The sequence below is a fragment of the Streptomyces boninensis genome, assembly GCF_048572725.1.
Taxonomy (GTDB): Bacteria; Actinomycetota; Actinomycetes; order Streptomycetales; family Streptomycetaceae; genus Streptomyces; species Streptomyces boninensis.
This window is the reverse complement of the sequence record NZ_CP183837.1, coordinates 3,554,911-3,609,096: the sequence shown is the minus strand read 5'-3', so window position 1 is coordinate 3,609,096 and position 54,186 is coordinate 3,554,911. Positions and strand designations below refer to the sequence as shown.

The window sequence follows — 54,186 nt, the reverse complement described above, 5'->3', positions numbered from 1 at the left end:
GCCGGCAAGCGCGAGAACGTCCTGGCGATGGTCAGGGCGCTGGACTCGCTCACCGCGCAGGGCGAGGGCATGGCGGTCCTCAAGCTCACCCCTGACGAGGCCAGGCAGTGGCTCGGCGCCCTGAACGACCTGCGGCTCGCCATCGGCGCCCGCCTCGACATCCAGCGCGATGAGGACGGCGAGGCGCTGTACCGGCTCCCGGACTCCGACGAGCGCAAGCCGATGGTGATGGCGTATCTGTGGCTGGGCGGGCTGCAGGAGACGCTCGTCGAGACGCTGATGGCGTAACGGGCCGGGGCGCTCTGGCGCCCTTACGCCCCTGAGGTGTCCCCTCAGAGGAACCTCATGTCCGGATAACGAACGGGCAAAGATTGGGGTCGCTTTGGCTGGGTGGGGACTTATGTACCTTTTCTCGCGTGACGTGAGACACATAAGGGGAACTTGGTGCGTGGTAAACCTTCCGCACTCGCTGACAGCGGCGTCGGCGTGGCACCCCCCATGAGGAAAGGCGCGACACATGGAGACACCCAAGGCCCCGGAGGCGGCAGCCGCTGACGCCCCCGAGGAAGGCTACGAGCGCGGGCTCGGCAGCCGTCAGGTGCAGATGATCGCCATCGGTGGCGCGATCGGGGTCGGCCTCTTCCTGGGTGCCGGCAAGAACATCGAGAAGGCCGGCACCAGCCTCATCCTGATGTACGCGCTCGCGGGCGTGGTCATCTTCTTCATCATGCGAGCCCTCGGCGAGCTGCTCCTCTACCGCCCGGTCTCGGGCTCCTTCGCGGAGTACGCCCGCGAGTTCCTCGGCCCGTTCTTCGGCTACGTGACCGGCTGGACGTACTGGCTGATGTGGGCCGTCACCGGCATGACGGAGCTGACGGCCGCGGCGATTTACATCAACTTCTGGTTCCCGGACATCCCGCAGTGGGCCAGCGCGCTCGGCTTCCTGGTGCTGCTCTTCGGCATCAATCTGATCTCCGTGAAGCTCTTCGGTGAGCTGGAGTTCTGGTTCTCGATGGTCAAGGTCACCGCCATCATCGGCATGATCGTCATCGGCATCGGCGTGCTGACGCTGGGCTTCTCGGACGCCGGTGACACCGCGGCCGTCTCCAACCTGTGGTCGCACGGCGGCATCTTCCCGAACGGCATCGGCTCCAGCCTGATGACGCTGCAGGGCGTGATGTTCGCGTATCTCGCGGTCGAGCTGGTGGGTGTGACGGCGGGCGAGTCGAAGGACCCGGAGAAGACGCTCCCCAAGGCGATCAACACCCTGCCCTGGCGCATCATCGTCTTCTACGTCGGCTCGCTGATCGTGATCCTCTCGGTCGTGCAGTGGACCGAGTTCAGCGACGGCGTCAGCCCCTTCGTGGCGGCCTTCGGCAAGATCGGCATCCCGCTGGCGGCCGGCATCGTGAACTTCGTGGTACTGACCGCGGCCCTCTCGTCCTGCAACTCGGGCATGTACTCGACGGGCCGGATGCTCCGCGACCTGGCCGCGAACAACGAGGCCCCGAAGGTCTTCGGCAAGCTGAGCGGCCGCAGGGTCCCGGCGGCGGGGATCACGCTGTCGGTGATCGTCATGTCGATCGGCGTGGTGCTCAACTACCTGGTGCCGGAGAAGGCCTTCGGGTACGTCATGTCGGTCGCGACCGCGGCGGGCATCTGGACCTGGTCGATGATCCTCGTCAGCCACATCCGCTACCGCGCCAAGGTGGTCAAGGGCCTGCTCCCGGCCTCGTCCTTCCCGGCCCCGGGCGGCGTGGTGTGCAGCTGGATCGCGCTGCTGTTCCTGATCTTCGTCACGGTGCTGACGGCGATCGACCCCGACGCCCGCGTCTCGCTGTACGTCGGCGTCGGCTGGGCCGTGCTGCTGACCGTCGGCTGGTTCGTGGCCAAGCGCAACACCGTGGCCACCACGAAGTCGGAGCTCGCGACGGCCGACGCGAGCTGACCGAGCGCACAGCGAAGGCCCGTCGCACCCGAGCGGTGCGACGGGCCTTCGGCGTTCACGCCCAGAGCTGCCCCTGCAGCGCCTCGACCGCGGCCTCCGTCGACTCGGCGGTGTAGATGCCGGTGGACAGGTACTTCCAGCCGCCGTCCGCGACGATGAAGACGATGTCCGCCGCCTCGCCCGCGCGCTGCGCCTTGCGGGCCACGCCCAGGGCGGCGTGCAGGGCCGCGCCCGTGGAGACGCCCGCGAAGATGCCCTCCTGGGCGAGGAGTTCGCGGGTGCGGGCGACCGCGTCCTCGGAGCCGACCGAGAAGCGGGTGGTGAGGACGGACTCGTCGTACAGCTCGGGGACGAAGCCCTCGTCCAGGTTGCGCAGCCCGTAGACGAGGTCGTCGTAGCGCGGCTCGGCCGCGACGATCCGTACGTCCGGGACGTGCTCGCGCAGATAGCGGCCCGCGCCCATCAGGGTGCCCGTGGTGCCGAGGCCCGCCACGAAGTGGGTGATGGACGGGAGGTCCGCCAGGATCTCCGGGCCCGTGGTGGTGTAGTGGGCGCCCGCGTTGTCCGGGTTGCCGTACTGGTAGAGCATCACCCAGTCCGGGTGCTCCGCCGACAGCTCCTTGGCCACCCGTACCGCCGTGTTGGAGCCGCCCGCGGCCGGCGAGGAGATGATCTCCGCGCCCCACATGGCGAGCAGCTGGCGGCGCTCCTCGCTGGTGTTCTCGGGCATGACGCAGACGATGCGGTAGCCCTTGAGCTTGGCCGCCATGGCGAGGGAGATGCCGGTGTTGCCCGACGTCGGCTCCAGGATCGTGCAGCCCGGCGTCAGGCGGCCGTCCTTCTCCGCCTGCTCGATCATGTGGAGCGCGGGGCGGTCCTTGATCGAGCCGGTGGGGTTGCGGTCCTCCAGCTTCGCCCAGACGCGGACGTCGTCCGCGGGGGAGAGCCGTGGGAGGTGGACCAGCGGCGTATTGCCGACGGCGGCCAGGGGGCTGTCGTAGCGGGGCATCAGGACATGCCGCCGGCGACGGCCGGGAGGATCGTGACGCTGTCGCCGTCCGCGAGCTGGGTGCTGATGCCGTCGAGGAAGCGGACGTCCTCGTCGTTGAGGTAGACGTTCACGAAGCGGCGCAGGTCGGCGCCGTCGAGGAGGCGCTCGCGGAGGCCGGTGTGGCGGGACTCCAGGTCCTCGAAGAGGGCGGAGAGGGTGTCGCCCTCGCCGGTCACGGCCTTCTGGCCGTCGGTGTAGTTGCGCAGGATGGTCGGGATGCGGACCTCGATGGCCATGGCTGTCTCCGTAACGACGGATGTGCGCGCGTCGGCGCAGGGGCAAAGGGGCTTCGGGGGGTGCGCCGGGGCCGCGGAGCAGGGGGGCTGGTCAGGCGGCGGCGCAGCGCTGCGGACACATAGCGCTGGCGAGGCGGCACAGGTCGACGTGCAGCCGCGCGACGAGCAGCAGTCCGGGCTGCTTCTCCGCGGAGTTCATCACGTCGTGGTCAACCATGCGGTCATCGTATCGATTCCGGGGGGCGGGCCAGAATGCCCGTATCAGCATGCGGACCGGTATTTGGACACGGCCGTGGCGGGAGTTGGCCTGTGGGGTGCTGCGGGCTCAGGAGGAGGCAGCGGCGGGGTACTCGGCGACCACCTGAACATCTTCCTCCGTGACCACGCCGTCCACGATGCGGAATGAGCGGAAGGAGAACGGGCCCTCGTCGTTCCCGCACTCGGCGGTGGAGACCAGGACGTAGTGCGCGTTAGGCTCGTTCGCGTACGAGATGTCGGTGCGGGACGGGTACGCCTCGGTGGCGGTGTGCGAGTGGTAGATCACCACCGGCTCCTCGTCGCGGTCGTCCATCTCGCGGTAGAGCTTCAGCAGGTCCGTGGAGTCGAACTCGTAGAACGTGGGGGAGCGGGCCGCGTTCAGCATCGGGATGAAGCGCTCCGGGCGGCCGTCCGCGGGGGCGGGCGCCGGGCCCGCCACGACGCCGCAGGCCTCGTCCGGGTGGTCGGCGCGGGCGTGGGCGACGATCTGGTCGTGGAGGGCCTGGGTGATGGTCAGCATGACGGCAAGGATAAGCAACGGGCGCTCGGCGCTATGCTTCCCCGTAATGGGAGAGGAGGGCGTGCGCATGGATCTGCATCGCTACGTGGCCTTGTGCCGCGTGCACCTCAGCGCGCTCTTCCTGTTGCTCGCCGGGCTGCTGATCGACGAGGGCGGCTTTGCGGCCGGCTTCGCGGGGGCCGCGGCGAGTGCGGCGCTGGTGCTGCTGTGTTCGGCGCTGGCGCATGCTGCCGCCGCGCGGCCGGTGCCACCGGGCCGGGTTCGTACGGCCATCCGTGATCGTGAGCTGCGCACGGCCTTCTTGGCGCAGCGCGACCCCGATGCGGCGGGGCGGCCGCGGCCGAGGGCTCCGGGGTTCGTCGTCTGACGGCCGCAGCCCCTGAGGATTCGGTGCGTCCGTAGCTGCTCGGTGCGTGTTGCGCCGGCGGCTGCCGGAAACGTCCGGGCCCACCCGTCCCGCCATGCGGGACGCCTGCCCCCGAGCTGGGGCGGCTGCGTGTCGTCGTGAGGTCTCAGCCAACGACGACCCTGCCCAGGAGTGGCTCCCATGTCTGTTTTCTCGTTTCTCGGCGACCTGCTGTCCGGCATCGCCTCCGTAATAGACCCCGTTTTCGGTGCCTCCGCGACCGCGGTGGCCGTGATCGTTTTTACGCTTCTCGTGCGGCTCTCGCTGCATCCCCTGGCCCGTGCTGCCGCCCGCGGGGAGAAGGCGCGGCGGAAGCTGGCGCCGCAGCTGGCCGAGTTGCAGCGGAAGCACAAGAAGAATCCTGAGCGGCTGCAGAAGGCGACGCTCGAGCTCTACAAGGAGAACGGCTCGTCGCCGGTCGCCGGGTGCGGGCCGATGCTGCTGCAGCTGCCGGTGTTCATGGTGATGTACCGGCTGTTCTCCGGGCATGATCACGAGCTGCTCGACCACACCCTGGGCGGCGCCCAGCTCGGCGACCGGTGGGCGGACGCGCTCGGCAACGGCGGGGTGTTCGGCGCGGAGGGGCTCGTCTACGTCGGCCTCTTCGCGGTGATCGCGGTCGTCGCCACGTGGAGCTTCCGGCAGACCCGGCGGCTGGCGGCGGCCGCGAAGCGGGAGCAAGCGCAGACGCAGCAGGCCACAGGCAAGAAGTCCGCCGCGAAGTCGGCTGCCCCCGAGAGTCCGCTGTCCCCCGCCGTCATGGAGGGGATGACCAAGTGGATGCCGCTGCTGGCCTTCGGGACCCTGCTGACCGCCGCCATCGTGCCGCTCGCCGCCGGGCTCTACCTCGCCACCACCACCGCCTGGACGGTCGCCGAGCGCGGATATCTGCGGCGCGAACCGGCCGCCCCCGCGCTCCCCGCCGGGTCCACGGGCTGAACAGGCCCTTGCGTACCTGAACCGCTTCTTGGAGGATCAGCCAATCCGAAGATGGGAGTGACACGAATGAAGCTGCTGCGAGTCGGACCGGCGGGAGCAGAGCGCCCGGCCCTCCTCGATGCCGAGGGGAAGCTGCGCGACCTCTCCGCGGTCGTGCCCGACATCGACGGGACGCTGCTCGCCGACGGTGCCGCGCTCGGCCGGGTACGCGAGGCCGCCGAGGGCGGCCAACTGCCCGAGCTGGACGCCACCGGGCTGCGCACCGGCCCGCCCCTGGCCCGTCTCGGCAAGGTGGTCTGCATCGGCCTGAACTACCACGGCCACGCGAAGGAGACCGGCGCCGCGATCCCGGAAGAGCCGATCCTGTTCATGAAGGCCCCCGACACGGTCGTCGGCCCCAACGACACCGTGCTGGTGCCGCGCGGCAGCGAGAAGACCGACTGGGAGGTGGAGCTCGCCATCGTCATCGGCCGTACGCTCCGCTACGCGCAGTCGGACGAGGAGGCGCTGGCCGCGGTCGCCGGTTACGCGGTCGCCAACGACGTCTCCGAGCGCGCGTACCAGCTCGAGCGCGGCGGCACCTGGGACAAGGGCAAGAACTGCGAGACCTTCAACCCGCTCGGCCCGTGGCTGGTCACGGCCGACGAGGTCCCCGACCCGCAGGCGCTCGACCTGAAGCTGTGGGTCAACGGCGAGCTGAAGCAGCACGGCAACACCGGCGACCAGATCTTCGGCGTCGCCGAGGTGGTCCACTACCTGAGCCGCTTCATGACGCTCTACCCCGGCGACGTCATCAGCACCGGCACCCCGGCGGGCGTGGCGATGGGCCACCCGGACCCGAAGCCGTACCTGCGGGCGGGGGATGTCATGGAGCTGGAGATCGAGGGCCTGGGCCGCCAGCGCCAGCAGCTGAAGCCGGCGTAGGCGACCCGCCCGCCCGTCAGCTGATCAGTTCCCGCACCACCGGGGCAAGCGCCCGAAAGGCCTTGCCCCGGTGGCTGATCGCGTTCTTCTCGTCCGGGGTGAGCTCCGCGCAGGTACGGGACTCGCCGAGCGGCTGCAGGATCGGGTCGTAACCGAAGCCGCCGGTCCCGGCCGGCGCAGGCCGCAGCGTGCCCTCCAGCGTGCCCTCGACCACCCGCTCGGTGCCGTCCGGCAGCGCCAGCGCCGCGGCGCAGGCGAAGTGGGCGGCGCGGTGCTCCTCGGCGATGTCGGAGAGCTGCGCCAGCAGCAGGTCCAGGTTCGCCTTGTCGTCGCCGTGCCTGCCCGCCCAGCGGGCGGAGAAGATGCCGGGCGCGCCGCCGAGCACGTCCACGCACAGGCCCGAGTCGTCGGCGACCGCGGGCAGGCCGGTGGCCTTGGCCAGCGCGTGCGCCTTGAGCAGCGCGTTCCCCGCGAAGGTCACCTCGGTTTCGGGCACATCCGGGATCTCGGGATACGCGTCCGCGCCCACCAGCTCCACATCGAGCCCGGCGCCGGTGAGGATGGCGTCCAGCTCGGTGACCTTGTTGGCGTTACGGGTGGCGAGGATCAGTCGCTGCGTCACGAGGTGCACACCTTCGACAGTTCGCCCGCCGCGCTGGTGATGCCGCTCAGGTCCGGCGTCGCGTCGCCGTTCTCGACGGCCTTCTGGGAGTTGTTGACGGCGGTCTGCAGGTCCTCGACCGCCTTGCCGACGTCGGCGTTGTCGGACTTGTCGGAGAACTTGTCCAGGTCGTTGTCGATCTTGTCGAGCGCGTCCTGCGCCGCCTGCGGGCTGTCGCCGGCGCCGCCGACGACCTCCTGCAGCTCGTCGACGTCCTGGGAGATGTCGGTCGCCAGCTGAGCGCAGTCGAGCGCCTTGTCGACGGCGCTGCAGCCGATCAGGGCGGTCACCGACAGCGCGGCCGCGGCCGTGACTGCTGCGATACGGATCTTCATTTCTGCCCCTCCAGAGCCTCACGCTGCAGCAGATCGAGCTCTGCGCAGCCCCCCACCGCCAGGTCGAGCAGCCCGTCGAGCTCCGCGCGGGCGAAGGGGACGCCCTCGGCGGTGCCCTGCACCTCGACGAAGCGGCCGTCGCCGGTGCAGACGACGTTCATGTCGGTCTCGGCGCGGACGTCTTCCTCGTAGCAGAGGTCGAGCAGCGGTACGGAGCCGACGATGCCGACGCTGACCGCGCCGACGGTGCCGGTCAGGGGGGACGCCTTCGACCTGATCAGGCGCTTGTCCTGGGCCCAGGAGACGGCGTCGGCGAGGGCCACGTACGCGCCGGTGATGGCGGCGGTGCGGGTGCCGCCGTCGGCCTGGAGGACGTCGCAGTCGAGGACGATGGTGTTCTCGCCGAGCGCCTTGAAGTCGATGACCGCGCGCAGCGAGCGGCCGATCAGCCGGGAGATCTCGTGCGTCCGGCCGCCGATCTTGCCGCGCACGGACTCGCGGTCGCCGCGGGTGTTGGTGGAGCGCGGCAGCATCGCGTACTCCGCGGTGACCCAGCCCTCGCCGCTGCCCTTGCGCCAGCGCGGCACGCCCTCGGTGAGGCTGGCGGTGCACAGCACCCGGGTGTCGCCGAACGAGACCAGGACCGAGCCCTCGGCGTGCTTGCTCCAGCCGCGCTCGATGGTCACGGGGCGGAGCTGATCGGGCCGGCGGCCGTCGTATCGGAGGCCTTCGAGGCCTGCAGTACCAGCAGTAGACATGGGGCCGACCCTACCGGGGAAGCACGAGGCCCTCCGTCTCCGGATGGGGGAACGGAGGGCCCGGCGGAAACCGGAGGACGGGACGTCAGTCCATCAGGTCCTCGATGTCGGAGGCGATCGGGTCGGCGTCGGTGCCGATGACGACCTGGATCGCGGTGCCCATGGACACCACGCCGTGCGCGCCGGCCGCCTTCAGCGCGGCCTCGTCCACCAGGGACGGGTCCTCAACCTCGGTGCGAAGACGGGTGATGCAGCCCTCGACCTCGACGATGTTCTCGATGCCGCCGAGACCGGCGACGATCTTCTCAGCCTTGCTGGCCATGTCCCACACTCCAGGTTTCTGCTTGGGCACTGGTCTACGCCATTATGCGGCACGCCCGGGCCGTACGACCCACCGGACGGCGGCCATAACGGGATGTACTCCCCTGGCAGGATCGGTCCGGAAGATCGAGGATTCCTTTAAGTACCCCCTACGTGCTACAACAGGTCTACACCACTCACAGGTGTAGACCACGCGCGCTCATCCGGGCGTCGCGTGTGAGGAAGCGCCGCCGCTCCCATCCCCCTGGCGGCGATGTGCCCCATGGAGGATTGAAATGTCCACGGCTACCCCCGCGGACGCGGCCAAGAAGGGCGGCGGCGGCTCCAGCATCATGGCCAAGGCACAGCGCCTCGGCCGCAGCCTGATGCTGCCGATCGCGACGCTGCCCGCAGCCGCGCTGCTGACCCGCCTCGGCGCCGACGACATGCTCGGCAAGCCCTCGCTGCCGGACTTCTTGAACCGCATCGCCCAGTTCATGTCGGCGGGCGGCAACGCGCTGCTGAGCAACATGGCCTTCCTGTTCGCGGTCGGCATCGCCATCGGCTACGCGAAGAAGTCGGACGGCTCCACCGCGCTCGCCGCCGTGGTCGGCTACCTGGTCTTCAAGGATGTCCTGGCCACCTTCCACGACTCCAACACCGACGCCCCGGTCGACGCCGGCGTGCTCGGCGGCGTCATCATCGGTCTGGTCACCGCGCTGCTGTACCAGCGCTTCCACCGCACCAAGCTGCCCGACTGGCTGGGCTTCTTCGGCGGCCGCCGCCTGGTGCCGATCCTGACGTCCCTCGCGGGCCTGCTCATCGGCGTCGTCATGGGCTACATCTGGCCGGTCCTCGGCACCGGTCTGCACAACTTCGGTGAGTGGCTGGTCGGCTCCGGCGCCGTCGGCGCGGGCATCTTCGGTGTGGTCAACCGCGCGCTGATCCCGATCGGCATGCACCACCTGCTGAACTCCTTCCCGTGGTTCCAGGCCGGCTCCTTCGAGAAGTCCGGCGGCGAGGTCGTGCACGGCGACATTGCGCGCTTCCTGGCGGGGGACCCGACCGCGGGCCAGTTCATGACCGGCTTCTTCCCGATCATGATGTTCGGCCTCCCGGCCGCCTGCCTCGCGATCTACCACTGCGCCCGTCCCGACCGTAAGAAGGTCGTCGGCGGCATGATGTTCTCCATCGCGCTCACCGCCTTCATCACCGGCGTGACCGAGCCGATCGAGTTCACGTTCATGTTCATCGCCCCGGTGCTGTACGCGATCCACGCGGTGCTGACGGGTATCTCGATGGCGCTCACCTGGGCACTCGGCATGAAGGACGGCTTCGGCTTCTCGGCCGGCGCGATCGACTTCGTGCTGAACCTGGGCATCGCGTCCAACCCATGGGGCCTCGCGCTCGTCGGCCTGTGCTTCAGCGTCGTGTACTACTTCGTGTTCCGCTTCGCGATCACGAAGTTCAACCTGCCGACGCCGGGCCGCGAGACCGACGAGCAGATCGCCGAGGAGGAGAAGGACCAGTACAAGGCCTGATCCCCGCGTCGTACTGACGACGAGGCCCCCGGCACCTTCGAGGAAGGTGCCGGGGGCCTCGTGATGTCCTGGGGGCTCAGACCTCGTAGACCGCGCCCGCCCGGGCCAGCTCCACCGGGCCGCCGTAAACCGCCTGCGCATCGCGCAGGTTCACGTCACCATCGGTCCACGGCGGGATGTGTGTCAGGACGAGGCGGCCCACGCTCGCCCGCGCCGCCAGCTCGCCGGCCTCGCGGCCGTTGAGGTGCAGCTCCGGGATCTCCTCCTTGCCGTGGGTGAAGGAGGCCTCGCACAGCAGCAGGTCGGCGCCCTCGCTCAGCGACTCCAGCGCCCCGCAGGGGCCCGTATCGCCGGAGTAGACGAGGCTGCGGCCGCCGTGCTCGATGCGGAAGGCGTACGCCTCGACCGGATGCGCCACCCGGTCGGTGTGCACGGTGAACGGGCCCAGCTCGAAGCTGCCGCCCTGCAGCGTGCGGAAGTCGAAGACCTCGGCCATGGACGACTCGGACGGGGTGTCCGCGTACGCCGTGGTCAGCCGCTGCTCGGTGCCCTTCGGCCCGTATACGGGCAGCAGCCCGGCCCGGCCGCCGTCGTGGCGGTAGTAGCGGGCCACGAAGTACGCGCACATGTCGATGCAGTGGTCCGCGTGCAGGTGGCTGAGGATGATCGCGTCGAGGTCGTACAGGCCGCAGTGCTTCTGCAGCTGGCCGAGCGCGCCATTGCCCATGTCGATCAGGAGCGAGAAGCCGTCGGCCTCGACCAGATAGCTCGAGCAGGGGGATTCCGCGGAGGGGAACGAGCCCGAGCATCCGACGACGGTGAGTCTCATGCTGGCAGGAACCTCCGTCGGTGCTTTCCGGGTCCGTCGAGCGTAAGCCGCGAAACGGCTGGTGGTCCCGGCGGCGACCGCGGTTGTGGGCGGAATCACCGCTGGCCCGCGTGCCGGTACGGGGCATCAGCCGGGTGCCCCGCGCTGCCGGACCTTATCGCAGCACGGGGCGTGACCTGGGCGTTCGATGGGCCGTCAGTGTGTCGGCCGGTCGATGAAATCGCGGGTGATCTTGATGAGCCCGCTGGGGTCGGCGAACCAGTCCATGTGGCCCTGGCCCGGGACCTCCACCAGCTCGCTGCCGGCGATCGCCGCGTGCAGCTGCCGGGAGCCCTCCAGGGGGATCATCGCGTCCTCGCCGAAGCCGACGACCAGCGTGGGCGCGGTGATGGCGGGGAGCAGCGGCCGGAGGTCCACCTGTAGGTTGAGGTCGATCTGGCGGCCGATGCCGGGCGGCGGCCAGGCGTCGGCGAGCGAGGCCGCCAGGCCCTCGTGGCCGAACCGGTCGAGGGCGGCCGCGCTGAAGCCGGTCAGCGCGGCGAACCGCTTGAACAGCTCGCGGTCCCCGCCCAGCAGCTGCTGCCAGGTCTCGAAGTAGTAGCGGTCGCGGGGCCCGGTGGAATGCGCCCAGCCGGCGACGAGGACGAGGCGCCGTACGAGCTCGGGGTATCTGGCGGCGACGGCGGCCGCGCCGACCGCGCCGAGTGAGAAGCCGAGCAGGTCGACCGGGCCTTCGGTGCCGGCGTCGCGTATCGCCGCGGCGATCTGCTCGGTGATCAGGTCGACGGTCAGTGCGCCGCCGTCGTCCTCGGTCTGCCCGCTGCCGCTGAAGTTGGGGCGGATGACGGTGCGGGTGCCGGTGAAGTGGCCGACGACGTTGCCGAAGACCTTGTCGGCGTCGCCGCCGGTGCCGTGGACCAGGGCGAGGCCGGGGCCTTGGCCGTCGAGCTCGTAGTGGACGCGGGTGTTACGGGCGGTGGTGAAAGGCATGACGGGCTCCTCCGGTCTGGGCGAGCGGTGATTAAGTGAGTGCTAAGATAATGAGCAGTTGCGTGACTGTCAATTAAATGAGCGCTCGTCTATCTGGATTGGGAGGATCTCGTGGCAGATGCCGTGGAGTCGGTGCTGGACCAGTGGCGCCGGGAGTGCCCGGATCTCGACGTCTCGCCGATCGGCGTGGTCGGGCGGATCATGCGGCTGTCCCGGCTCTGGGACAAGGAGATCAAGGGCTTCCTCGCCGAACACGGCCTGGAGCCGGGCGAGTTCGACATCCTCTCCACGCTGCGGCGGGCCGGCGAGCCGTACGAGCTGACCGCCGGGACCTTCCTCAAGGCGTCCCTCGTCACCACCGGGGCGATCACCCTCCGGGTCGACCGGATGGCCGCCAAGGGCCTGGTCACCCGCGTGCCCGGCGACACCGACCGCCGTTCCGTACGCATCCGCCTCACCCCGCACGGCCTGGAGGTGATCGACCGGGTGCTCCCGCTCCACCTGGCCAACGAGGCGCGCCTCGTGGAAGCCCTCGACGCCGGCGAGCGGCAGCACCTTGCCGGCACCCTCGCCGCGCTGCTGGAGTCCAGCGGCGACACGCCCGCCCGCTGAGTTTACGATCAGCGCATGGACACGTCTTGGTGGCTAGCGCTCGCCGCTGTCGCCGTGCTCGCGATCATCGCGGTGCTCGTCGACAGCTTCGGCCGGCTGTCCCGGGCGCACCGGCGCGACGGGCGCGCGAAGGTGCGTCGGGCGGACGGGCGGCGGCCGGAGGTGAAGCCGGGCGAGATCTGGTGGGCCGACGTGCCCTTCGAGGACAGCGACCGCTCGAAGGACCGGCCCTGCCTGGTCGTACGGGTCGACGGCGACACGGCGTCCGTCGTGAAGATCACCAGTAAGTTCCACGGCGAGCGGCCCGGCATCATCCCGCTGCCGCCGGGCTCGGTGAGCGACCGGCGCGGCCGGACCAGCTACCTGGAGACGGACGAGGTCCGCCAGGTGGAGGTGTGGGACTTCCGGCGCCGGGCGGGGACGGTGGACCCGGCGCTCTGGGACCAGGTGAAGTACCTGGCGGAGGAGTAGCGGGTTACAGATCCGCTTACAGATCTGCCTTCGACGAGCCCTTCAGATGCTCCAGGTTCAGCGCCGCCGCCATTGCGCGATAGCCCTTGTCGTTCAGGTGCAGATGATCGCCCGAGTCGTACTCCCGGTTCAGCCGCGACGGCCGACGCGGGTCGCGCATCGTCTTGTCGAAGTCGACGACCTCGTCGAAGACCTTGCCCGAGCGGATCTGCCGGTTCACCGCCTGGCGCACCCGCTCGCCCTTCTTCGAATACATGAGGTGGCCCTCGTACGGCATCAGCGTGCCGCCGGTCACCTGCAGGCCGCGGGCGTGCGCCTGGCTGACGATCCGCTTCAGGGCGCCGACGATCCGCTTCGGGTCGTGCTGCTGCGGCGGCTTGAGGATGTCGTTGATGCCCAGCTCCACCACCACGGCCTTCACGCCGGCGCGGGAGAGGACATCGCGGTCGAGGCGGGTGAGGGCGCTCGGGCCGTTGTTGGGGTAGAAGCGGGAGCCGTCGAAGAGCAGGCGGTTGCCGCTGATGCCCATGTTGACGACGCCGTAGCGGGGCGCGCCCGGCTCGTTGCGCAGGCGGTCGGCGAGGAAGTCGGGCCAGCGGTGGTTCGCGCCGGCGGTCGAGGTGACGCCGTCGGTGAGCGAGTCGCCGAGCACCACCACGGAGCCGCGGGCCTCGGCGGACCAGACGTCGACGCCGGTGAGGTAGCGCCAGTACGGGGACTGCTCGGAGTAGGCCGTGCCGTTGGCGTCCTCGGTGTAGTCGCCGCGGGCCAGGTAGGAGATCTGGCGGGCGTGCGGGTGGTACGTGACCGGGCCCGAGGGGTTCGGCGCGTACGTGGTGACCAGCAGGTCGGCGTCCTCGGGGACGTTCAGCCGGACCGGGTCGCTGACTACGGACTGGCCGGCCGGGATGGTCACCGACGGGCGCTGGGAGAAGGTCAGCCGGCGCATGGTGCCGTCCGCGGCGGTCGGCGTGCTCGGGGCGGCGGCGAGCGCGACGGAGGCGTGGGTGATGGTGAGCGGGCCGTTGCCGAAGGTGTTGGAGAGCTGGATCCGGGCGCGGCTACCTCCGATGGAGGTGTGCACCACATTCCGTATGGACATCCCCGCGAAGCCGTCCTGGGTGCCGGCCTCGGCGGCGGCCGGGGCGGCGCCCCAGGTGCCGGACCAGCTGCCGGCGACGGCGGGTGCGGCGGAGCTGCCGGACCGGCCGGCGGCGGAGTTGTTGGGGGAGTCGTCGCCCCCCGACAGCGCGTAGATGGCGGCCGAGACCAGCACCACAAGGGCTGCGAATGCAGCCATCACGGCATACCCAGCTCTTCTGTCCACGCGCTGCTACTCCTGGGGTGTCGGTGTCGTTCGTCCCGCGAAAGCGGTTCGTCATCTTATCGGCGGGACGACACTGTCCCGGATGCGGCACTGGGGCTGGGCCCATCAGGGGTGCGCCCTGGGGATAGACGCAGGGAACTCGTTGTTCGTTCCAGGAGTGGAAGATAAAGAGAGTGACCGCTGCCACGGGGAGAATACCCGGCAGAGGTGCCGGCTGAACGGGCGGAGCGGATGGAACGGACTATCGAGGGCAAAGCGGGCTTCGCCTACACCGAGGCCGACGAGGAGAAGCGCCGCGGCGTACGGCAGATGAAGCTGATCGCCACCGGGCTGCTGGTGCTGGCCGCTGTCGTCTTCATCTTCGCCAAGGTGATGGATCACAACGGGCACGGTGCCTGGACCGGGTATCTGGCGGCCGCCGCCGAGGCCGGGATGGTCGGTGCGCTGGCGGACTGGTTCGCCGTGACGGCGCTGTTCAAGCGGCCGATGGGGCTGCCGATTCCGCATACGGCGATCATCCCGACGAAGAAGGACCAGCTCGGCCAGTCGCTGGGCGACTTCGTCGGGGAGAACTTCCTGTCGGCCGATGTCGTACGGTCCCGGCTGCACGCCGTCGGCATCGGCCGCCGCTTCGCGGGCTGGCTCGGCGAGCCCGCCAACGCCGACCGGGTCACCGCCGAGGTCTCCACCGCGCTGCGCGGCGCGCTGACCGTGCTGCGCGACTCCGACGTGCAGGCGATCGTCGGCGAGGCGATCAACCGGCGGGTGTCGCAGGTGGAGATCGGCCCGGGGCTGGGGAAGCTGCTGGAGCAGGTGGTCGCGGATGGCGGGCACCGGCGGGTGGTGGACCTGGTGTGCGAGCGGGCCGAGATCTGGCTGGTCGCCAACAACGACTCGGTCATGAACGCCATCGCCGGCGGCGCGCCCGGCTGGACGCCGCGCTTCGTGGACCGGAAGGTCGGCGAGCGGGTCTACAAGGAGCTGCTGCGCTTCGTGACAGAGATGCGCGACTCGCCAGAGCACCCGGCGCGCGGCGCCATCGACCGCTTCCTGCGCGACTTCGCGGGGGATCTGCAGTCGGATACGGCTACGCGGGCGCGGGTGGAGCGGCTGAAGTCGGAGGTGCTGGCCCGGGATGAGGTGCAGGACTTCATCGCCTCGGCGTGGTCCTCGCTCCGCACGATGATCGTTGGCGCGGCGGGGGATGAGCAGAGCGAGCTGCGGCTGCGGGCGCGGGCGGCGATTCTTGGCTTCGGGAAGCGGATGGAGGCTGATGACCGGCTGCAGGCGAAGGTCGACGGCTGGGTGGAGGACGCGGCCACGCATGTGGTGACGACGTACCAGCGGCAGATCACCTCGCTGATCACCGACACGGTGGCGGCCTGGGACGCCGAGCAGACCTCCCGCAAGATCGAGGCCCACATCGGCCGTGACCTGCAGTTCATCCGTATCAACGGCACGGTGGTGGGGTCGCTGGCGGGGCTGCTGATCTACACGGTGTATCAGGCGATCGTGCGCTGAGCGGCTACCGTCTGACGCGTGTTCAGACGATCTTTGCTGTGGCTGCTGGTGCCCTTCCTGCTGTACGGGGCGGCGCTGCCGCTGGTCAACCGGGTCGAGCCGCGCATCCTCGGCGTCCCTTTCTTCTTCGCGTGGCTGGCCTTCGCGACCGTCGTGACGCCCGTCGCCGTATGGCTGACGTGGCGCGCGGACCGCCGGGACGGGCGCGCGTGAGTGCCGCCGCGACGGCGACCGCCGTCTTCGCCGTCTTCATGGTGTGCACGCTCGGTCTTGGCCTCGCCGCCGTCCGGGGGCGGGCCACCCGCGGGCGTGGGGCCCTCGCCGAGTGGTCCGTCGGCGGGCGGAGTCTCGGGGCCGTTTTCATCTGGGTGCTGATGGCCGGGGAGGGGTACACCAGCTTCAGCTATCTCGGTGCGGCGGGCTGGGGCTATAACTTCGGCGCCCCTGTGCTGTACGTCATCGCGTACATGTCCTGCGGCTACGCCATCGGCTATGTCGTCGGCCCGATGCTCTGGTCGTACGCCCGCCGCCACCACCTGGTCTCCATCACCGACATGGTCGCCCACCGCTTCGGCACCCCCTGGGCGGGCGCGGCCGTCGCCGTCCTCGCCACCGTCTGCCTGCTCCCCTACATCCAGCTGCAGATCACCGGAATGGGTGTCGTCGTCTCGACGATCTCGTACGGGGCGATCTCCCTCAACTGGGCGTACTTCATCGCCTTCGCCGTCACCACCGCCTTCGTCACCGTCAGCGGCCTGCGCGGCAGCGCATGGGTCTCCGTCCTCAAGGACGTCCTCGTCATCGCCACCCTCGCCTTTCTGGCGGTCTACGTGCCGATGCACTACTTCGGCGGTTACGGGGAGCTGCTGGACAAGCTCGCCGCGACCAAGAGTGAGTGGCTGACCCTGCCGGGGCATGAGTCCGGCGGGCTCGGGAAGGCCTGGTTCGCCTCCACCACCTTCCTCAATGCGCTCACCGTCGTCATCTTCCCGACCACCGTCGCCGGGTACCTCGGTGCCAAGAGCGCCGACGCGCTGCGCCGCAACGCCGTCGCGCTGCCCTTCTACAACCTCCTCCTCTTCGTCCCGATGCTGCTCGGCATGGCCGCGATCTTCATCGTCCCCGGCCTGGTCGGCGCCGACTCCAACCTCGCCCTCTTCAAGCTCGTCACCGACTCCCTCCCCGCCTGGGCGGTCGGCGTCATCGGCGCCGCGGCGGCGCTGTCGTCGATTGTGCCGATGGCGGTGTTCATGCTGGTCATCGGCACGATGTGGGGGAGCAGCGTGCTCGGCCTCGTCCCCCGCCTCGCCGGGCGGGAGAAGCAGGCCTCGCAGGCCGTCGTCGTCGTGGCGGGCGCGCTCGCGCTGCTGCTGACGTACGCCGCGCCCAACACCCTCGTGCGGCTGTCGCTCATCTCGTACGCAGGGATGGCCCAGCTCGTGCCCGTGCTGCTGCTCGGTCTGGTCTGGCGGCGGCTCACCCTGGCGGGCGCGGCGGCCGGGCTCGTCGTGGGCGAGGCGCTGGTCGCTTGGCTGATCTTTGACGGGCACGACCCCGTGTGGGGCGTCAATGCGGGCCTCGTCGCCCTCGCCGCGAATCTTGCCGTCGCCCTCGCCGTCACCCGCTTCGGGCCGCGCCCCGCCCCCGACCCGCGGCCCGACCCGGAGGTGCTGGCTTCGGACACCGTGTGAGGGCGTTCCCCACCCCGGAACACCACTGGCCGAACACTGGGTGAACCCCGCCCGGTTGCCCGCCGCTCCGTGTTTCGCTGCCGACGACCAGCGAGATCCGGCAGCCCGGTGGGTGGGGGATGGACCAGTGAGGCTTGTACGCACGGCGACGGCGGCCGGTGCCGCCACGCTGCTGACCGCAGTGCTGACCGCGGGCCTGACCGGCTGCGGCGCCGAGCTCGGCGGCTTCGGCTTCGGCGACGACAGCGCCGCCCTCGGCGACCCGATCCGCATCGGCACCACCGACAAAGTCACCTCGCTCGACCCCGCGGGCGCGTATGACGCCGGGTCCTGGGCGCTCATCGGCAGCCTCCACCAGAGCCTGCTCACCTTCGCCCCCGGCTCCTCGGAGCCGGTCACCGACGCCGCCGAGACCTGCAACTTCACCAGCCGCGAGCTGCTCGCCTACCGCTGCACCCTCACATCCGGGCTGACCTTCTCCGACGGCACCCCGCTCACCGCCGCCGACGTCGTCTTCTCCTTCCGCCGCACGCTGCGGATCAAGGCCCCGACCGGGCCCGCCTCGCTGCTCGCGAACCTCCGCTCCGTCGAGGCCCGCGGCGCCACCGTCACCTTCAAGCTGCGCACCCCCGACGCCACCTGGCCCTACAAGATCGCGGGCGGCGCGGGCGCCATCGTCAGCCGCGAGCACTACGAGCCCGGCAAGCTGCGCACCGGCGGCGGCGTCACCGGCTCGGGCCCGTACGAGCTGCGCGACTACGGTCGCGGCCGGTCGGCGGAGCTGGTGCGCAACGGCACGTACCGGGGCGCGCTCAAGGTGCGCAACAAGGCGGTGACGGTGCGGTATTACGGCACCCCCGACCGGCTCGCGGCCGCCTGGCAGGACCGTAGCGTCGACGTCGTCAGCCGCGACCTGCCGCCCATGGACTACCAGGGCCTGGACGCGGCCGCGCCCAGCCAGGACGGCGTGCGGGTCTTCGCCGGGCCCGGCACCTCCACCCGCAGCCTGGTCTTCAGCCTCCGCGACTCGTCGCCGATGTCGGAGCCGGCGGTGCGGCAGGCCGTCGCCGCGATCGTGGACCGGCAGGCGCTGGCGGGGGAGGCGCGGATGCACACCGTCGACCCGCTGTACTCGCTGATCCCGCGCGGCATCGTCGGGCACTCCACCGCCTTCGCCGACCGCTGGGAGAAGCCGGACCCGGGGGCGGCGCGCAGGCTCCTGGCGGAGGCCGGGGTGGCCACGCCGGTGTCCTTCACGCTCGGCTACGACTCCGGCGGCGGGCATCGCCGGGAGACGGAGCAGCTGGTGGCGCAGCTGGAGCGGACGGGGCTTTTCCGGGTGGGGCTGAAGCCGGTGCCGTGGGAGAAGTTCACCGCCCAGGCTTTCGGCGGCGGCTTCGACGCGTTCACGCTGGGCTGGCTGCCGGACTTCCCCGACCCGGATACGTATGTCGCGTCGGCGGTCTCGGCGCAGAACGCCTACCGCAACGGCTACCGCAACGACGAGGTCACCCGCCTGATCCGCGCCACACAGCAGGAGTCCGACCGGGCGGGCGCGGTCGCGGACTTCAAGGCCATCGACCGGGCGGTGGCGCGCGACGCGCCGGTGCTCCCGCTGTGGCAGGCGAAGGACTACACCCTCGCCACGGACCGGATCAGCGGGATCGAAGGCCTGGTGGACGCGAGCGGGGCTTGGCGGATCTGGGAGCTGGGACGCGACTAGGACCCTCTCGGGGGCAGGCGTCCCGCATGGCGGGACGGGTGGGCCCGGACGTTTCCGGCAGCCGCCGACGCGACAGGCACCGCGCTCACTCCCCGCGCTCCAATCGCCGCTGCTCCCGCTCCCGCAACCGATCGGCCCTTCGCCGCTTGCGGCTCGTGCCGACGCCGCCCCAGAAGGCGAAGCCCGTAATCACGACGCGCGGTGCGCCGGGGACGCCAGGGACGCCCGTCTGGGCGTGGTCGAAGCCGCCCATGATGCCGATGCCGCGGACCTCGAGGTCGATGTCCGGCGGCAGGATGACGTTCACGCCGCCCATGATGGCGATGCAGCGGATCTCGGCGACCTCGGCCTCGAAGTCGGCCTCGCGGAGGTCGAGTTCGCCGCCGCCCCAGAACGTGAAGGCGGTGAAGCGGCGCGGCACCGTCCAGCGGCCCTTGCGCTGGAAGCCGCCCATGATGGCGATGCCCTTGGTGGAGGTGGCCGGTACGCCGATGCGCCCCGGCCACACACCGGGCGCGGCCGGCTCGGGCGCGGCCGCCGGCGCGTGGCCCGCGGACTTCACCGGCAGGTCGCGCGTGATCGGCTCCAGCTCGGCGTAGGTGCGCGCCTTGTACGTGTCCTCCAGCCGCTCCTCGAACTCCTCCATGCCGAGCCGCCCCTCCGCCAGCGCATCCCGCAGGATGCCGGCGACCCGGTCGCGGTCGGCGTCGGAGGCGCGCAGCTCGGCTTCCGCCGGGCGCGACTGCGCGCGCTCCGGAAGCCTGGTGTTCTCGGAGTCGCTCGTCATGGCCTCAGCCTACGGAGCGTCAGCCCCCCGCGTACATGCGCGCGATGACGTCTTCGATGTCCGGCTCCCGGACCGCCAGGTCCACCAGCGGATAGCGCTCGGCGAGCGCGGTGACGACCGGCGCGGCGCTGGCGTTGGCGGGGAAGGCCAGCCACTGCCGCGGCCCTTCGGTACGGACCGTACGAGCGCCCTCGACCCGCACCGGCGGCAGCTCGCGCTCGAAGTCGACGACGAGGGTGCGCTCGCTCTCGCCGATGGCGTGCAGGCCGCTGAGGTCGCCGTCGTACACGAGGCGGCCGTGGTCGATGACCATGACGCGCTTGCAGAGCTGCTCGATGTCGGTGAGGTCGTGGGTGGTGAGCAGCACGGTGGTGCCGCGCTCGGCGTTGAGGTCCTGCAGGAACTCGCGGACCTTGGCCTTCGAGATGACGTCGAGGCCGATGGTGGGCTCGTCCAGGTAGAGGACCTCGGGGTCGTGGAGGAGGGCGGCGGCGATGTCGCCGCGCATGCGCTGCCCGAGGGAGAGCTGGCGGACCGGGACTTCGAGGAGGTCGCCGAGGTCGAGGAGGTCGATGCAGCGGTCGAGGTTGGCGCGGTAGCGCTCCGCGGGGATCCGGTACATGCGCCGCATCAGCTGGTACGAGTCGTGCAGCGGCAGGTCCCACCACAGGGTGGTGCGCTGGCCGAAGACGACGCCGATGCGGTGGGCGAGCGCGGTGCGCTGCCGCGAAGGGTCGAGCCCGGCGACGCGGAGGTGTCCGCCGGACGGGGTGAGGATGCCGGTGAGCATCTTGATCGTGGTGGACTTTCCGGCGCCGTTCGGGCCGATGTAGCCGACCATTTCGCCGCGCGGGATCGTAAAGCTGAGGCCTTCGACGGCGTGCACCTCGTGCCGGGTGCGCTTCAGCGCGCCGGCCCGGCGGCGGACGTGGAAGGTTTTCCGGAGCTCGTCGAGCTCGATGATGGGATCAGCCATAACTCCTCAACTCCCGGTCGACCGATAGCCGCGCAGCCCCGCCCGCCATGCCAGCGCGGCCAGCGCGCACGCCAGCGCGGCCACCGCGGGTGACGCGAAGTCCAGCCACCCCGGCAGCCCCAGCGGGTCGTCGCGGCCGAGGATCCGCCCGATCGGCAGCCAGTTCACGAAGGCCAGCGGAATGATGAAGGTCGCCCCCCACACCAGCTCCTTCGCGAAGATCGTCGGCGGGTACTGCAGCAGCGTGTCGCCGCCGTACGTGAACGCGTTCTGCACCTCCGAGGCGTCGTTCGCCCAGAACTGGAAGGCCGCGCCGCAGGTGTAGATCGCCCCGTAGATCCCCAGGCCGCTCAGCACCGTCACCGGGAGCAGGATCAGCTTCCACCAGCTCCAGTCCACGTCCACCTGCGTCAGCGCCCAGATCAGCACCAGCAGCCCCTGGCTGATCCGGCCGAGCCGCCGCAGCGCGAAGCGGTCGGCCGTCACCTGCGCGAAGACCGGCACCGGGCGCACCAGCAGCGCGTCCAGGGTGCCGTCGCGGACCCGGGCCCCGAGCCGGTCCAGGCTGCCGAAGAGCAGGTCGGCGAGGCCGAGCGAGGTCGAGGTGGTCCCGTACAGCAGCGCCACCTCGCCGACCGTGAAGCCGCCGAGCACGTCCGTGTGCGAGAACATGATCATGATCGCGACGAAGGTGAGGAAGCTGCTGACGAAGCTGCCCACCGCCATCATCACGAAGGACGTCCGGTACGCCAGCGTGGCCCGCGTCCACATGGCGACGATCAGGCCGTAGCCCCGTACGCCCGAGACCAGCAGCCCGGCCCGCTGCGCCACTCGCTCACCCACCCTGAAGCACCACCCGCCGCGTCGCCAGCCCCTGCACCGCGCGGCCGAGCGCGAGCAGCACCACCGCCCAGCCCGCCTGGAAGGCGAGCGCGAGCAGCAGGTCCGTGCCCACGTGCCGGCCGAGCAGCACATCCGCCGGCACCTGCAGCAGCGACGCCCACGGCAGCTTCTGCGCCACCTCGCCGAAGGCGCCGGGGAAGACGGTGAGCGGCAGCAGCATGCCGGAGAAGAACATCGACAGCATCGTCGAGAGCATGGTGATCCCGGTGCCGTCCAGCAGCCAGAACGCCGACAGCCCGACCAAGTAGCGCAGCGCAAAGCTCACCACGCAGCCCAGCGTCACCGACACGAGGAACACCAGCCAGCGCAGCGGCGACGCGGGCAGCGCCAGGTCGAAGGCGAGCGCACCCGCCGCGAGCGGCACCGCACCGCGGCCGAACAGCTGCAGCGCCGCCCGGCCCAGGTCCTGGGCGAGGTACCACAGCTGCAGGTCCACCGGGCGGTAGAGATCGATCGCGATGTCGCCCGTACGGATGCGCTCCTGCAGCTCGTCGGCGAAGCCGCCGCCGAAGAGCGCCGCGGCCGCGATCAGGCACTGCCCGGTCCAGACGAACGTCATCGCCTGTGACTGGTCATAGCCGCCGAGCTGCGGCCGCTCGTCCCAGAGCGCCATGAAGGTGTACGCGAGGATGAAGCCGAAGACGGTGTTGGTGAAGACGCCGGCCGCGGTGGCGATGCGATACGTCGCGTAGCGCCGGAAGCCGCCGGCGGCGACGAGCGCGTACAGCCGCAAGTGATCCACTCCCGCCAGCCTCCGTCTCGACACAAAGAACCGGACCTTAGCCCAGACGAGTTGTGCGCTGCCATCCCTTTTTCACGCTGCCCGGAGAACGGTACAGAAGGTGCGACAGTGGGTTGAAATAGGACGAATCTCAATCTTTTGTAGAGGCGACCCCAGACGCATGAGCCAGAGCGAGACGCCCCAGCCCGAGCCCGGCCAGGAAGCAGCCGATGAGACCGCCGCGCCCGGCGCCCTCCACGTCGGTGTCCCGAGCGAGCCGGAGGCCGCCGCGTCCGAGGAGGCCCCCGAAGCCCCGGCGCCGAAGGCGCCCGCGCGCCGTCGGCGCAGGCTGCTGCCCAGCTGGCACACCGTCACCGGCTCCGCGCTGCTCTTCGTCGCCCTGTGCTCGGGCGCCTTCGCCGTCGGCTACATGGCCGTCGACATGCCCGAGCCCAACCACGCGGCGGTCGCCCAGTCGAACCTCTTCCTCTACTCCGACGGCACCCCGCTCGCCATGGACGGCGAGATCGACCGCGAGTCGGTCGGCATCGAGCGGATCCCCGAGCCGGTACGGGAGGCCGTGCTGGCCGCGGAGGACCGCAACTTCTACACCGACTCGGCCGTGAACCCGTCCGCCATGGTCAGGGCCGGCTACCGGACCATGACCGGCAAGGGCAAGCAGTCCGGCTCCACGATCACCCAGCAGTACGTGAAGAACTACTACCTGGACCAGACCCAGACGGTCTCCCGGAAGGTCAAGGAGTTCTTCATCTCCATCAAGCTGGACCGCGAGGCCACCAAGGACGAGATCCTTGAGGGCTACATGAACACCAGCTACTTCGGCCGCAACGCCTACGGCATCCAGGCGGCGGCGAAGGCGTACTACAACAAGGACGCCCAGGCCCTGAACGTCGCCGAGGGCGCCTACCTGGCCGCGCTCCTCAACGCCCCCAACTACTTCGACGTCACCGCCAACCCGCAGAACCGCGCCGCCGCCGAAGCCCGCTGGAACTACGTACTCGACGGCATGATCACCCAGGGCTGGCTGACCCCGAAGCAGCGCGCCCGCCTCACCTTCCCCGACCCGCTGCAGGCCAAGCCGCGCGAGGGCCTGTCCGGGCAGCGCGGCTATCTCGTCGAGGCGGTCAAGAGCTACCTCACCGACAACCGCATCCTGGAGGAGAAGACCCTGGCCGCGGGCGGATTCCGGATCCGTACCACCATCGAGAAGCCGAAGCAGCAGGCCTTCGTGCAGGCGGTGCAGGACGAGCTGATGGGGCAGCTGGACGACTCCCGGCAGGCGGACCGGTATCTGCGGGCCGGGGGTGCGTCCATCGACGTGAAGTCCGGGAAGGTGGTGGCGCTGTACGGCGGCCGGGACTACACCCAGCAGTTCGTCAACAACGCCACCCGCCGCGATTACCAGGTCGGCTCCACGTTCAAGCCGTTCGTCTTCACCGCGGCGGTGCAGAACCACGCGAAGAACGGCCGCGGGGTGACCATCTCGCCGCGCACGATCTATGACGGCAGCTCCAAGCGCCAGGTCATGGACCACAAGAACAAGAAGGTCGGCTACGCCCCGCAGAACCAGGACAACGACGACTACGGCCGGATCTCGGTGGCCGACGCCACCAACGACTCGGTCAACGCCGTCTACGCCCAGATGGCCCAGGACGTCGGCCCGGAGAAGGTGCGGCAGACCGCGGTCAAGCTCGGCCTCCCCGACGGCACGCCCGAGCTGCAGGCGCACCCGTCGATCGCGCTCGGCTCCGCGACCGCGTCGGTGCTCGACATGACGCAGGCGTACGCGACGCTCGCCAATCACGGCAAGCGCGGCACGTACGCGATGGTCGAGGGGCTGACGAAGAACGGCGAGGCCTATCCGCTGCCGCCGCAGAAGGAGCACCGGGTGGTGTCGCGGAAGGCCGCGGACGCCACGACGGCGGTGCTGCAGAACGTGGTCGAGGAGGGCTCCGGCGACGAGGCGCAGAACGCGGGTGTGGAGGCCGCGGGCAAGACGGGCACGGGCGAGCACAACCGCTCGGCCTGGTTCGCGGGCTACACCCCGGGTCTCGCCACGGTGGTGGCGATGATGGGCCAGGACTCCGAGAGCGGCATGCAGAAGTCGATGCACGGCGCGCTGGGCGAGAAGCGGATCGGCGGCGGCAAGTACCCCGCCCGGATCTGGGCGGCGTACACGGCCTCGGCCCTGGAGAACGAGCCGGAGCGCTACTTCAACCTGAAGGCCGGCTCAGCGGGCCGCCTCCCGGCCCCGCCGCCGGTGATCGACGCCAGGCCGCCGGCTCCGGCTCCGGTCCCGGCCCGGCCGGCGGTCCCGGCCCAGCCCGCGCGGCCGGCTCCTGCCCCGGGCGCACCCGCCCAGCCACAGCGATAGCGGGACCCGCCCCCTGCGGCATACAGCAGGGGGCGGGTGGGCGGGGTGAGTCAGTGCAGGACCTTCAGGCCGATGACGCAGCCCACGATCCCCGCCAGGAACAGCAGCTTCAGCACGCTGGCCTGCTCGCCGTCGAAGATCATCGCGTACGTGACGGTCAGCACGGCGCCGATGCCCACCCACACCGCGTAGCCCGTACCCACGGGCAGGGTGCGGAGGGCGAAGGCGAGACCGGCCATGCTCAGCAGCAGGCCGATGCCGAAGATGGCGGAGGGGAGCGGGCGGCTGAAGCCGTCGGACTTGCCGAGGGCGGTCGCCCAGACAGCCTCGAGGACGCCGGAAATGATCAATACGAGCCAGGCCATGACGGACCTCCGTGAAGTGGTGCTTACGGGGGTGCGTCGTCTTTGCCTTGGGACCCGGTACGGCGCGTCTCGTCGGGCTTACCTAAAACATAACAAAAGTCAGAGGTAGAGGCCCGTGGAGTCCGTCGACGCCTCGAAGCGCTCCGCCGCCACCGCGTGCAGGTCACGCTCCCTGAGCAGCACATATGCCACCCCCCGCACCTCCACCTCGCCCCGGTCCTCCGGGTCGTAGAGCACCCGGTCGCCGGGCTCGACGGTGCGCACATGCTGCCCCGTCGCCACCACCTCGGCCCAGGCCAGCTTCTTGCCGATCGCGGCGGTGGCCGGGATCACGATGCCGCCGGATGAGCGGCGCTCGCCCTCGCCGGTGTCGGTACGGACCAGGACGCGGTCGTGCAGCATCCGGATGGGGAGTTTGTCGTGGGATTCGGTGCTCACGGCGAAGAGATTACCGACGACGGCGGCGCAGGCCGCGGCGGGACTGCGGGCGCCGGGAGTTGACCGCGAGCAGGCCGACGACCGCGATGGCCGTCAGCGCCACCGGGACGATGCGCTCCAGGCGGGGCGCGCCGTCGGGGGAGACCAGGGCGTGGCGGACGTCGGTCACGGCACGGTTGGCCGCCACATAGGCCCGCCCGGCGATGCGGTCGACCTCGCCGAGGGTGCGGGCGCGCACGTCGCCCATGATCGCGCTGGGGCTCACCCGCGTGGCGATCTCGTCGAGCGTCGCGGAGAGCTCCTGCCTCCTGCGGGCGATCTCCGCCTCGATCTGCGCAGGGGTCCTGGATTCCGGCACCGCGCTGCCTCCGTCGTCCTTCATGGGTCACCGACACTGCCTGTTCCAGGGTCTGGCTGGTGTGTCCCGTCTGCGCCCCGACGCCCGGTGCGCACCCTCGCCGCACGGCGCCCCCGGACCGGTGGCTCCGCCACAGGACCGGCGACACCGCACGCCGAGGGCACGCACCGGACGCCGCTGCGCCCGCGCTTCGCGCGGACGACGGGACACACCAGCCAGACCCTGAGCACAGTCTGTCAGCCGTTAGGCTCGCCTGCGACACCCACCCTCGAAGGAGCGACCAAGATGAGCGAGCGCCTCCAGCCCGGCGACACCGCACCGGCCTTCACCCTGCCCGACGCGGACGGCAACGAGGTCTCGCTCGCCGGCCACCAGGGCCGCAAGGTCATCGTGTACTTCTACCCGGCCGCCCTCACCCCCGGCTGCACCAAGCAGGCCTGCGACTTCACCGACAATCTGGACGTCCTGGCCGCCGCCGGCTACGACGTCATCGGCGTCTCCCCGGACAAGCCGGAGAAGCTGGCGAAGTTCCGCGAGAAGGAGTCGCTGAAGGTCACGCTGGTCGGCGACCCGTCGAAGGAGGTGCTGGAGGCGTACGGCGCCTTCGGCGAGAAGAAGCTTTACGGCAAGACGGTGACGGGCGTCATCCGCTCGACCATCGTCGTGGACGAGCAGGGCAAGGTCGAGCGGGCCCTGTACAACGTCAAGGCGACCGGGCACGTGGCCAAGCTCCTCAAGGACCTGTCGGTCCAGGACGCCTAGCCACGCGCCCGCCGCCCCCCCCGCTCCCCCCGGCTATTTGAGGCCGAAGGCGTCCGTGATCTCCTGCGCGACCGTATAGCCGCCGGGCGCCTCGGCCGCGGCCCGCAGCGAGACGGTGCGGGCCGCGTCGTCCGGCAGGTTCAGTACGGCCCGCCACCGCCCGGCCCCGTCCGGCCGCAGCGTGGCCGCCGTCCAGGTCTTCCCGGCGTCGTACGACACCTCCAGCTTCGCCTTCGTGGCCGCGACCCGGTCCGGGAGCCAGTCCTGGGTGGCCGCCGAGAAGGTGATCTCGGTGCGGCGGCCCGCCTGGACGTCGCCCGCCAGGTCCGTACGGACCCCGAAGTCCGGGTTCAGCAGCCGCAGGTCCTCCTGGAAGACGTCCTCCGGCAGCGGCTCGTAGACGAAGCCGAACTCCGTGCGCACCTTTGTCGAGGTCTTCCAGGTCTTGGCGTCGCGGGAGGCGGAGGCCACCACCCGGTACGGCTTGGGCTCCGCCGGCAGGTCGGCCCAGAGGGCGCGGCCGCGCTGCTGCTTGACCAGGGTGTCGCCCTGGTAGAGCGCGATGGTGCCGTTGTCGTACTCGCCCTGCGGCATCGCGCCCGCGCGGCCCGTGCCGCCGTCCGTCCACATGGGGACGTTGACCTGGATGCCGCCGCGGTCGCGGACGGTGCCGATGTAGCCGGTGCCGAAGCGCGGGTGGGCGATGGGGTGGAACCAGTCGCGGGCGTAGGTGCGGTCGGCCGCGTACTCCTCCAGGGGCGCACGCTGCTCCCAGTCCTCGTCGCCGTTGTTGTCGCGGTCGTAGGCGTGGTTCTCGTACCAGGAGCCGGCGCCGTCGAGCTTCGGGGTGACGTATTCGGTGCGCGGGCCCGGGTAGGACTCGTACTCCCTGAAGCCGACGCCGTGACCCCACTTGGGCAGGTCGTAGCGGTAGCCCGCGCCCAGCGACTTGGTGGCGCCGAAGTAGCGGGCGTTGATACGGGCCAGGTCGTCGTGGTCGGGGCGGTAGGCCAGGGAGCGGTCGGGGATGGCGCCGTTGTGCTCGTCGACCAGGTCGTAGACGTAGCCGGCGAAGCGCTTCTGGGCGACCGTGAGCCGCTTCCCGGCCAGCCGCGCCGCGTCGTCCCGCATGACCGAGACGATGGGGAGCGGCTGGGCGGTGCCGTCGTCCTGCTCGTAGCTCTCCATCAGCCGGCCGCGGTCGTCGTGCGCCACGATCAGCATGGCCGCGCCCGCGGCCACCGCCGCCTGCGCCCGCGCCTGCGGGGAGACGTCGTCGCTGCGGTGGACCACCACCGCTTTGCCGCGCGCGTCCAGGCCCTCGTAGTCGGCGGGGGCGCCCTTGCCCGCGTCGACGGTGCGCGGCGTCGTACGGCCGTCGGTGATGGTGCCGCCGATCTGCGGCAGTACGGGTAGGTCCCGGCCGCCCGTCGTCACCCGCACGCCGGGCTCGCCGAGCCGCCAGCGGGTCAGGTAGTCGAAGCTGCCGCGGGCCGGCTTCTTGGTCGGCGTGACCCACATTTCGTCGTACTTCACCGGCATGATGAACGCCTCGCGCCAGCTGCTGCCGTCCGCGAACTCCCGGCTGAAGTCCGCCCGCCGCTGCCGCTCCTCGGCCGGCTTGTCGACGCCGGTGCTGACCTTGCGCAGCTTGCGGGCGTCGAGCTGGACGGTGGTGTCGGCGGTGACGGACACGGACGGGTTGATGACGAGCCCGGTCGAGAGCGAGTCCGGCGTGGAGCCGGGCAGGTCGGGCCACCAGTAGGCGAGGTAGTCGCCCTTGGGCAGCCGCAGGGTCTCGCTGCCGCCGGTGATGTCGATGATGTCCGGGCCCTGGGTGCCCTCGCGCATCAGGAACGCCCGCCCGTCGGCCGGCTTCCCCGAGCGGTCCGTGAGCCGCAGTGTTACGTCGTAGCGCTCGGCCTCCTTATAGACGCCGAAGGCGGTGTGCGCCACGGTCGCGTCCCCTGACTTCGCGGTGACCAGACCCGAGACCTTCTCGCCGGGCTGCAGCGCGGCCGGGTCGAGGGCGACCTGCACCTCGGCGGTGCCGCCCGCCGGGACGGTGACGGAGTCCGCGGCGAGCTTCGCGGCGGGGGAGGAGGAGGCGAGCGTCAGCTCGGCCTCGGCGTCGCCGTCATTGCGGTATGTGATGGTGCGCTCGGCGGTCTCGCCGCTCTCGTGCGGCCACTTGAAGACGCCCGCCTCGACCGAGCCGGTCGCGGTGACGGTGGCGTCCACGGCCGCGGCCACGTCGACCCGGCCGGAGCCCATCGAGTACGGGGCGTGGTCCGGGAGCGCCTTGGACGATGACATCAGCGCGTTCTTGATCCGCTGGCCGTCCCAGTCGGGGTGCCGCTGCTTGAGGATCGCGGCGGCGCCGGCCACATGCGGGGTGGCCATCGAGGTGCCGTCCATCGCCTCGTACATGCCGGGCGGGTTCGGCTGCGCCTGCGAGGCGGCCGCGGTGATGGCGACGCCGGGCGCGGAGATGTCCGGCTTCAGCCCGTACGAGCCGGTGAGCGGGCCCTGGCTGGAGAAGTCGGCGCGGCCGTCGGACTTGTCGACCGCGGCCACCGTGAGCGCGGCCGCCGCCGAGCCGGGCGCGGAGACGGTGCCCTCGCCGTAGGAGTTGCCGGCCGCGATGACGAAGAGCGGGCCGCCATTCGCGGAGAGGGAGTTCACCGCCTGGGACATCGGGTCGCCGCCGTCGTCGGGCGCGCTGCCGAGGCTCATGGAGACCACGTCGGCTTTCTCAGCCTTCGCCCACTCCATCGCCTCGATGATCCAGGAGTCCTCGCCGTAGCCGTCGTTGCCGAGCACCTTGCCGATCAGCAGCTCCGCCTGCGGCGCCACCCCCTTGTACGCGCCGTCGGACGCGGCCCCTGTGCCGCCGACGGTGGAGGCGACATGCGTGCCGTGGCCGTGCTTGTCGGTGACCTCCTCGCCGGGGACGAAGGACTTGGAGCCCGCTATCCGGTCCTTCAGGTCCGGGTGGGTGGCGTCCACGCCCGTATCGAGGACGGCGACCTTGCTGCCCTTGCCGTCGTAGCCCTTCGCCCAGGCCTGCGGGGCGCCGATCTGCGGCACCGAGTCCTTGAGGTTCACCTTGACCCGGCCGTCGAGCCAGACCTTGCCGATGCCTTCGCGGTCCTTGAGGTCCTTGAAGAAGGTCCGGCCGCGGTCCTTGTCGACCTTCAGCGCGGTCGCCGAGATCGACTCCAGCGTGCGGACCGCCTTGCTGCCCCGGGGTGCGGCCGGTGCCGCCGCGCGGGTCTTCGCTGCAGTGCGCCCCGCGGTCGCGATTACGGGGAGCGACGTCGTGCGGGCGTCGCCGTAACCCATCCGGAGGAGCGTCGTGACATCGAACAGCCGCCTGTCGAGGCGGTTCTGGGCCAGCAACCCCTGCGCCTCCTGCGGAATGACGTACGTATGCGAGCCATCGCTCTGCACATGCACCCCGCCGGTCGCGCCCCTCGGCCGGTCCACGGTGACCACGTCCCGGTCGCCCGGCAGGTCCGTGAAGTGCACCACATCGCCGGTGATCAGCGTCACGGTACGCTCGGGGATCTTTCCGGACTTGCCGGATACGTTCCCGGGGTCCGTCGCCGCGGCGCCTGCCGGGGTCAGCAGCCCGCCGCCCAGCGCGAGCGCGGATGTGAAGGCAACGACCAGGGATAGTGGCCGAGTTGTGGATGTCATGCTCACGATGTTCGAACAACATCCGCCCCAGTGGCACCCCGTGGACGGGCGGTTTCCCGCCATGGCGAAAACCCGCCCGGTAGGCGTATGTTCGGTTGATCCTTCGCTTGGGTGATCGGATTGCGATCATGACGGGGTGTCAACGACGCTGAACAGTCGGTAGATCGAGTGTCGGCGATCACGGAATCAGACGCACCCGGGCTGGGAATCTATGCAACCGACAGCCGCCCCCTGGAGTCGATAAGGGTGGCGGACAAGAGCTGCCGTGCCCGCGTGTGGTGGATGGGAACCGTCCGTGGCGGGCGCGAAGACCTGAGGCACGTGGGAGCGTGCGGGGGGAAGGAAGATGACCACGCCTACTGGCGCCCGGCCCTATGACCCGGCCACGACGACTCGCCTGCGCGTGCCCGGCGCGCGCAGCGGACCCTCGCACCGTGGACCGCGCCGGCGGAAGAAGGGCCCGCCGCCGCGGTACGACTACGAGCACTACAGCCGGCTCGCCGGACCGCTCACTCAACCCGATCCGCACCAGCCGTACAAGGTCCGCTACCGCAGCCTGCTCGCGGACGAGCCGCACCGGGTGCGCGCCGCGCTGCTGCTCGGCGCCGCGCCGCTGGTCTCGCTCGGCCTGCTGGTGTGGCTGCTGCAGCCGACGCACTGGACCGAGCGCGACGCCGGGGTCTCCGACCTCGTCGTCAAGCTCGACATCGTCATGCTGGTCGCGATCGGCCTCATCGAGCTGTTCCGTACGCTCAACGTGACCTCCAACGCGCATGCCACGCTGGTGGCCAGGGACCCGGTCCCGGTGGTGCCCGAGACCGGCACCCGGGTCGCCTTCCTCACCTCCTTCGTACCGGGCAAAGAGCCCCTGGAGATGGTGACGAAGACCCTGGAGGCGGCGGTCCGCATCCGCCACCGCGGTCTGCTGCACATCTGGCTCCTCGACGAGGGCGACGACCCGGCGGTGAAGGAGGTCTGCGCGCGCCTGGGCGTGCACCACTTCTCCCGCAAGGGCGTCGCGCAGTGGAACCAGAAGAAGGGCCCGCACCGCGCCAAGACCAAGCACGGCAACTACAACGCCTGGCTGCAGGCGCACGGCGACGACTACGACTACTTCGCGTCCGTCGACACCGACCATGTGCCGCTGCCCAACTACCTGGAGCGGATGCTCGGCTTCTTCCGGGACCCGGACGTCGGGTTTGTCATCGGTCCGCAGGTGTACGGCAACTACGACACGTTCGTCACAAAGGCGGCCGAGTCGCAGCAGTTCCTCTTCCACGCGCTGATCCAGCGCGCCGGGAACGCCTACGGCGCGCCGATGTTCGTCGGCACGTCCAACGCGGTCCGGATCAAGGCGCTCAAGCAGATCGGCGGCCTGTACGACTCCATCACGGAGGACATGGCCACCGGCTTCGAGATGCACCGCGCCAAGAACCACGCCACCGGCAAGAAGTGGAAGTCGGTCTACACCCCGGACGTGCTCGCCGTCGGCGAGGGCCCGAACTCCTGGACCGACTTCTTCACCCAGCAGCTGCGCTGGTCCCGGGGCACGTACGAGACGATCCTCAAGCAGTACTGGAAGGGCTGGTTCACGCTGCCCTTCGGCAAGCTGTTCAACTACACGATGATGATCATCTTCTACCCGATCTCGGCGCTGAACTGGATTCTCGCCGCGCTCTCCTGCGCCCTCTTCCTGGGCATGGGCGCCTCGGGTGTGAACATCGACCCCGTCGTGTGGCTGATGCTCTACGGCAACGCCTCGGCGCTGCAGATCGGCCTCTACATCTGGAACCGGCGGCACAACGTCTCACCGCACGAGCCGGAGGGCTCCGGCGGCCTGGCGGGCATGCTGATGTCGGCCCTCTCGGCCCCCATCTACGCGCGCTCGCTGATGGACGCGGTGCTGCGCCGGAAGTCGAAGTTCGTGGTCACGCCCAAGGGCGACTCGTCCAGTCCGGACACGCTCTTCGGCACCTTCCGGGTGCATCTGTTCTTCATTCTGATCTTCGCGAGCTCGCTCTTCGGGTCCTTCTATCTGGGCCACGACCACCCGGCGATGCTCACCTGGGCCGCACTGGCCCTGCTGATCACCGCGGCGCCGATCATCGGCTGGCGCTACACGGTGAGAAACGACAAAAAGAAAAGAAAAGCCGCCCTGCAAGTCTCTGGGGGAACTGAGTAATGACCCGCAAGTTCAAGGGTCCCTCCCGTCGCACCCGCCGCCTCGCGGTCGGTGCGACGGTGATCATAGTGGTGGGTGCCTTCAACGCACCGTGGCTCTACCGCTTCGGCACGGACAAGTACCACACCTGGTCCATCAACCGGCCCGAATACAAGGCGGACAAGGGCTTCTGGGAGGCCGTCGACGTCCCGGACCAGTACAAGATCAACACGATCCACGCCGCCCTGCTGCACACCGGCAAGGTGCTCCTCGTCGCGGGCTCCGGCAACAACGCCAAGAACTTCGACGCGAAGTCCTTCCGTACGGTCCTGTGGGACCCGGCGAAGAACACCTTCAAGAACATCTCCACACCTGTGGACCTGTTCTGCTCCGGCCACACCCAGCTGCCCGACGGCAAGCTGCTGGTCGCGGGCGGCACCCAGCGCTACGAGAAGCTCAAGGGCGACGTGAAGAAGGCCGGCGGCCTGATGATCGTCAACAACGAGAACCCGGACAAGCCGATCACGCTGAAGGCCGGCACGAAGTTCACCGGCAAGAAGAACGGCAAGACCTTCGAGGCCCACGAGAGCCTCAACATCCCCCGGGCCAAGAAGAAGGTCGACCCGGCCACCGGCAAGGTCACCGTCACCGCCTCCACCGGCCGCGTATACGTCGAGGCGCTCAAGCGCGGCACGAAGTACGAGACCGGCACCGAGGACAACTACAAGATCTCCGGCCTCCAGGGCGCCGACGCCCGCAACACGTACGGCATCGCCCAGAAGCTGTCCTTCGACAAGAAGGACTTCCAGGGCATCAAGGACTCCTTCGAGTTCGACCCCGAGGCCGAGCGCTACATCCGCGTCGACCCGATGAACGAGGCCCGCTGGTACCCCACGCTGACCTCGCTGCAGGACGGCAAGGTGCTCTCGGTCTCCGGCCTCGATGAGATCGGCCAGGTGGTCCCGGGCAAGAACGAGATCTACAACCCGGCCACCAAGAAGTGGAAGTACCTGCCCAAGACCCGGTTCTTCCCGACCTATCCGTCGCTCTTCCTGGCCGGCCAGAACAAGATCTTCTACTCCGGCTCCAACGCCGGCTACGGCCCCGCCGACAAGGGCCGGGTGCCGGGCCTGTGGGACCTGAAGAGCAACGAGTTCACCAAGATCCCCGGCATGACGGACGCCAACGCCCTCGAGACATCGATGTCCGTGCTGCTGCCGCCCGCGCAGGACCAGAAGTACATGGTCCTCGGCGGCGGCGGGGTCGGCGAGTCCGAGAAGGCCACGGCGGACCGCCGCCTGCTGGACCTCAAGGCCGACAAGCCGCGCTTCACCAAGGGCCCGGACCTGTACGAGAAGGCCCGCTACCCGAGCAGCGTCATCCTCCCCGACGACACGGTGCTGACCACCAACGGCTCCGGCGACTACCGCGGCCGCAGCGACAGCAACGTACTCAAGTCGGAGATCTACGACCCGAAGGCCAACGAGGCCAAGCCGGCCGCGGACCCGCTGGTCGGCCGCAACTACCACTCCGGCGGGCTGCTGCTGCCCGACGGCAGGGTGATGACCTTCGGCTCCGACTCGCTCTACAGCGACAAGGCGAACACCAAGCCGGGCAAGTTCCAGCAGCAGATCGACATCTACTCGCCGCCGTACCTCTTCAACGGCAAGCGGCCGACGATCAGCACGGCGGGCGCCCCGGAGCAGCTGAAGCTGGGCGGCACGGCGACGTACAAGACGTCGAAGCCGTCGAAGATCGCGAAGGCGCGGCTGATGCGCCCGGGTGCGTTCACGCACGTGACGGACGTCGAGCAGCGGTCGATCGCGCTCGACTTCAAGCGCACTGAGGACGGCATCACGGTCACCATGCCGAAGGACCCGTCGCTGGTCACTCCCGGCTGGTACATGCTGAGCGTGGTCGACAAGGACGGCACCCCGTCCGAGTCGGTGTGGGTCGAGGTCCCGAAGTCGGCGACGGCCGAGGACGTCCAGGCGCCGGCGACGGGCACGGGAATCCTCCCGGCGCCCTAGGGCCATCCCCGCTCACGAAGCCGCCCCCGGTCCCGCGCACTGCGCGGGACCGGGGGCGGCTTCGTGGAACCGGCGAGGCTACTTCGCGTTCTTGGCCAGCCCCAGCGCGTACTCGGGCCACCACTGCCCGGCCTTCGGCCCGCCGTGGCAGGTCCCGTCGGACTCTCCGGGCCGCTTGACCCACAGATAGGCATCCACCAGCGGGTCGCCGGTCTTCGTCGTCGGCGGCTCGCCCAGGGCCCGGCCCGCGGGATTGCACCAGGCGTCCTCGCCCTGCCCGCCGGGCGGGCCATTGCCATTGCGGCTGGTGTCGATGACGAACGGCTTGTTGCCCACCATGGCGGAGAGCTTCTTGCCGTACGTCGTGTTGTCCTCCGTCGTGATGAAGTTCGACACGTTCAGCGAGAAGCCGTCGGCCTGGTCGATGCCGGCCCGCTGCAGCGGCTGCACCAGCGCGCCCGGGTCCTGCGTGAAGCCCGGGTTGCCCGCGTCCAGGTAGACCTTGGTCTTCGGCAGCTGCTTGAGCTTCTGCACGGCCTCCTTGAGCAGCGCGTAACGCTCCTCGTGGAACTGCTGCGGGGTGCAGCCCTCCTGCAGCAGGTGGGGGAGGGAGTCGGGCTCCACGATGACCGTGGCCTTGCGCTTGCCGATGCCCTTGATGACGCCGTCGAGCCAGCCCCGGTAGGCGTTGCCGTCCGCGGCGCCGCCCTTCGAGTACTGGCCGCAATCGCGGTGCGGGAGGTTGTACAGCACGAGCAGTGCGCCCCGCCCGTCCTTCTGCGCCGCCTCGGTGAAGCCGCGCGTCTCGCCCTCCGGGTCCTCGGTGCCGACCCACTCGGCGACCGGCTGACCTGCGATGCGCTCGATGAGCTTCGCTTCGCTGTCCTTGTTCTCCTTGCGGTACTCGGCGACCTGCTTGGCCGCGTTTCCCTGCGGGTTGACCCAGTACGGCGCGTTCGACCGGCTCTTGATCCCCCCGTCTTTATCGGGTTGGTCCGGCTCACCGGAGTCCGAGCAGGCTGTCAGCACACCCAGCGACAACACGACGGACACGGCGGTCAGAGCCGTACGGCTGGCGTACTTGCCGTACATCCACTCCCCCTTGGACGACATTCCAGGACTCCCCATGCTGGCATACTCCGGCGGGTGTCCGACCAGGGCCTCCAGGTCGGGGCGGTGTGCCCTTAGCGCTAAGTGCCCCAGCTTGTCAAGCACTTCCGTGAACTGTCACACCTGTCGGTGCGGCGCCCTACGATCGACGGGTTGCCCCGACCCGCCGACCCCCGAAGACATCCCATGACCGGAACCCGCGCCGTCGTCGCGCTCAGCGGTGAGCTCGACGCCGCCACTTGCGACCGCATCGGTACCGAATTGGACGCCCTCACGCCCGCCGACGGTTCCGAACTGCTCGTCGACCTGCGTGCCGTCACCTTCGCCGACTGCACCGGTCTGGCGCCGCTGGTACGGGCCCAGCGGCGGGCGCGCGCCCGCGGCGGCCGGGTGTGTCTGCTGTGCGACTGCCCGCGGCTGCTGCGGACGCTGCGGCTGACCCGGCTCGATGTCGAGTTCGATATTTACGGCGAGGTGCCGGTCAGATATGCGGAGACGACCAGGTTCCCGGTGTAGGCCTTCTCCAGCGGCTGGTATTCGCCGCCGCAGGTGATCAGCCGCAGCTCGGCGCGGCCCTTCTTGTGCGGCCCGTACACCTTGTCGGCGTTGAAGCTCTCCTTGTCGAAGGTCTCCACCCGCTCCACGGTGAAGACCGCGGCGGTGCCGTCCGCCCGGTTCACCCTGAGCTTCTCGCCGGGGCGGATGTCGTGCAGTCGGTAGAAGACCGCGGGCTTGGAGCGGGTGTCGACGTGCCCGACCATGATCGCGGCGCCGGCCGCGCCCGGGGTGACACCGCCGCGGTACCAGCCGACCTCGTTGGCGCTGCCGAACGGCGGCGGGTCGACCGCCCCGTTCTTGTCGAGGCCCCGCTTGGAGACGACCGCCTCGACGCCGATGGACTTCACCTCCAGGCCCTGCGGCCCGGCGGGATTGAGCGGCTTCGCGGCCTTGGGCGCGGGCCCGTCGAGGACCTGCGCGGCGGTGAAGCCGCCCTGCGAGGCGGCATCGTCCTGCGCCTCCTCGCCGAGCCCGCGGCTCCACAGCCACAGGCAGAGCAGGAGGACGGCCCAGGCGGCGGTGGAGATCGTCCGGGTCCGGATACGGTCAGCGGCCATGGTCGCTCCTGACGGCGGCCGCCTTGCGCCGACGCCGGTGCAGCGCGATTCCCGCGAGGGTCAGCGCCGCGACACCGGCCCCCGCGACCGGCAGCGCGTCCGCCAGCCGCTCGGCCGGGCTCTGGGCGACCGTGACGTCCGCGGTGCCGCCGCCGCCCGCGCGCACGGGGGAGTACGGCCGCTCGTAGCCGCCGTGGTGCCGCTTGCCGCCGCCGTCCCAGCCGCGGCGCACCTCCACGGTCCCCAGCGCCACCGTCTGGTCGTCGTCGCAGCGCACCCGCACCCGGTACTCGCGCGGCTGGATGCCCTCCCGGATCCGGGCGGTGCCCTGCAGCTCCCGCACGGTGTGGTCGGCCTCGAGCCGGACCGGGGCGACGAAGGCGTCGGAGTAGCCGGAGGCCCGCTCCCCGCGGCAGGCGTACGTGCTGACCTCCACCTCGTCGCCGGGCTCCGCCGAGTACGGCATCACGGTGACGTATCCGGCCGCGTACGCGCTGACGCACGAGGTGGTCAGCCCGAGCATCAGCAGGACGAGTACGAACACATGGGCGCGGCGCATGCACCCAAGCCATTCACGCCCGCCGGGACCCCGCACCCGCAGCCCGCCCCCGACTGCTCCGAACGGGTCGCCGCCCACCCGAGCGGTCGAGTACGCCCAGGGGGCGGGGCGCGCGGGGGCGCGCTTAGCATGGTCGCGTCCCACGCATACGAGTCCCCCGTGTACGGCAGGAGCCCCCGCCCATGACAGAGCGCAAGCCCATCGAGTCCTGGCTGACCGACATGGACGGCGTGCTGATGCACGAGGGGGTGCCCGTGCCGGGGGCGGATGAGTTCATCAAGAAGCTGCGGGACTCCGGGAAGCCCTTCCTGGTGCTTACGAACAATTCGATCTACACGGCCCGCGACCTGCACGCCCGCCTGAACCGCATCGGTCTCGAGGTGCCGGTGGAGAACATCTGGACCTCGGCCCTGGCGACCGCGAAGTTCCTGGACAACCAGCACCCCGGCGGGACGGCGTACGTCATCGGCGAGGCCGGGCTGACCACGGCCCTGCACGACGCGGGCTATGTGCTCACGGACCAGGCCCCGGACTTCGTGATCCTGGGGGAGACCCGCACGTACTCCTTCGAGGCCCTGACGAAGGCGATCCGTCTGATCAATGACGGCTCCCGCTTCATCTGCACCAACCCGGACAACACCGGCCCCTCCCCGGAGGGCGCCCTGCCCGCGACGGGCTCGGTCGCCGCGCTGATCACCAAGGCCACGGGCAAGGAGCCGTACTTCGTCGGGAAGCCGAACCCGCTGATGATGCGGACGGGCCTGAACGTCATCGGCGCCCACTCGGAGACCTCCGCCATGATCGGCGACCGTATGGACACGGACGTCCTGGCCGGCCTGGAGGCGGGCATGGAGACCTTCCTGGTCCTCACCGGCCTCACCGCCAAGGGCGACATCGACCGCTACCCGTACCGCCCGACGAAGGTCGTGGACTCGATCGCGGACCTGGTCGACCTGGTGTGAGGCAGTTCGGCCCCTAGGGGGCTGACCCACGCAATCTCGGGGATGCGACTCCGACTTGGCGACGTTACGGGTCAACGGCGGCCGTTCCAGGATGTGTCGAGATCACCGATCACCGACACTTCCTGGAGCCCCTGATGCCCGCGCGTACCCCCATAGCCGTCGCCGCCGCCCTCGTACTCGGCCTCACCGCCGCGCCGCTGACCGCCCCCGCGCTCGCCGACGCTCCCCCGGCCGCGGCGGCCGCCCGTACCGCCTCGGGCCCTGACGCACAGGCGCTGCGCGCGGCGATCGCCGGGCTGCCGGACGCGGACGCGACGGCGGCGCTGGTACGGGTGGGCGGCAGCGACGGGAGATGGCGCGGCAGCGCGGGCGTGCACGACCTCAGCAGCGGCCGGGACGCGGACCCGCAGGCGCGTTTCCGGGCCGGGTCGACGACCAAGGTGGTGACGGCGGCGCTGGTCCTGAAGCTCGCAGCCGCGGGCCGGGTGGACCTGGACACGCCGGTGCAGCACTACCTGCCGGGGCTGCTGTCCGGCGACTTCGCCCCCATCACCGTACGGCAGCTGCTCAACCACACCAGCGGCATCCAGCCGGGCGCGAGCCTCGGGGACACCTTCGAGGAGCTGTACGCGCACCGCTACGACACCATGACTCCCAGAGAGGTGGTGGCGGGGGCCGTGGCCAAGGGCCCGGCGTTCGCCCCGGGGGCCAGGCAGCAGTATCTGAACATCAACTACACCGTGCTGGGTCTGCTTGTAGAGAAGGTCACCGGAGACTCCTACGCGCGGCAGGCCACCCGGCTCGTGCTGCGCCCCGCGGGCATGCGTCACACCTCGTTCCCCGGCACCGACCCCCGCATCCACGGCCCGCACAACCGCGGCTACCAGGCGGTGCGCGCCGCCGACGGCTCCACTCGGCTCCTCGACGTCACCGAGTGGAACCATGCCGACCGCCAGGCGGCGGGCGACATGATCTCCACCACCGCGGACCTGGAGCGGCTGCTCACCGCCCTCTTCCAGGGCCGGATCGTGCCGGAGCCGCAGCTGCGCGAGATGTTCACGCTGCCCAAGGTCGAGGAGGGCGACGTCACCATGAGCGCGGGCCTGCAGCGCTTTGAGCTCGGAGGCAAGGCCTACTGGGGCAAGACCGGGTCCCGCTACGGCTACCAGGCGGCGATCGCCGCCACCCGCGATCTGTCCCGGACCGTGGTGTACTCCGTCAACTCGACCGATGCAAAAGGCGAGTCGATGAACCCGGTCGCGGAGCGGATCGTCATGGCGGCGGTGAAGTAGCGGCCGTCAGCTGCCCGTCGCCTCCTTCCACGAGTCGATGTAGGAGTCGAGGTTTTCCGAGATGTCCGCCCAGTCGGGCTGGAAGATCTCGACGCCCTGCATCGTGTCCGCCAGCTTCTTGGCGGTAGCGTCCGTCGCCTTGATGTCCGTACGGGAGGAGAAGCCGCCGCCGACCGAGCTGACCTCCTGCTGGGCCTGCTCGCCCAGCATGAAGTCGATCAGCTTCTTGCCGTTCGCCGACTGCGGGGCGCCCTTGACCAGGCCGGCCGCGTACGGGAGGGCGAAGCTGGTGGGCTTGGCGTCCTTGCCCTGGGGGAACCAGATGCCCAGGTTGGGCATGTCCTTGGACTGGGCCATGTTCATCTGGACGTCCCCGTTGGCGACCAGGAGCTCGCCCTTGTCGGTCTTGGGGGCCAGCTTCGAAGTGGAGGAGGACGGGCCGACGTTGTTCGGCTGCAGCTTCTTGAAGTAGTCCATGGCCGCGTCCTTGCCGCCCATGTCGTGCATCGCCTTGATGACCATCGCGGTGCCGTCCCCGGCCACGCCGGGGGTCGAATACTGCAGCTTGCCCTTGTACTTGGAGCTCAGCAGCTCGTCCCAGGTCTTCGGAGCCTGCTTCAGCTCCTTCTTGTTGTAGATGAAGCCGAAGTAGTTGTTGACGATGGAGACCCACTTGCCGTCCGGGTCCTTGCTGTCGGCATCGACCTTGGCGGCGTCCTTGGGCTCGTACTTCTGGATCAGGCCCTTCGCGTCGGCCTGCTGGATGAACGGCGGGAGGGTGACGAGGACGTCGGCCTGCGTGTTGGACTTCTCCCGGACGGCGCGCTGCACCATCTCGCCGGAGCCGCCCTCCACGTACTTGACCTTGATGCCGGTCTTCTTCTCGAAGTCCTTGAAGACCTTGTCGTACCAGCCGTCGCCGGCCTCGCCCTTCAGCCCGTCGGCGCTGTAGACGGTGACGGACTTGGGGTCCTCGGCGGCGGACGAGCCGCTGCAGGCGGAGGCGGTGAGGCCGAGGGCGGCGGCGAGGCCGGTCGAGAGGAGTATCTGCTTGCGCATGAGGGGTGCTTCCTTCAGGAGTCGGGCGTCAGCGGTAAGTGGCCTTGGTTCGGATACGGGACAGGCCGAGCAGCACCAGCAGCGTCGTGCCCATCAGGACCACGGCGAGCGCGGAGCCGGTGAAGAGGGAGCCCCGGTCGGTGGCCGTGTAGATCGAGACCGGCAGCGGCAGCCAGTCGGGCGGATAGAGCATGATCGTGGCGCTGAGCTCGCCCATGGAGAGGGCGAAGCACAGGCCTGCGGCGGCGTTCAACGACGGCAGCAGCAGCGGGAGCTTGACCTTCCACAGCACGTACGCCGGGCGGGCGCCGAGCGATGCCGCCGCCTGCTCGTACGCCGGGTCGAGGCGCTTCACCGCGGCCGAGACCGACTGGTAGGCGAAGGCGGTGACCAGGATGGTGTGGGCGATGATCACGATCCAGCGGGTCCCGTTCAGCAGCATCGGCGGCTTGCTGAAGGCGACGAGGACCGCGAGGCCGACGACTACGGAGGGGACGGCGACCGGGAGCATGAAGAGCGCGTCGAGGACGCGCCTGCCCCTGGTGCGGAGCGAGTTGGCGGCGAGGGCCGCCCAGCCGCCCGCGGCCAGCGCGAGGAGGCTCGCGGCGGCGGCGGTCAGGAGGCTGGTGGTGAGCGCCTGCAGCGAGGCGCCGCGTACCGCCTTCTCGTAGTGTCCGGTGGTGATGCCGGACGGGAACGCGCCCGACCAGTTCGTGGAGAAGGACGCGACCAGGATCACCAGCAGCGGCAGCGCGAACAGCGGGAGGAAGAGGGCCAGGAAGACGGCCCAGGCCGACCAGCGGCCCTTGCGGCTATGCACCAGCACGGCGGCTCACCACCCGGTAGAGGGAGTAAAGGCCCACGGAGATCGCGATGTTGACGACCGCGACGACGCAGGCGGCGGTGTAGTCGGACTCGAGGATCGCCTTGGAGTAGACGAGCATCGGGAGGGTCGTGACGTCCTTGGCGCCGGTGAAGAGCACGATGCCGAATTCGTTCAGCGTCATGACGAGGACGAGGGCGCCGCCGGCGCCGAGGGCGGGGAGCGCCTCGGGGAGGATGATCTGCCGGACGATGCGGAGCGGGCGGGCGCCGAGGGAGGACGCCACCTCCAGCTGGGCGGTGTCCAGTTGGGAGAAGGCGGCCAGGAGCGGGCGCATCACGAAGGGCGTGAAGAAGGTGACCTCGGCGAGGAGCACGCCCCAGGGGGTGGTGAGGAAGTCGATGGGGCCGGAGGCGGCGCCGGTCGTATCCGTCCAGATCCCGTTGGCCATGCCCACGGTGCCGTAGATGAAGAGCAGGGCGAGGGTGATGAGGAAGGACGGGAAGGAGAGGAAGACGTCGATGAATTTGGCGATGGCGCGGCTGCCGGGGAAGGGCACGAAGGCGACGATGGTCGCCAGTACGAACCCGAGGACGAGGCAGCCGATCGTCGAGCCGATCGCGAGCCAGACGGTGGTCCCGAGCGCCTCCCGGAAGGCCGTCGAGGCGAAGACCTCGGAGTACGGCTCGGCCGAGGTCTCACCCATGTCGGTGGTGAAGCTCTGCTGCACGACGAGGGCGAGCGGATAGAGGAAGACCAGGCCCAGGAGGGCTACGGGCGGCAGGGCCCAGAGCCATTGCCGGGGTCGGCGGGGCGGGCGGCTCTTCCTGGCCGTCGACAGCGGTATCCGGGTCTCGTGAGCGGTTGCGTCAGCCACGAGCCGCCCCCTGCGGCAGCAGGTGTGCGTCCTCGGCCGCGAAGTGCAGCGTCACCTCGTCGCCCAGCCCCGGCGGCGTGCGCAGCTCGCGCACCTCCGCCGTGAGCTCCTGGCCCGCCACCGCCGCCGTGATCCGGTGGGAGGAGCCGCGCCATTGGAGCCCTGTGACCTTGCCGCGCAGCGCGTTCGGGCCGTCGCCGAGGCCGACCAGGTGCGGCCGTACGCACAACACCCCCTCGGCCCCCGCGGCCTCGCCGCCGACCTCCAGCCGGACCCCGTCCAGTGACACCGCGCCATCTGCCACCGCCACGCGCAGCAGATTCGCGTTGCCCACGAACGACGCCGTGAACTCCGTGGCCGGCCGCCGGTAAAGCTCCTGCGGCGTCCCGCAGTCGCGCAGCCGCGCCTTGTCCATCACCGCGATCCGGTCGGCCAGCGTCAGCGCCTCGACCTGGTCATGGGTTACGTAAAGGATCGACAGGTCCGGCAGCTCCCGGTGCAGCCGCGCCAGCTCGGCCAGCATCCCGGCGCGCAGCTGCGCGTCCAGCGCCGACAGCGGCTCGTCGAGCAGCAGCACATCGGGCTGGATCGCCAGCGCCCGCGCGATCGCTACCCGCTGCTGCTGCCCGCCGGACAACTCCCGTGGATAGCGCCCGGCATACGCATCCATGCCGGTCATCCGCAGCGCCTCGGCGACCCGCCCCCCGATCTCGCCGCGCGGCACCTTCTGTGCCTTCAGCCCGAAGGCGACATTGTCGGCGACCTTCATGTGCGGGAAGAGCGCGTACTGCTGCACCACCATCCCGACGCCCCGCCGATACGGCGGCAGCTCGGTCACATCGCGCTCGCCGATGAACACCCGCCCTGACGCGGGCTGCACGAACCCGGCCACGGCTCGCAGCGCCGTCGTCTTCCCGGACCCCGAAGGCCCCAGCAGCGCCATGACCTCGCCCGGCTCCACCGTCAGATCGAGGGAGTCGAGGACGACGGTCTCCCGTACGCCACACTCACCCCGTCGAAGCGGATCCCGCTCGCCCGCGCCACAACGCCCGCGCCCACCGTCGCCACGGCGCTCATACCGCCGCCCTCGCCAGCAGCCCCGGCAGCTCCGCCACCGAGCCGAGCACATCCGTGGCCCCGGCCTCCCGCAGTGCATCCGCACCATGCGCCCCGGTCAGCACTCCGGCCCGCACGCTCGCCCCGGCGCGCAGCCCAGTGAGCATGTCGTACGCCGTGTCGCCGACGACTGCGATCTCGCGCACATCGTCCGCGGCACCGGTCCGCAGCAGCGCCGCCAGCACCATGTCCGGATACGGCCGCCCGCGCCCGGCGTCCGCCGGACACAGCGTCAGGTCGGCGAGGCCGTGCCAGCCGAGCGCGTCGAGGATGGCGTCCTGCGTGACGCGGGCGAAGCCGGTGGTGAGCACCACCGCGCGGCCGTCCGCACGCAGCTTCTCCACGGCCTCACGGGCGCCCGTGATCGGCGCCAGCGCGCCGCCGCCGACGAGCTCCCCGTACGCCGCCTCGAAGGCCGAGTTGGCGAGCTGTGCCCGGTCCTCGTCGCCGAACAGCGCCCGGAACACGGTGATCTTCGACTCGCCCATCGTGCGGCGCACGTAGTCGAGTTTCTTCGCGTGGTCGTCGCTGCCCGGCTCGACGCCGAGGCGTTCGGCCGCGGCGGCGAAGGCCTGCTCGACCAGGCCGTCGTCGGCGACGGTGGTGCCGGCCATATCCAGCACGATCAGCTTGATGTCAGGTGTGGTCATGGGTGTTCACCAGCCCAGGTGTTCAGCGGTGGTCTCGGCTATCTCGGGGGAGCAGGTCATGCCGCGGCCGCCGGGCCCGGTGACCAGCCACACGCCCTCGCGCACCTGCTCGCGGTGCACGAGCTCGCCGCTGTCGGTGCACTGCGCGTACACGCCCGCCCAGCGCCGCCGGATCCTCGGCAGCGGCCGGCCGAGGATCTTCCCCGCGACTTCGGCGAGGTGCTCGTACGGGTCCTCGACGACGTCGAAGGCAAAGGGCGCCGCGTACTCGTGGGTGTCGCCGATGGTCAGCCCCCCGGCGTGCTGCACCATCAGCAGCTGCATCTTGTGCTCGGCGGCGACCGGCGGCTGCGGGCCCAGCGGGCTCTCGTCGTACGCCGGGTAGTAGCGGAAGCTGTCGCCGTCCGCCACCGCCGTGGTCAGCGGCTCGTCCAGCGGGTCGGTCTGCATCATCTGCAGCCGCACCCGGCGTACGGGCAGCCCCGGCGCCAACTCCCGCACCAGACCGCCCAGCCAGGCACCCGTGCACAGCACGACCGCATTGCCCCGGTGCACGTCCCCGTGGTCGTCCCGTACCGCCCGCTCGCCCACGACCTCCCGCACCTCGCGCCCGGTCAGCAGCGTGTACGACGGGTGCTCGCGCAGCCTCGCCTGCAGCACCCGCTGCGCGGTCCTGGTCTCCACGACCGCGTCCCGCTCGCACCACAGCGCGCCGAGCAGCGCCTCGCCGCGCAGCGCCGGGTTGACCTCGCGGGCCTCGGCGGGGCCGAGCAGCTTGAAGCCGCGGGCGGCGGCGTCGGGCAGCTGGAGGGCGCTCCTGGCGACGGCCAGCTCGGCCTCGCTGGTGATGGCGGTGAGGGAGCCGCAGGCGCGGAAGCCGAGTTCCGGCACCCGGTCGCCGATCTCCTCCCACAACTCCCGGGCGCGCAGCGCGCTCCGCAGCTCGACGCCGCTCGAGCGGCCGCTGACCCACACCAGGCCGAAGTTGCGGACGGAGGCGCCGCGCGCGGCGGCCTCCCGCTCGATCTGAACGACCTCGTGGCCGCGCTCAATGGCCTGCCAGGCGTGCATGGTTCCCACCACGCCGGCTCCTACGACTATGACTCGCATGCCCCAGACGATCGGGGCGGCCGGTGGACGGCGCAGGGACGCATGGCGACGGGCGGGTTAACAGAGCGGCAAGACTGGTCTGGACCCGTTATCTTCCCGTGACCTGAGCTATCCGCGCAGCTTCGCGGTGAAGCTGAACCGGTCCCCCCGATACAGCGACCGCACCCGCTCCAGCGGCCGCCCCTCCGTATCCCGCGACCACCGGTGGATGAGCAGCATCGGCAGCCCGGGCGGCGTCCCGATCAGCAGCGCCTCCCGCGGCGTGGCCAGCACGGTCTCCAGCCGCTCGTCGGCGTCCCCGAAGCCGATGCCGAGCCGGTCGCGCAGGTATTCGTAGAAGGACGAGTCCGGGTCGAAGTCGGCGTCCAGCCGCGGCATCCGCTCCACGGCCACGTACGTGGACTCCAGCCCCACCCGCTCGTCATCCGCGAGCAGCACCCGCTCCAGATGCCACACCGGCTCCCCGACCGGGATGTCCAGGTCGCGCGCGAGCCGCGGCGGGCACGCGAGCCGGTCCAGCGCGATGAGCGTCCGCCCGGGCGTACGGCCCTGCCGCCGCACCCCCTCCGTATAGCTGGCGAGCGCCAGCGGCTGCTCCAGCTTGGGTCCTGCCACCACGGTCCCGCGACCCTGCCGCCGCAGCCTGCCCTCCAGTACGAGATCCCGGAGCGCCTGCCGCACGGTGTCGCGGGACACCCCGTACTCGGCGGCGATATCCCGCTCCGCGGGCACCGGCCGGCCCTCGTCCATCCCGTCGATCAGGGCGGCCAGACCGGCCTTGACGGCGTAGTACTTGGGAACGCGGCCGTGCTCGGGAATGCCGGCATGCACGGCGGCTGCGGGATCGAGATCTGTGGTCACACGGATCATTCTGCCCGGCCGGGCAGCTGCCACGAGAGCGGCATCCGCGCCGCTGCTGCAAGCAGCGGGCGGCACGGATGCCGCATCATCGCGTGTGGCGGGAACGGCTGGTTCAGCGCCTGCGGAGGCGCCGAGATCCCACCACCATTGCACCGCCGCCGAGGAGGAAGGCGCCGACGGTGCCGACAGGCCGGAGCAGGTCGCCCCAGCCCGAGTTCGCGAGTTCGGAGGGTGTCCGGGGGGTGGTTTTGCCCCCGGGCGCTTGTTCTTCGGGCTCGGGCGCGGGGGCGCGCGTGGTGCCCGCCGCCTCGCGCTCCTTACGTTCTTCCTTCCCCCGCGGTGCCGCTCCGGATGCCTCTCCCGGCTCCCGGACCGTAAGTTCGATCTCTTTCGACTGGCCCACCCAGTCGCCGTCGCCCGCGCGGCGCGCCATCGTCGTGACGCTGGCCTTCACGCCGCCCGTCGGTGCGCCGGCGGCGAAGCCGAAGCGCACCGGCACGTCCACCGTCTTGCCCGCGCCCACCCGCAGCCCGGGGCCCGCGGCGTCGAAGACGCCGACGTTCTCGGCGAGTCGGGTCTTGCGGAAGGGGATCGCCCGCCACCGGTCGCCGTCGTAGAACCGCAGCCGGATATCGGCGGGCGCGAGCCGCCCGGACCGGTCCGTGAGCACCGCCACGGGGTGCACCGCCCGGCAGGGCACGTCGGCGGTGTTACGGAGCTGGAGCACCCCGGGCCTGGCCGGATCGCCGGCGGCGAATCCCGTACCAAAGCCGCTCAGCCGCGCCTCGACGGGAAAGTCCCGCCCGGCGGCCCCGCCGCAGCCCGCGGCGTCCGCCGCCACCGCATCCGCGGGCGCGCCGGACAGCGCGGCCGCGGCGGCGGCGGAAACGGCGAGGGCACAGGTGGTGCGCATGCTGGCGACCCTGGCACGCGGCAGGGGGCGAGGGGCGGCGGCGCGGCATTGATCGCCCGACAAGCGCCGTCATTCCGCCCGTTTGGCCCAATACCCAGGTTTTCCGATGGTGGGTTGCGCGGGCCGCCTGAGCTGCTAATTCGCCGCGGCGCGCCCGAACAGCGGTGCCAGCGCCAGCTCTGCGGCGCCCTCGGCGACGAGCCGGCCGCCGCCGGGCGCGAGGTCGCAGCCGACGGCGGCGGCGCCGAGCTCGGCCCGTACGCCCGCGAGATACGGCTCCGGCGCGCCCAGCACCGTACGGCCGCCGAGCAGCAGCCGGTCGACGTCGAGCAGCCGCACCAGGCCCGCCGCCCCGACGCCGAGCACGCGCGCCGCCTCCGCCGTGTCGCCGCGCGCCACGGCGGCCAGGCAGACCGCCTCCAGGCAGCCGCGCCGCCCGCACTCGCAGCGCGGTCCGTCGAGCTGCACCACCTGGTGGCCGAACTCCCCGGCGCCGGTGCGCGGGCCGCGATAGACGTCACCGTCGAGTACGAGCCCGGCGCCGAGGCCGGTGGCGAGGTGCAGGTACGCAAAGGAGCCGCCCGCGGTGCCGGTCAGCGCGAGCGCCGCGGCATTGGTGTCCTTGTCCAGCGCCACCGGCAGCCCCACCAGGCGCTCCGCGAACACCCGCCGCAGCGGAAAGCCGTCCCAGGGCGGCAGCCCCGTCACCCGCCCCAGCACCCCGGCGCCATGATCGAGCGGCCCGGGGCTGGCCACACCGACCCCGACGAGCGAGTCGGGCCAGGCCCTCCCGACCCCCGCCCTCCCGACACCCGCGCTCCTGGCGGCCGCGCTGCCGGCACCCGCGCTCCCGGCGGCCGCGCTGCCGGTCGCCGCACCCTCGGCCGCTCGCCCGCCCGCCAGGGCGCTCCGCACCAGCGCCCCCACCACCTCCGCGGCCCGCTCGACCACCACATCCACCCCGGCCCCGAGCCCGACCCCCGCACCCAGCTCGGCCACCACCGCCCCCGTCAGGTCCACCACCACCGCGGTCAGCTCATCCCGATCCAGATGCAGCCCCACCGCATGCCGAGCCGAAGGCTCCACGCGCAGCGCGGTCCGCGGCTTCCCCCCGGTCGACGTCCGGCGGCCCGCCTCCGCGAGCAGCCCCTCCGCCCCCAGCCGCCCCGTGATCTTGCTGACCGCCTGCGGGGTGAGGCCCGCTGCCTCGGCCAGCTCGCCCCGGCTGACGCCGTCGGCGCCCGCGGCCCGTACCAGACCCAGGACCAGCGCGTCATTGTGGCGCCGCAACGCCGGGAGATTGCCCAACACACCCCCACCTTCCCCCGCCGCTTGCGCTTTCGCAACAGCGTTGCTTAAGTGGCAGGCATGGACAGCACAGCCACCACCCCGGGCGCCATCCGCCCCCTCCGCGTCGGCCTGCTCGGTTACGGACTGGCCGGCTCGGTCTTCCACGCGCCGCTCATCGCCGCCACCGAAGGGCTCGCCCTGGACACGGTCTCGACGTCCAACCCGGAGCGGCAGGCCCAGGCCCGCGCCGAGTTCGGCGACGGGCTCCGTACGGCCGACACCCCCGACGAGGTCCTGGCCCGCGCCGACGAGCTCGACCTGATCGTCATCGCGTCGCCGAACAAGACCCACGTCCCCCTCGCCAAGGCCGCCCTCGAGGCAGGCCTGCCCGTCGTCGTGGACAAGCCCCTCGCCGCCACCGCCGCGGAGGCCGACGAGCTCGACGCCCTCGCGCGCGAGCGCGGACTGCTGCTGTCCGTCTTCCAGAACCGGCGCTGGGACAACGACTTCCTGACCCTCCAGGCGCTGATCGAGGAGGGCGCCCTCGGCGATGTGCAGCGATTTGAATCCCGCTTCGAGCGCTGGCGGCCGCAGCTGAAGGGCGGCTGGCGCGAGTCCGGCGACCCGGCGGAGATCGGCGGGCTGCTGTACGACCTGGGCAGCCATGTCGTGGACCAGGCGCTGACGCTCTTCGGCCCGGCCGTCTCCGTCTACGCGGAGGCCGACATCCGCCGCCCCGGCGCGGCCGTCGACGACGACACGTTCATCGCCGTGACGCATCAGAGCGGCGTCCGCTCGCACCTGTACGTCAGCGCCACCACCGCGCAGCTCGGCCCGCGCTTCCGGGTGCTGGGCAGCCGCGCCGGTTACGTGAAGTACGGCCTCGACCCGCAGGAGGCCGCGCTGCGCGAGGGCAAGCGCCCGGGCATCGACCAGCCGTGGGGCGCGGAGCCCGAGTCGGCCTGGGGCCGGCTGGGCGCGGGGGAGTCGCCGCTGACCGGCGGCGGCGAGCCCGTGCCGACCAAGCCCGGGGACTATCCCGCGTTTTACGCCGCCGTGGCCGCCGCCCTGCGCGACGGCGGCGCGCCGCCGGTGACCGCCGGCGAGGCGGCGGCCGCGCTGCGGGTGCTGGAGGCGGCCCGCGAGTCGGCGGACACCGGCCGTACCGTCACGATCAAGGAGTCTGCTGAATGAGCGATGCCGACAACGCGCTGATCGCCGAGCTCTGGGACCAGGAGCAGCGGCTGCGCTTCCGCCGCTTCGACAACGACGACGCCTGGGAGCTCGGCTGCCTCCTCGCCGACCTGGCCATCGACCGCGGCGCCGCGGTGACGGTGGACATCCACCGCGGCGGCCAGCAGCTCTTCCACCGAGCGTTGCCCGGCACCACGCCGGACAACGACGAGTGGCTGGCGCGCAAGCGCCGGGTGGTGGAGCGCTATCAGGCGAGCTCGTATCTCGTCGGCACCCGCTTCCGGGCGAAGGGCACCACCTTCGAGGAGTCCTCGCGCCTGGACCCGGACCGGTATGCGGCGCACGGTGGAGCGTTCCCGCTCCGGGTGGTCGACGTCGGGGTTGTGGGTGTGGTCGGGGTCTCCGGCCTCCCGCAGGCTGAGGATCACGCGCTGGTGGTAGTGGGCCTGGAGCAGTTCCTCGCTGCCGGGTAGGCGGCTAATCGCGCCTGCGGCGCTCGCCCTCAAGCGCCGGGCGGGCTTGATCGCTGGAACAGCTCTCCCAGCTCCGGCACCGGACCCACCTGCTCCCCGAGCAGCCGCAGCCCCTCCCACACCGTCACCTGATTCGCCGTCAGCACAGGCTTCCCGAGCTCCGTCTCCAGCGCCGTGATGTACGCGGCGGAGTGCAGCGCCGTATCCGGCAGCAGCACCGCCTCCGCGTCCGGGTGGTCGCCGCCGCGCGCCAGCGCCAGCACCTCCTCCTGGCCCCAGGTGCCCACCTCGGCCGCGGTGATGATGCCGCTGGCCTGCCGGGACACCACCTCGGCGCCCGCGGACTTCAGGAAGCCGGCGAAGAGCTCCGCCACGTCGTCCGGATACGTGGCGGCGACCGCGACCCGCCGCACCCCCAGCGCCTCCACGGCGCCCGCGAAGGCGAACGAGGTGCTCGACGCGGGCAGTCCCGCCTCCGCCGACAGCTGCCTGACCTGCTCCTTCGCGCCGTCCCACCCGTACACGAAGCTGGCGCTCGTGCACGCCCACACCACGACCTGCGCGCCCAGCCGCTTCACCTCGTCGACCTTGGCGGCCAGCCGGGCCGCGGAGCCCATCTCCAGGAGGGCATCCACGCGGTGGGCATCCTCGCCGATATCGGTATGGACGAGGGGCAGCCGCACGCCGCCGCCGATCATGCGCTCCAGGCGCGGGTAGTCGTCCTCGGCGGAGAAGCCGGGGTAGAGGAAGCCGGCGGTGGGTGCAGCGGGCATGCGGGTCCCTTCGGGTTGTCTTCCAGTGCTCTGCGCGAGGTCTTCAGTTACGCGAGGTCTTCCGGCCACCCCTGATCCGGCGGCGGATCAGGGAGTTCCGGCTCCGCCCCCATCGGCGGGCCCGCGAGCGCCGCCTCCTGCGTGTCGGGGCGTACGGGCGGCGCGGGCGCCGGGGGAGCGGGCAGGTCCGGGTTCATCGACGCCGGGCCGCATCGGGCCGCCGGGTCGAGCAGCGCCTGGTACGGGCCGACGGCCTGGGCGCCGACCCGCCGCAACGCGGCCCACATGGTGACCTGGTTGGCCGACAGCACCGGCATCCGCAGCTCGGCCTCCAGCTGCGGGATGACGTCGTACGTCGGCAGGTTCGTACAGCTGATGAACAGCGCGTCCGGCGGCGCCTGATTGCCCGCGGCCGGCGCCACCGCGGCCCGCGCCATGTCCACCACATGGCGGTAAGGGACCTTCCAGATATGCCGCGTAAGGCCGAGGAAGGCGCGCCCGGTGACGGTGATCCCGTCCTCCTGCAGAAAGGCTTCGAGCGCCTCGGTGACCGACTGCGTGTATGGCGTGACGAGCGCGACCCGCCGGGCCCCGATCTCGTGCAGCGCCGCGATCATCGCGGAGGACGTGGTCAGCGCGGGCGTCTCGGACGCGTCGGACATCGCCGCCGACATGGCCCGCTCGCCGAAGTGCCCGTCCACGAAGCTCCCCGAGGCGCAGGCGTACGCGATCACCTCGGGCGACACGGCGCACAGCGCCCGCACCGCCTCCCGCAGCGTCTGATGCTCACTCACCAGCCGGGCCAGGTCGAGGCTCACCTCGACCGGCACGAACGGGGTCCTGGTCAGATGCAGCGACACATTGTCAGGCGCCCACCGCCACAGCTCGCGGTCGAGCGCAAAATCAAAAGGGGCTACTACACCCACACCACGCTGTGGTTGCGGTCCACCCAGAAAAGAGACATCCATGAGGCGCCCCATTTCGGTACGTAGGGCTATGAGACTGAGGAACTCGCCATGCTGCCGGTACAGGGCCGGGACGTCGGGGCAGATGCGGTTATTGACGACGGTAGAGCCGCGCCCCTAGCGTGGTCAATCCTCGCATCTCGGACGCCCTCCCGCCTCCTCTGCAACGCCGTGTAACGCCGTGTCCGACCGCTGCTCGCCGCCCAGTACAGCCGATCCTCGTTGCGAAACGGTTTCCCCTTCATGTCCCAAACCTCCGTCCTTGTTCTAGAGGACGATCCCCCGCCCGACCTGTCCCGTCTCACGGACCGGGTCCGCGTCATCACCGCGGGTGAATCCGGCCTGGCCGAGCTGCTCCCCCAGGCGGATGTCCTGCTCGTCTGGGACTTCCTTTCCGACGCCGTACGCGACGCCTGGCCGGCCAGCGGCCCGACGCCCTCCTGGGTGCACACGGCGAGCGCGGGCGTGGACCGGCTGATGTTCCCCGGCCTGGTCGACTCCGATACGCAGCTGACCAACGCCCGCGGCGTCTTCGACCAGCCCATCGCCGAGTACGTGGCCGGGCTCGTCCTCGCCATGGCGAAGGACTTCCGCGGCACATACGAGCGGCAGCGGCAGCACCGCTGGCAGCACCGCGAGACCCTGCGGGTGGCCGGCACCCGCGCGGTCGTCGTCGGCTCCGGGCCGATCGGCCGCGCCATCGGGCGCACCCTTTCCGGGCTCGGCGTCGTCGTGGACCTCGTCGGCCGTACGGAACGGGAGGGCGTGCGCGCCATCGCCGCCCTGCCCGAGCTGCTCCCGAAGGCGGACTGGGTGGTCAGCGCGGCGCCGCTGACGGACGACACGCGCGAGATGTTCGGCAAGGCCGCCTTCGAGGCGATGCCGGACCGGGCCCGGTTCATCAACGTCGGCCGCGGCGCGCTGGTGGTCCAGCGGGAGCTCGCGGCGGCGCTCGAGTCGGGGGAGCTGGCGGGCGCGGCCCTCGATGTCTTCGAAGCCGAGCCGCTGCCCGCCGGCGACCCGCTGTGGGACGTGCAGGGGCTCTTCATCTCCCCGCATATGAGCGGAGATGTGGTGGGCTGGCGGGACGCGCTGTCCGAGCAGTTCTGCGACAACTTCGACCGCTGGGCAGCGGGCGAGCCGCTGTTCAACGTGGTGGACAAGCGGGCGGGGTACGTACGGGGATGAGCGGACGGCGGTCGTCCGTGGAAGAGGAGGCCGGGATGACGGACCTGACGGCGCTGAGCGCGACCGAGCTGCTGCGGGGATACCGGGCCGGGGACTTCACCCCCGTGGAGGCCACCCAGGCGGCGCTGGCGCGGGCCGAGGAGGCGGCCGCCCGTACCAACGCCTTCGTCCTGATCGACGCCGACGAGGCACTCGCCCAGGCGGCCGCCTCGACCGACCGGTGGCGGCGCGGCGAGCCCGCCGGGCTGATCGACGGGGTGCCCAGCACCGTCAAGGACATCCTGCTGATGAAGGGCCACCCCACGCTGCGCGGCTCGCGGCTGAAGGACCTGGAGGCGCCCGGCGACGAGGATGCCCCGGCCGTGGCACGGATGCGGGAGCACGGCGCGGTCTTCCTCGGCAAGACGACGACGCCCGAGATCGGCTGGAAGGGCGTCACCGACAGCCCCGGAAGCGGGGTGACGGGCAATCCGTACGACCCCTCCCGGACGGCCGGCGGGTCGAGCGGCGGCTCGGCGGCGGCGGTCGCGATGGGGGCGGGGCCGCTGAGCCTGGGGACGGACGGGGGCGGCTCGGTCCGTATCCCCGGGTCCTTCTGCGGGATCTTCGCGCTGAAGCCGACATACGGGCGGGTGCCGATCTATCCGGCGAGCGCCTTCGGGACGCTGGCGCACGTGGGGCCGATGACGCGGGATGCCGCCGACTCGGCGCTGCTGATGGACGTCATCAGCGGCGCGGACTCCCGCGACTGGTCGCAGCTGGCGCCGCCGGCCGGGAGCATCCAGGACGCGCTCGACGGGGACGGCGTGCGCGGTCTGCGGGTTGCGTACAGCCCGTCCTTCGGCGGCCAGGTGGCCGTGGACGCCGAGGTGGCGACCGCGGTACGCAGGGTGGCGGAGCGGCTGAGCGAGCTCGGTGCGTACGTCGAGGAGACCGACCCGCCGATCACCGATCCGGTGGACGCCTTTCACGCGCTCTGGTTCAGCGGGGCCGCGCGGGTGGTGGAGCGAATCGGCCAAGATCAGCGGGAGCTGCTCGACCCCGGGCTCCGGGAGATCGTGGCCGAGGGGGAGCGGTGCAGCGCGCTGGAGTATCTGGCGGCAGTGGACGTGCGGATGGCGCTGGGGAAGGCGATGGGCGCCTTCCACGAGCGCTACGACCTGCTGCTGACGCCGACGATGCCGATCACCGCCTTCGAGGCGGGCGTCGAGGTGCCG

The 54,186-nt window shown here is 70.9% G+C and carries 55 protein-coding genes, 1 pseudogene and 1 riboswitch (2 of these 57 cut by a window edge); of the genes and pseudogenes, 23 read left to right on the top strand and 33 right to left on the bottom strand.

The window, feature by feature from the left end; genetic code table 11:
* Positions 1-288, top strand: partial view of a DUF2017 domain-containing protein gene (locus ACNNMR_RS16330; RefSeq protein ID WP_419995338.1) — the 3' portion only. Its footprint begins 306 nt before the window's first position; the window shows 288 of its 594 coding nt (coding positions 307-594); its start codon lies off the left edge, out of view; its stop codon occupies positions 286-288.
* A gap of 229 nt (positions 289-517) precedes the next feature.
* The gene (locus ACNNMR_RS16325; protein WP_419995337.1) at positions 518-1,948 is read left to right on the top strand and encodes an amino acid permease; all 1,431 of its coding nucleotides are present in this window, start codon (positions 518-520) and stop codon (positions 1,946-1,948) included.
* A 55-nt stretch (positions 1,949-2,003) separates the two neighbouring features.
* Here ACNNMR_RS16325 and ACNNMR_RS16320 read toward each other — a convergent pair whose 3' ends face one another.
* The 4 genes from ACNNMR_RS16320 to ACNNMR_RS16305 form a co-directional block, all read right to left on the bottom strand.
* Positions 2,004-2,957 carry a PLP-dependent cysteine synthase family protein gene (locus ACNNMR_RS16320; RefSeq protein WP_419995336.1) on the bottom strand — a complete coding sequence of 318 codons (954 nt, stop codon included), beginning with the start codon at positions 2,955-2,957 and terminating at the stop codon, positions 2,004-2,006.
* The gene (locus ACNNMR_RS16315) at positions 2,957-3,235 is read right to left on the bottom strand and encodes a MoaD/ThiS family protein (protein WP_419995335.1); all 279 of its coding nucleotides are present in this window, start codon (positions 3,233-3,235) and stop codon (positions 2,957-2,959) included. Before ACNNMR_RS16315 ends, ACNNMR_RS16320 begins: the two co-directional genes overlap by 1 nt.
* 91 nt (positions 3,236-3,326) lie before the next feature.
* Positions 3,327-3,452: a putative leader peptide gene (locus ACNNMR_RS16310; RefSeq protein WP_419995334.1), complete on the bottom strand. Its 126-nt coding sequence runs from the start codon at positions 3,450-3,452 to the stop codon at positions 3,327-3,329.
* Positions 3,453-3,560: 108 nt separating this feature from the next.
* Positions 3,561-4,013 carry a Mov34/MPN/PAD-1 family protein gene (locus ACNNMR_RS16305; RefSeq protein WP_419995333.1) on the bottom strand — a complete coding sequence of 151 codons (453 nt, stop codon included), beginning with the start codon at positions 4,011-4,013 and terminating at the stop codon, positions 3,561-3,563.
* 67 nt (positions 4,014-4,080) lie between these two features.
* On the opposite strand from ACNNMR_RS16305, the gene ACNNMR_RS16300 reads away from it, so the two are divergent.
* From ACNNMR_RS16300 to ACNNMR_RS16290, 3 genes are all read left to right on the top strand, one after another.
* Positions 4,081-4,380: a DUF6412 domain-containing protein gene (locus ACNNMR_RS16300; protein ID WP_419995332.1), complete on the top strand. Its 300-nt coding sequence runs from the start codon at positions 4,081-4,083 to the stop codon at positions 4,378-4,380.
* A 180-nt stretch (positions 4,381-4,560) separates the two neighbouring features.
* Positions 4,561-5,358: a YidC/Oxa1 family membrane protein insertase gene (locus ACNNMR_RS16295; RefSeq protein ID WP_419995331.1), complete on the top strand. Its 798-nt coding sequence runs from the start codon at positions 4,561-4,563 to the stop codon at positions 5,356-5,358.
* A gap of 66 nt (positions 5,359-5,424) precedes the next feature.
* Positions 5,425-6,282 (top strand): fumarylacetoacetate hydrolase family protein, encoded by an 858-nt coding sequence (locus ACNNMR_RS16290; RefSeq protein WP_419995330.1) that lies wholly within the window; start codon positions 5,425-5,427, stop codon positions 6,280-6,282.
* A 16-nt stretch (positions 6,283-6,298) separates the two neighbouring features.
* Here the strand turns inward: ACNNMR_RS16290 and rdgB are convergent, their stop codons facing one another.
* The 4 genes from rdgB to ACNNMR_RS16270 all read right to left on the bottom strand — a co-directional run bounded on the left by rdgB (position 6,299) and on the right by ACNNMR_RS16270 (position 8,358).
* Positions 6,299-6,904 carry an RdgB/HAM1 family non-canonical purine NTP pyrophosphatase gene (gene rdgB / locus ACNNMR_RS16285; RefSeq protein WP_419995329.1) on the bottom strand — a complete coding sequence of 202 codons (606 nt, stop codon included), beginning with the start codon at positions 6,902-6,904 and terminating at the stop codon, positions 6,299-6,301.
* Positions 6,901-7,278, bottom strand: a complete 378-nt coding sequence (locus ACNNMR_RS16280) for a hypothetical protein (RefSeq protein WP_419995328.1) — start codon at positions 7,276-7,278, stop codon at positions 6,901-6,903. The genes rdgB and ACNNMR_RS16280 overlap by 4 nt, the downstream gene beginning before the upstream one ends.
* Positions 7,275-8,036, bottom strand: a complete 762-nt coding sequence (rph, locus tag ACNNMR_RS16275; protein ID WP_419995327.1) for a ribonuclease PH — start codon at positions 8,034-8,036, stop codon at positions 7,275-7,277. The genes ACNNMR_RS16280 and rph overlap by 4 nt, the downstream gene beginning before the upstream one ends.
* Before the next feature lie 85 nt (positions 8,037-8,121).
* Positions 8,122-8,358: a glucose PTS transporter subunit EIIB gene (locus ACNNMR_RS16270; RefSeq protein ID WP_419995326.1), complete on the bottom strand. Its 237-nt coding sequence runs from the start codon at positions 8,356-8,358 to the stop codon at positions 8,122-8,124.
* Positions 8,359-8,632: 274 nt separating this feature from the next.
* On the opposite strand from ACNNMR_RS16270, the gene ACNNMR_RS16265 reads away from it, so the two are divergent.
* Positions 8,633-9,877 carry a PTS transporter subunit EIIC gene (locus ACNNMR_RS16265; RefSeq protein ID WP_419995325.1) on the top strand — a complete coding sequence of 415 codons (1,245 nt, stop codon included), beginning with the start codon at positions 8,633-8,635 and terminating at the stop codon, positions 9,875-9,877.
* 76 nt (positions 9,878-9,953) lie between these two features.
* Here the strand turns inward: ACNNMR_RS16265 and ACNNMR_RS16260 are convergent, their stop codons facing one another.
* Entirely contained in the window at positions 9,954-10,706 is a 753-nt protein-coding gene (locus ACNNMR_RS16260; protein WP_419995324.1) for an MBL fold metallo-hydrolase, read from the bottom strand.
* Between the two features lie 195 nt (positions 10,707-10,901).
* The gene (locus ACNNMR_RS16255; protein WP_419995323.1) at positions 10,902-11,696 is read right to left on the bottom strand and encodes an alpha/beta fold hydrolase; all 795 of its coding nucleotides are present in this window, start codon (positions 11,694-11,696) and stop codon (positions 10,902-10,904) included.
* Between the two features lie 111 nt (positions 11,697-11,807).
* Between ACNNMR_RS16255 and ACNNMR_RS16250 the strand changes: the two genes are divergently transcribed.
* Both ACNNMR_RS16250 and ACNNMR_RS16245 read left to right on the top strand, forming a co-directional pair.
* The gene (locus tag ACNNMR_RS16250; protein WP_419995322.1) at positions 11,808-12,308 is read left to right on the top strand and encodes a MarR family winged helix-turn-helix transcriptional regulator; all 501 of its coding nucleotides are present in this window, start codon (positions 11,808-11,810) and stop codon (positions 12,306-12,308) included.
* Between the two features lie 15 nt (positions 12,309-12,323).
* Positions 12,324-12,779 carry a type II toxin-antitoxin system PemK/MazF family toxin gene (locus ACNNMR_RS16245; protein ID WP_419995321.1) on the top strand — a complete coding sequence of 152 codons (456 nt, stop codon included), beginning with the start codon at positions 12,324-12,326 and terminating at the stop codon, positions 12,777-12,779.
* A gap of 16 nt (positions 12,780-12,795) precedes the next feature.
* On the opposite strand, the gene ACNNMR_RS16240 is transcribed toward ACNNMR_RS16245, so the two are convergent.
* On the bottom strand, positions 12,796-14,079 hold the full coding sequence (locus ACNNMR_RS16240) for an SGNH/GDSL hydrolase family protein (RefSeq protein WP_419995320.1): 1,284 nt from the start codon (positions 14,077-14,079) through the stop codon (positions 12,796-12,798).
* 258 nt (positions 14,080-14,337) lie between these two features.
* On the opposite strand from ACNNMR_RS16240, the gene ACNNMR_RS16235 reads away from it, so the two are divergent.
* From ACNNMR_RS16235 to ACNNMR_RS16220, 4 genes are all read left to right on the top strand, one after another.
* Complete coding sequence (locus tag ACNNMR_RS16235) at positions 14,338-15,627, top strand: DUF445 domain-containing protein (protein WP_420000382.1); 1,290 nt, start codon at positions 14,338-14,340, stop codon at positions 15,625-15,627.
* An 18-nt stretch (positions 15,628-15,645) separates the two neighbouring features.
* A complete protein-coding gene (locus ACNNMR_RS16230) occupies positions 15,646-15,840 on the top strand; it encodes a DUF3311 domain-containing protein (RefSeq protein ID WP_419995319.1) in 195 nt (64 codons plus the stop codon).
* On the top strand, positions 15,798-17,318 hold the full coding sequence (locus ACNNMR_RS16225) for a sodium:solute symporter family protein (RefSeq protein WP_419995318.1): 1,521 nt from the start codon (positions 15,798-15,800) through the stop codon (positions 17,316-17,318). The genes ACNNMR_RS16230 and ACNNMR_RS16225 overlap by 43 nt, the downstream gene beginning before the upstream one ends.
* A 127-nt stretch (positions 17,319-17,445) precedes the next feature.
* Entirely contained in the window at positions 17,446-19,041 is a 1,596-nt protein-coding gene (locus ACNNMR_RS16220) for an ABC transporter substrate-binding protein (RefSeq protein WP_419995317.1), read from the top strand.
* A gap of 85 nt (positions 19,042-19,126) precedes the next feature.
* Here ACNNMR_RS16220 and ACNNMR_RS16215 read toward each other — a convergent pair whose 3' ends face one another.
* The 4 genes from ACNNMR_RS16215 to ACNNMR_RS16200 form a co-directional block, all read right to left on the bottom strand.
* Complete coding sequence (locus tag ACNNMR_RS16215; RefSeq protein WP_419995316.1) at positions 19,127-19,828, bottom strand: DUF1707 SHOCT-like domain-containing protein; 702 nt, start codon at positions 19,826-19,828, stop codon at positions 19,127-19,129.
* 19 nt (positions 19,829-19,847) lie between these two features.
* Positions 19,848-20,804 (bottom strand): ABC transporter ATP-binding protein, encoded by a 957-nt coding sequence (locus ACNNMR_RS16210; RefSeq protein WP_419995315.1) that lies wholly within the window; start codon positions 20,802-20,804, stop codon positions 19,848-19,850.
* 6 nt (positions 20,805-20,810) lie between these two features.
* A complete protein-coding gene (locus ACNNMR_RS16205) occupies positions 20,811-21,575 on the bottom strand; it encodes an ABC transporter permease (protein WP_420000381.1) in 765 nt (254 codons plus the stop codon).
* 64 nt (positions 21,576-21,639) lie between these two features.
* Entirely contained in the window at positions 21,640-22,440 is an 801-nt protein-coding gene (locus ACNNMR_RS16200) for an ABC transporter permease (protein ID WP_420000380.1), read from the bottom strand.
* A 169-nt stretch (positions 22,441-22,609) separates the two neighbouring features.
* On the opposite strand from ACNNMR_RS16200, the gene ACNNMR_RS16195 reads away from it, so the two are divergent.
* Positions 22,610-24,823 carry a transglycosylase domain-containing protein gene (locus ACNNMR_RS16195; protein ID WP_419995314.1) on the top strand — a complete coding sequence of 738 codons (2,214 nt, stop codon included), beginning with the start codon at positions 22,610-22,612 and terminating at the stop codon, positions 24,821-24,823.
* Between the two features lie 50 nt (positions 24,824-24,873).
* On the opposite strand, the gene ACNNMR_RS16190 is transcribed toward ACNNMR_RS16195, so the two are convergent.
* The 3 genes from ACNNMR_RS16190 to ACNNMR_RS16180 all read right to left on the bottom strand — a co-directional run bounded on the left by ACNNMR_RS16190 (position 24,874) and on the right by ACNNMR_RS16180 (position 25,984).
* Positions 24,874-25,188 carry a DMT family transporter gene (locus tag ACNNMR_RS16190; protein WP_419995313.1) on the bottom strand — a complete coding sequence of 105 codons (315 nt, stop codon included), beginning with the start codon at positions 25,186-25,188 and terminating at the stop codon, positions 24,874-24,876.
* 30 nt (positions 25,189-25,218) lie between these two features.
* Positions 25,219-25,286, bottom strand: a riboswitch (guanidine-III (ykkC-III) riboswitch).
* 1 nt (position 25,287) lies between these two features.
* The gene (locus ACNNMR_RS16185) at positions 25,288-25,590 is read right to left on the bottom strand and encodes a GroES family chaperonin (RefSeq protein ID WP_420000379.1); all 303 of its coding nucleotides are present in this window, start codon (positions 25,588-25,590) and stop codon (positions 25,288-25,290) included.
* A 46-nt stretch (positions 25,591-25,636) separates the two neighbouring features.
* Entirely contained in the window at positions 25,637-25,984 is a 348-nt protein-coding gene (locus ACNNMR_RS16180) for a DUF3618 domain-containing protein (RefSeq protein ID WP_420000378.1), read from the bottom strand.
* Positions 25,985-26,269: 285 nt separating this feature from the next.
* Here ACNNMR_RS16180 and bcp point away from each other — a divergent pair, with 285 nt between their 5' ends.
* Positions 26,270-26,746, top strand: coding sequence for a thioredoxin-dependent thiol peroxidase (bcp, locus tag ACNNMR_RS16175; RefSeq protein WP_419995312.1), 477 nt, complete (start codon positions 26,270-26,272; stop codon positions 26,744-26,746).
* A gap of 33 nt (positions 26,747-26,779) precedes the next feature.
* Here the strand turns inward: bcp and ACNNMR_RS16170 are convergent, their stop codons facing one another.
* Positions 26,780-30,448, bottom strand: a complete 3,669-nt coding sequence (locus tag ACNNMR_RS16170) for a S8 family serine peptidase (RefSeq protein WP_419995311.1) — start codon at positions 30,446-30,448, stop codon at positions 26,780-26,782.
* 346 nt (positions 30,449-30,794) lie between these two features.
* Here ACNNMR_RS16170 and ACNNMR_RS16165 point away from each other — a divergent pair, with 346 nt between their 5' ends.
* Complete coding sequence (locus tag ACNNMR_RS16165; RefSeq protein WP_419995310.1) at positions 30,795-32,630, top strand: glycosyltransferase family 2 protein; 1,836 nt, start codon at positions 30,795-30,797, stop codon at positions 32,628-32,630.
* Positions 32,630-34,639, top strand: coding sequence for a galactose oxidase-like domain-containing protein (locus ACNNMR_RS16160; RefSeq protein ID WP_419995309.1), 2,010 nt, complete (start codon positions 32,630-32,632; stop codon positions 34,637-34,639). The genes ACNNMR_RS16165 and ACNNMR_RS16160 overlap by 1 nt, the downstream gene beginning before the upstream one ends.
* Before the next feature lie 78 nt (positions 34,640-34,717).
* Here the strand turns inward: ACNNMR_RS16160 and ACNNMR_RS16155 are convergent, their stop codons facing one another.
* Positions 34,718-35,731 (bottom strand): glycoside hydrolase family 6 protein, encoded by a 1,014-nt coding sequence (locus ACNNMR_RS16155; protein WP_420000377.1) that lies wholly within the window; start codon positions 35,729-35,731, stop codon positions 34,718-34,720.
* Positions 35,732-35,935: 204 nt separating this feature from the next.
* On the opposite strand from ACNNMR_RS16155, the gene ACNNMR_RS16150 reads away from it, so the two are divergent.
* Positions 35,936-36,265, top strand: coding sequence for an STAS domain-containing protein (locus tag ACNNMR_RS16150; protein WP_419995308.1), 330 nt, complete (start codon positions 35,936-35,938; stop codon positions 36,263-36,265).
* Here ACNNMR_RS16150 and ACNNMR_RS16145 read toward each other — a convergent pair.
* On the bottom strand, positions 36,214-36,864 hold the full coding sequence (locus ACNNMR_RS16145) for a class F sortase (protein ID WP_419995307.1): 651 nt from the start codon (positions 36,862-36,864) through the stop codon (positions 36,214-36,216). The genes ACNNMR_RS16150 and ACNNMR_RS16145 overlap by 52 nt on opposite strands.
* Entirely contained in the window at positions 36,854-37,423 is a 570-nt protein-coding gene (locus ACNNMR_RS16140) for a hypothetical protein (RefSeq protein ID WP_419995306.1), read from the bottom strand. The genes ACNNMR_RS16145 and ACNNMR_RS16140 overlap by 11 nt, the downstream gene beginning before the upstream one ends.
* 182 nt (positions 37,424-37,605) lie before the next feature.
* Here ACNNMR_RS16140 and ACNNMR_RS16135 point away from each other — a divergent pair, with 182 nt between their 5' ends.
* Both ACNNMR_RS16135 and ACNNMR_RS16130 read left to right on the top strand, forming a co-directional pair.
* Complete coding sequence (locus ACNNMR_RS16135; RefSeq protein ID WP_419995305.1) at positions 37,606-38,385, top strand: HAD-IIA family hydrolase; 780 nt, start codon at positions 37,606-37,608, stop codon at positions 38,383-38,385.
* A gap of 134 nt (positions 38,386-38,519) precedes the next feature.
* Complete coding sequence (locus tag ACNNMR_RS16130; RefSeq protein ID WP_419995304.1) at positions 38,520-39,677, top strand: serine hydrolase domain-containing protein; 1,158 nt, start codon at positions 38,520-38,522, stop codon at positions 39,675-39,677.
* Positions 39,678-39,683: 6 nt separating this feature from the next.
* Here ACNNMR_RS16130 and ACNNMR_RS16125 read toward each other — a convergent pair whose 3' ends face one another.
* The 9 genes and pseudogenes from ACNNMR_RS16125 to ACNNMR_RS16085 form a co-directional block, all read right to left on the bottom strand.
* Entirely contained in the window at positions 39,684-40,736 is a 1,053-nt protein-coding gene (locus ACNNMR_RS16125) for a 2-aminoethylphosphonate ABC transporter substrate-binding protein (RefSeq protein ID WP_419995303.1), read from the bottom strand.
* Positions 40,737-40,764: 28 nt separating this feature from the next.
* On the bottom strand, positions 40,765-41,562 hold the full coding sequence (locus tag ACNNMR_RS16120) for an ABC transporter permease (protein ID WP_419995302.1): 798 nt from the start codon (positions 41,560-41,562) through the stop codon (positions 40,765-40,767).
* Positions 41,549-42,406 (bottom strand): 2-aminoethylphosphonate ABC transporter permease subunit, encoded by an 858-nt coding sequence (locus tag ACNNMR_RS16115; protein WP_420000376.1) that lies wholly within the window; start codon positions 42,404-42,406, stop codon positions 41,549-41,551. The genes ACNNMR_RS16120 and ACNNMR_RS16115 overlap by 14 nt, the downstream gene beginning before the upstream one ends.
* A 22-nt stretch (positions 42,407-42,428) precedes the next feature.
* Positions 42,429-43,513, bottom strand: a pseudogene (locus ACNNMR_RS16110) (ABC transporter ATP-binding protein).
* On the bottom strand, positions 43,510-44,202 hold the full coding sequence (locus tag ACNNMR_RS16105) for a phosphonatase-like hydrolase (RefSeq protein WP_419995301.1): 693 nt from the start codon (positions 44,200-44,202) through the stop codon (positions 43,510-43,512). The pseudogene ACNNMR_RS16110 and the gene ACNNMR_RS16105 overlap by 4 nt, the downstream one beginning before the upstream one ends.
* A 6-nt stretch (positions 44,203-44,208) precedes the next feature.
* Complete coding sequence (locus ACNNMR_RS16100) at positions 44,209-45,312, bottom strand: TIGR03364 family FAD-dependent oxidoreductase (protein WP_419995300.1); 1,104 nt, start codon at positions 45,310-45,312, stop codon at positions 44,209-44,211.
* Between the two features lie 108 nt (positions 45,313-45,420).
* Entirely contained in the window at positions 45,421-46,173 is a 753-nt protein-coding gene (locus ACNNMR_RS16095; RefSeq protein ID WP_419995299.1) for a GntR family transcriptional regulator, read from the bottom strand.
* Between the two features lie 112 nt (positions 46,174-46,285).
* Positions 46,286-47,086, bottom strand: coding sequence for a hypothetical protein (locus ACNNMR_RS16090; protein ID WP_419995298.1), 801 nt, complete (start codon positions 47,084-47,086; stop codon positions 46,286-46,288).
* Positions 47,087-47,221: 135 nt separating this feature from the next.
* The gene (locus ACNNMR_RS16085; protein WP_419995297.1) at positions 47,222-48,397 is read right to left on the bottom strand and encodes an ROK family transcriptional regulator; all 1,176 of its coding nucleotides are present in this window, start codon (positions 48,395-48,397) and stop codon (positions 47,222-47,224) included.
* A gap of 57 nt (positions 48,398-48,454) precedes the next feature.
* Here ACNNMR_RS16085 and ACNNMR_RS16080 point away from each other — a divergent pair, with 57 nt between their 5' ends.
* Both ACNNMR_RS16080 and ACNNMR_RS16075 read left to right on the top strand, forming a co-directional pair.
* The gene (locus tag ACNNMR_RS16080; RefSeq protein ID WP_419995296.1) at positions 48,455-49,570 is read left to right on the top strand and encodes a Gfo/Idh/MocA family oxidoreductase; all 1,116 of its coding nucleotides are present in this window, start codon (positions 48,455-48,457) and stop codon (positions 49,568-49,570) included.
* Positions 49,567-50,043, top strand: coding sequence for a heme-degrading domain-containing protein (locus ACNNMR_RS16075; protein ID WP_419995295.1), 477 nt, complete (start codon positions 49,567-49,569; stop codon positions 50,041-50,043). Before ACNNMR_RS16080 ends, ACNNMR_RS16075 begins: the two co-directional genes overlap by 4 nt.
* Positions 50,044-50,072: 29 nt before the next feature.
* Here ACNNMR_RS16075 and ACNNMR_RS16070 read toward each other — a convergent pair whose 3' ends face one another.
* Together ACNNMR_RS16070 and ACNNMR_RS16065 are read right to left on the bottom strand one after the other, a co-directional pair.
* A complete protein-coding gene (locus tag ACNNMR_RS16070) occupies positions 50,073-50,816 on the bottom strand; it encodes a decarboxylase (RefSeq protein WP_419995294.1) in 744 nt (247 codons plus the stop codon).
* Positions 50,817-50,863: 47 nt separating this feature from the next.
* On the bottom strand, positions 50,864-51,784 hold the full coding sequence (locus tag ACNNMR_RS16065; protein WP_419995293.1) for a decarboxylase: 921 nt from the start codon (positions 51,782-51,784) through the stop codon (positions 50,864-50,866).
* Between the two features lie 240 nt (positions 51,785-52,024).
* Here ACNNMR_RS16065 and ACNNMR_RS16060 point away from each other — a divergent pair, with 240 nt between their 5' ends.
* Positions 52,025-52,969 carry a D-2-hydroxyacid dehydrogenase gene (locus tag ACNNMR_RS16060; protein WP_419995292.1) on the top strand — a complete coding sequence of 315 codons (945 nt, stop codon included), beginning with the start codon at positions 52,025-52,027 and terminating at the stop codon, positions 52,967-52,969.
* 35 nt (positions 52,970-53,004) lie between these two features.
* Positions 53,005-54,186, top strand: the 5' portion of a protein-coding gene (locus ACNNMR_RS16055; protein ID WP_419995291.1) for an amidase. It continues 186 nt past the right edge of the window; only the first 1,182 of its 1,368 coding nucleotides appear in the window; the start codon lies at positions 53,005-53,007; its stop codon lies off the right edge, out of view.

What these genes read in the sequence shown, in the direction of transcription:
- ACNNMR_RS16325 (WP_419995337.1), top strand. Translation starts at nt 518, where the DNA reads ATGGAGACACCCAAGGCCCCGGAGGCGGCAGCCGCTGACGCCCCCGAG.
- ACNNMR_RS16320 (WP_419995336.1), bottom strand. Translation starts at nt 2,957, where the DNA reads ATGCCCCGCTACGACAGCCCCCTGGCCGCCGTCGGCAATACGCCGCTG.
- ACNNMR_RS16315 (WP_419995335.1), bottom strand. Translation starts at nt 3,235, where the DNA reads ATGGCCATCGAGGTCCGCATCCCGACCATCCTGCGCAACTACACCGAC.
- ACNNMR_RS16310 (WP_419995334.1), bottom strand. Translation starts at nt 3,452, where the DNA reads ATGGTTGACCACGACGTGATGAACTCCGCGGAGAAGCAGCCCGGACTG.
- ACNNMR_RS16305 (WP_419995333.1), bottom strand. Translation starts at nt 4,013, where the DNA reads ATGCTGACCATCACCCAGGCCCTCCACGACCAGATCGTCGCCCACGCC.
- ACNNMR_RS16300 (WP_419995332.1), top strand. Translation starts at nt 4,081, where the DNA reads ATGGATCTGCATCGCTACGTGGCCTTGTGCCGCGTGCACCTCAGCGCG.
- ACNNMR_RS16295 (WP_419995331.1), top strand. Translation starts at nt 4,561, where the DNA reads ATGTCTGTTTTCTCGTTTCTCGGCGACCTGCTGTCCGGCATCGCCTCC.
- ACNNMR_RS16290 (WP_419995330.1), top strand. Translation starts at nt 5,425, where the DNA reads ATGAAGCTGCTGCGAGTCGGACCGGCGGGAGCAGAGCGCCCGGCCCTC.
- ACNNMR_RS16280 (WP_419995328.1), bottom strand. Translation starts at nt 7,278, where the DNA reads ATGAAGATCCGTATCGCAGCAGTCACGGCCGCGGCCGCGCTGTCGGTG.
- rph (WP_419995327.1), bottom strand. Translation starts at nt 8,036, where the DNA reads ATGTCTACTGCTGGTACTGCAGGCCTCGAAGGCCTCCGATACGACGGC.
- ACNNMR_RS16270 (WP_419995326.1), bottom strand. Translation starts at nt 8,358, where the DNA reads ATGGCCAGCAAGGCTGAGAAGATCGTCGCCGGTCTCGGCGGCATCGAG.
- ACNNMR_RS16265 (WP_419995325.1), top strand. Translation starts at nt 8,633, where the DNA reads ATGTCCACGGCTACCCCCGCGGACGCGGCCAAGAAGGGCGGCGGCGGC.
- ACNNMR_RS16260 (WP_419995324.1), bottom strand. Translation starts at nt 10,706, where the DNA reads ATGAGACTCACCGTCGTCGGATGCTCGGGCTCGTTCCCCTCCGCGGAA.
- ACNNMR_RS16255 (WP_419995323.1), bottom strand. Translation starts at nt 11,696, where the DNA reads ATGCCTTTCACCACCGCCCGTAACACCCGCGTCCACTACGAGCTCGAC.
- ACNNMR_RS16245 (WP_419995321.1), top strand. Translation starts at nt 12,324, where the DNA reads ATGGACACGTCTTGGTGGCTAGCGCTCGCCGCTGTCGCCGTGCTCGCG.
- ACNNMR_RS16240 (WP_419995320.1), bottom strand. Translation starts at nt 14,079, where the DNA reads ATGGCTGCATTCGCAGCCCTTGTGGTGCTGGTCTCGGCCGCCATCTAC.
- ACNNMR_RS16235 (WP_420000382.1), top strand. Translation starts at nt 14,338, where the DNA reads ATGGAACGGACTATCGAGGGCAAAGCGGGCTTCGCCTACACCGAGGCC.
- ACNNMR_RS16225 (WP_419995318.1), top strand. Translation starts at nt 15,798, where the DNA reads ATGGCTGACGTGGCGCGCGGACCGCCGGGACGGGCGCGCGTGAGTGCC.
- ACNNMR_RS16215 (WP_419995316.1), bottom strand. Translation starts at nt 19,828, where the DNA reads ATGACGAGCGACTCCGAGAACACCAGGCTTCCGGAGCGCGCGCAGTCG.
- ACNNMR_RS16210 (WP_419995315.1), bottom strand. Translation starts at nt 20,804, where the DNA reads ATGGCTGATCCCATCATCGAGCTCGACGAGCTCCGGAAAACCTTCCAC.
- ACNNMR_RS16205 (WP_420000381.1), bottom strand. Translation starts at nt 21,575, where the DNA reads ATGTGGACGCGGGCCACGCTGGCGTACCGGACGTCCTTCGTGATGATG.
- ACNNMR_RS16195 (WP_419995314.1), top strand. Translation starts at nt 22,610, where the DNA reads ATGAGCCAGAGCGAGACGCCCCAGCCCGAGCCCGGCCAGGAAGCAGCC.
- ACNNMR_RS16190 (WP_419995313.1), bottom strand. Translation starts at nt 25,188, where the DNA reads ATGGCCTGGCTCGTATTGATCATTTCCGGCGTCCTCGAGGCTGTCTGG.
- ACNNMR_RS16185 (WP_420000379.1), bottom strand. Translation starts at nt 25,590, where the DNA reads ATGCTGCACGACCGCGTCCTGGTCCGTACCGACACCGGCGAGGGCGAG.
- bcp (WP_419995312.1), top strand. Translation starts at nt 26,270, where the DNA reads ATGAGCGAGCGCCTCCAGCCCGGCGACACCGCACCGGCCTTCACCCTG.
- ACNNMR_RS16170 (WP_419995311.1), bottom strand. Translation starts at nt 30,448, where the DNA reads ATGACATCCACAACTCGGCCACTATCCCTGGTCGTTGCCTTCACATCC.
- ACNNMR_RS16165 (WP_419995310.1), top strand. Translation starts at nt 30,795, where the DNA reads ATGACCACGCCTACTGGCGCCCGGCCCTATGACCCGGCCACGACGACT.
- ACNNMR_RS16160 (WP_419995309.1), top strand. Translation starts at nt 32,630, where the DNA reads ATGACCCGCAAGTTCAAGGGTCCCTCCCGTCGCACCCGCCGCCTCGCG.
- ACNNMR_RS16155 (WP_420000377.1), bottom strand. Translation starts at nt 35,731, where the DNA reads ATGTACGGCAAGTACGCCAGCCGTACGGCTCTGACCGCCGTGTCCGTC.
- ACNNMR_RS16150 (WP_419995308.1), top strand. Translation starts at nt 35,936, where the DNA reads ATGACCGGAACCCGCGCCGTCGTCGCGCTCAGCGGTGAGCTCGACGCC.
- ACNNMR_RS16145 (WP_419995307.1), bottom strand. Translation starts at nt 36,864, where the DNA reads ATGGCCGCTGACCGTATCCGGACCCGGACGATCTCCACCGCCGCCTGG.
- ACNNMR_RS16140 (WP_419995306.1), bottom strand. Translation starts at nt 37,423, where the DNA reads ATGCGCCGCGCCCATGTGTTCGTACTCGTCCTGCTGATGCTCGGGCTG.
- ACNNMR_RS16135 (WP_419995305.1), top strand. Translation starts at nt 37,606, where the DNA reads ATGACAGAGCGCAAGCCCATCGAGTCCTGGCTGACCGACATGGACGGC.
- ACNNMR_RS16130 (WP_419995304.1), top strand. Translation starts at nt 38,520, where the DNA reads ATGCCCGCGCGTACCCCCATAGCCGTCGCCGCCGCCCTCGTACTCGGC.
- ACNNMR_RS16125 (WP_419995303.1), bottom strand. Translation starts at nt 40,736, where the DNA reads ATGCGCAAGCAGATACTCCTCTCGACCGGCCTCGCCGCCGCCCTCGGC.
- ACNNMR_RS16105 (WP_419995301.1), bottom strand. Translation starts at nt 44,202, where the DNA reads ATGACCACACCTGACATCAAGCTGATCGTGCTGGATATGGCCGGCACC.
- ACNNMR_RS16100 (WP_419995300.1), bottom strand. Translation starts at nt 45,312, where the DNA reads ATGCGAGTCATAGTCGTAGGAGCCGGCGTGGTGGGAACCATGCACGCC.
- ACNNMR_RS16090 (WP_419995298.1), bottom strand. Translation starts at nt 47,086, where the DNA reads ATGCGCACCACCTGTGCCCTCGCCGTTTCCGCCGCCGCCGCGGCCGCG.
- ACNNMR_RS16080 (WP_419995296.1), top strand. Translation starts at nt 48,455, where the DNA reads ATGGACAGCACAGCCACCACCCCGGGCGCCATCCGCCCCCTCCGCGTC.
- ACNNMR_RS16075 (WP_419995295.1), top strand. Translation starts at nt 49,567, where the DNA reads ATGAGCGATGCCGACAACGCGCTGATCGCCGAGCTCTGGGACCAGGAG.
- ACNNMR_RS16070 (WP_419995294.1), bottom strand. Translation starts at nt 50,816, where the DNA reads ATGCCCGCTGCACCCACCGCCGGCTTCCTCTACCCCGGCTTCTCCGCC.
- ACNNMR_RS16065 (WP_419995293.1), bottom strand. Translation starts at nt 51,784, where the DNA reads ATGGATGTCTCTTTTCTGGGTGGACCGCAACCACAGCGTGGTGTGGGT.
- ACNNMR_RS16060 (WP_419995292.1), top strand. Translation starts at nt 52,025, where the DNA reads ATGTCCCAAACCTCCGTCCTTGTTCTAGAGGACGATCCCCCGCCCGAC.